Here is a 57,342-nt window from a genome sequence, read left to right as displayed (position 1 = left end):
GAGCGGCGCCAGGCCCGACCGGCTTCGCGCCTGGCCTACTGGTTCGCGACCTTGGCGGGGTCCTTGATCGCCTTGAAGGTCTCGTGCTCGACGCTGTAGAGCTCGCCGCCGACCCTCTCGACCTTGCGAATGTAGATGTCGTGGACGACATCGCGCGTCTTCGGGTCGATCGACATCGGACCGCGCGGGCTTTCCCAAGCCATGCCCTTCATGGCTTCGATCAGTGCGTCGCCATTGGTCTTGCCGCCGGTCGCCTTCAGCGCCTCGTAGATCAGATGCATACCGTCATAGGCGCTGACGCTGATAAAGTTCGGACGGACGTTGGCATTGGCCTTGCGGAACGCTGCGACATAGGCGCGGTTCAGGTCGGATGGATGAGCGGCGGAGTAGAATCCGGCCGTGATCATGCCGATCATGGCATCGCTCATTCCCGGCAGGTCCTCGTCGTCAGCGATGTCGCCGGGGCCGATCAGCTTGATCCCGCTCTTGTCCAGCCCGCGCTCGACAAATTGCTTGGCCAGGATGGCGGCCTGGCTTGCCGGCACGAAAATGAACAGGGTATCGGGATTGCCGTCCCGCGCGCGCTGCAGGAACGGCGCGAAATCGGGATTGGCCAGCGGCACTTTCAGCGCTTCGACGATCGATCCGCCCGCCGCGGTGAAGCTTGCCGAAAATACGCCGGCGGCTTCATGCCCGGGTGCCCAGTCGGACGCGATGATGGTGGCCCGCCTCGATCCGTTCCTGGCCGCCCAATCCGCCAGCACGCTGGCCTGCTGCGCGTGCGTCCAGCTGGTGCGGACGAAATAGGGCGATCGTTCGGTCACGATCGATGTGCCCGATACCATGACGACGGTCGCCGTCTTGCTCTCGGTGACCAGCGGTGCGAGCGCCAGCACGCTCGGCGTCAGTCCGCCGCCGAGGATCGCGACCTTGTCGTTGACGATCAGCTCCTGAGCGATACGCTTGGCATTGTCGGGCACGCTGGCGTCGTCCCGGACGATCAATTCGATCTTGCGACCGGCGACCATATCGCCGTGCTGCGCCATGTAGAGCCGTGCCCCCGCGACCGCCTGCTTGCCGACCGGCCCCAGAACGCCGGTCAATGGCATCACCAGCCCGACCTTCACGACGTCTGGCGCCTGGGCGCGTCCCGATTGCATCGCCGCCAGCGCCAGAACAACCCCGACCAGTGCGGCAAACGGTGTCCTTGTCATGGTCAACCTCCGGCGTGCCCGGAAATGATGCCGGGCCGGTTCACGACTATCGGCTTCGCCTCCGGGAAGTCCTGATGAAGAAGTGACAGAACGGCGAATTTCCTGCTAAATTCCTCCGATTGGTGCCGTCTGTGGGCATGGAGTGAGCTCTATGAACCCGGCGACTGATTCCGTTTTGATATTTGATTCCTTTGTGCTCGATCTCGCCCGCGGCGTCGCCCGCGTCGATGGCGTCGAGCTTGATCTCCGGCCAAAATCATTCGCGGTCCTCCGCCATCTCGCCAGCAATGCTGGACGGCTGGTATCCAAGCAGGACCTGCACGAAGCGGTCTGGGGCAACGTCGCCGTTTCGGACGACTCGCTCGTCCAATGCATCCGCGAGCTGCGCCTGAAGCTGCACGATGACGACCACCGCATCATCAAGACGCTATCTCGCCGAGGCTACCGGCTCGATGCCGCACCGATTCCGCCATCGCACGATCATGGACCGAAGAGTGTCCCGCGCAGCACGTCTGCTCGCCGTGTCGTTTCAGCCGGCCTGGCCGGGCTTCCCCGATGGTTGCTGGTCGCCGGCCTGTCGGTGAGCGCCTTCGTGGCTCTCGCATCTGCGTCGCCGATTGCCGACGGGATGTGGCATCCCCTAACGCAATTGGCGAACTGGCTTGCGCCGCAAGATCACGGCATCGTGCCGGATCAGGATGTTGAGCGGATCACCGCGCTGGCAGCCGAGAAGCAGCTGCCGCTTCCCGCTTATCGCGTTCACGCGCCGGCTAGCGATGTGCCGGACAATGTCCGCCGCTTTCTCGGCGTGTGGGTGAGCGGTGAGGGATGGATCAATTCGTACCGCCAATTCATGATGATCGTCACCAATGTCGATCGGGACGGTGTTGCGACTGGCTACCTCGTGAATGGGCCGGCGATGCCGCACAGCCGAGTACCCGGACCCGGATTTTCCGGAGGCTTCACCGGACATGTCCTCGATGACGTCTTGCGATATGACGGCAATGCGGGACTGCATTCTGCATTCATCACAGCGGACGGACGGATCGAGTTCAAGCTCGTCTTCCGCGAGGGAGGCACCGGTGTTGTGTTCCTCGAACCGCTCTGGACGCTCGCCAACCCAGGCCGTGTCGCACGAAATCAAACCTGATTGCTGCGCGTGACGCCCAATCCGGCCAGATGTGTGTCGACGAACTGCGCGAGCCGCTCGCGCAACATCTCCGGCGGCACTGCGACCATGCGCTCCTCGAGGCCGAGCGAGATGATGCCGTGGACCGCGGAGAACATCATCCGTGACAGCAGCGCAACGTCGTCGGGATCGCGATCGGGCAATAGCCGCACCAGCGGCGCGTGCATCAGCGCGAAGGCATCCATCACCATCGCCAGGATATCTTCCGGAAACGGCCGGTCGTGTTCCATCCGGTGCTCGAACAGCGAGCGCAGCAGATTGGCGTGCTCGGTGGCGAAGCCGAGATAGGCGTCCGCAAGCCCGTGGAGCTGGCGCAGGGGATCGTCGGCCGGGACTGCCTTGAGCCGCTCGGTCAGGGCCTGAACAGTCTCCCGGTTCACGGTCAGGATCAGGCCGTCGAAGTCGCCGAACTCATTATAGACGCTGCCGATGGAGCAGCCGGCGGCCTCGGCGACATCGCGAACCTTCAATGATCTCAATCCTTTAGTTGCAATATATCGGCGCGCGATCTCGATCAGCAGACCTCGCCGCTGAAGTTTTTTCCGGTCTCGTCGCGATTCTTCTTGAACAATGTTCATTTTCGTACTACTAATTTGAGCGTTGCTCAAGTTGGTATAGGAGGCCACTCACATGCAGACCCTAGCACTTCAATTGACCACCACCTTTGTCGATGACGCGATCGAGCTCGTGAAGGGCTTTGGCCGCGCCATCTTCGCCCTGGCGACCGCGCCGATCGAGCGGATCGCCCGCGCCTGCGACGTCGCGGGCGTGCTGGAGCAGCGGCGCGCCGATCGGCGCGCGCCGCGCCCGGCGGCCCAGCGGGGTAGCCGCCGCAAGTCACGCCACTGCCGATGGTCGCCGTTCGGCGGCCTGAATGATCTGACCTGACGCGCCCACTCCGCAATTGTCGCCGAAACCTCAACGAAGCACTCACCATGTCCCTCGCGAGCCCGTTTCGATGTCGATCGACCACAACCCTGGATAAGGTCTCGTACATTTCTGCCGGGCATTGTCGCGGCGCCCGGCGCGGCCGATCCGCGCTGGTTCGAACCGATACGTTGCGGAAAAGACTAAAGGCTGCGGGATCTTCGTCATTTTCACCACGCCCACCATTCTGTGCCACCCGAATTCGCAGACCTGCCAGCGCCGTGCGCGCTAACCCAAGGAACCGGTCATGATCAAGGAATTGATGACGTCCCGCCGCTTCGCGCCGCTGTTCTGGTCGCAGTTCTGCTCGGCGTTGAACGACAACGTGCTGAAGAACGCGCTGGTCATCATGCTGCTGTATGGCGTCGCCAACGAGCAGGGGCCTGCGCTGGTCCAGCTTGCGGGCGCGATCTTCATCGCTCCGTTCTTCGTGCTGTCGGCACTCGGCGGCGAGCTCGCCGACCGCTACATCAAGTCCATCGTCGCCCGCCGGCTGAAGTTCTTCGAGATCTTCGCCGCGGCCTTTGCCGCAGCCGGCTTCTTCACCCATTCGATCCCGCTGCTGTTCGTCGCGCTGGCGCTGTTCGGCATCGTCGCCGCGCTGTTCGGCCCGGTGAAATATGCTGTGCTGCCCGACCAGCTCTCGGTTTCCGAGCTCGCGACCGGCAACGCGCTGGTCGAAGGCGCAACCTTCATGGCGATCCTGATCGGCACCATAGCCGGCGGCATGTTCGTCGCGGGTGCCAGCCACATGGGCTGGATCTGCGCAGCCGTCGTGGGTCTGTCGGTGCTGTCCTGGGGATTTGCGTCGCGCATTCCGGTGACGCAGCCGTCCGCGCCGGATCTGCCGATCACCAAGAATCCCTGGACCTCGACCGTGCGCCTGTTGAAGTCGCTCTATGCCGAACAGCGGCTGTGGGACGGCATGGTGATCGTGTCCTGGTTCTGGATGGTCGGCGCGATCGTGCTGTCGCTGCTGCCCGCGCTGATCAAGGAGGGCGTCGGCGGCACCGAGGGCGTGGTCACGCTGTGCCTCGCCGTGTTCGCGATCGGCATCGCCGCCGGCTCGCTGTTCGCCGCGCAGCTGAGCCATGTCCGCCCGAATCTCGCGCTGGTGCCGATCGGCGCCATCGTGATGGGCGTGATCGGCCTCGACCTCGCCTGGGCGATCGCCACCACCTCGCTCGGCAAGGACGTCACCGCGGCCGCGTTCGCGGCCTCGTTCGGCGGCTTCCGCATGCTGGCTGACTTCTTCCTGTTCGCGTTCGGCGGCGGCCTGTTCGTGGTGCCGTCGTTTGCCGCCGTGCAGGCCTGGACCGCGCCGTCCGAGCGCGCCCGCATCATCGCTGCCGGCAATATCCTGCAGGCAGGCTTCATGGTTGCCGGCGCGGTGTTCGTCGGCGCGCTGCAAGCTGCCGGCTTGCCGATCGCCTGGATCTTCTTCGGCCTTGCGATCGCGAGCTTCGGCACCGTCTGGTTCGTGCTGAACAAGTGGGGCAAGGAAGGCGTGCGGGATTTCGGCGCGCTGCTGTTCCGTGCGCTGTTCCGGCTCGAGGTGCGCGGCATGGAGAATCTGCCCCCGGCCGGCACGCGGATGCTGATCGCGCCTAACCATGTCAGCCTGGTCGACGGCCCGCTGCTGCACGCCATGCTGCCGATCGATGCGAGCTTCGCCGTCGACACCGGCATCGCCAAGGCGTGGTGGGCCAAGCCGTTCCTGAAGATGATCAAGCACTACACGATGGATCCGTCGAAGCCGCTGGCCGCGCGCGACCTGATCAAGCTGGTTGCCGCCGGCGAGCCGGTCGTGATCTTCCCGGAAGGCCGCATCACGGTCTCCGGTTCGTTGATGAAGGTCTATGACGGCACCGCGATGATCGCCGACAAGGCCGACGCGGTCGTCGTTCCGGTCCGCATCGAGGGCGCCCAGCGTTCGCATCTCAGCTATCTCAAGAATGGAGAGATCAAGCGTTCCTGGTTCCCCAAGGTGACGATCTCGATCCTGCCGCCGGTGAAGCTGCCGATCGACCAGTCGCTGAAGGGCAAGGCGCGCCGCAATGCCGCCGGCGCCGCGCTGCAGGACGTCATGATCAACGCCATGGTCCAGAACGCGATGCTCGACCAGACGCTGTTCGAGGGCCTCGGCCATGCCTATCGCGACCGCGACACAGGCAAGCCGATCATTGAGGACGCGCTCGGCACCAAGCTGACCTATCGCAAGCTGATCCTCGGCGCGCAGGTGTTGAGCCGCAAGCTCGAGCAGGGGACCGCGGTCGGCGAGAACGTCGGCGTGCTGTTGCCGAACTCGGCCGGCGTTGCCGTCGTGTTCATGGCGCTGCAGACCATCGGCCGCGTGCCGGCGATGCTCAACTTCTCGGCCGGTCCGGTCAACGTGCTGGCCGCGATGAAGGCGGCGCAGGTGAAGACCGTGCTGACCTCGCAGGCTTTCATCGAGAAGGGCAAGCTCGACAAGCTGATCACGGCGATGGCGGGCCAGGCGCGCGTCGTCTATCTCGAGGATGTCAGGGCCGACATCGGCCTCGCCGACAAGATCGCAGGCTTCCGCGCCGGCATCGCGCCGCGCGTCGCCCGCGAGGCCAACGATCCCGCGGTCATCCTGTTCACCTCGGGTTCGGAAGGCACGCCGAAGGGTGTCGTGCTGTCCCACCGCAACATCCTCGCCAATGCGGCGCAGGCGCTGGCGCGGGTCGATGCCAATGCCAACGACAAGGTGTTCAACGTCCTGCCGGTGTTCCACTCGTTTGGTTTGACCGGCGGCATGATGATGCCGCTGCTCGGCGGCATCCCGATCTTCATGTATCCGTCGCCGCTGCACTACCGGATCGTGCCCGAGCTGATCTACCAGACCGGCGCCACCATCCTGTTCGGCACCGACACCTTCCTCACTGGTTACGCCCGCTCGGCGCATGCCTATGATTTCCGCACGCTGCGGCTCGTCATTGCCGGCGCGGAAGCGGTGAAGGAGCGCACGCGGCAGATCTACATGGAACGCTACGGCATCCGCATTCTCGAGGGCTATGGCGTCACCGAGACCGCGCCGGTGCTGGCAATGAACACGCCGATGGCAAACCGCCAGGGTACCGTCGGCCGCATCTCGCCGCTGATGCAATACCGCCTCGATCCGGTCCCCGGCATCGAGGAAGGCGGACGGCTGTCGGTGAAGGGGCCGAACGTGATGCTCGGCTACCTCCGCGCCGAAAACCCCGGCGTGCTCGAGCCGTTGCCCGAGGGCTGGCATGATACCGGCGACATCGTCACGGTCGACGCGCAGGGCTTCATCGCGATCAAGGGCCGCGCCAAGCGCTTCGCCAAGATCGCGGGCGAGATGGTCTCGCTGTCGGCGGTCGAGACGATGGCATCCGCGCTGTGGCCGCAGGCGATGTCGGTCGCGGTCTCGATCCCCGACGCGCGCAAGGGCGAACGCATCGTGCTGCTCACCACCGAGAGGAATGCCGACCGCGCCGCGATGCAGCGCCAGGCCAAGAGCGTCGGCGCCTCCGAGCTCGCGGTGCCTGCCGACATCCGCGTCGTCGACAAGGTGCCGCTGCTCGGCACCGGCAAGACCGACTATGTCGGCGCTACTGCGCTTGCGAAGGAACTCGCCGCGGCGCCTTCGGCACAGGCCGAGCCCGCCGCCGACGAGGCCGAGCCGGCGTCGCTGCAGCAACACGTCGCATGATGGTTGTGCTTTTCGGGGGCATGTTGTCAGATAGACGGCAACTGCTCCCGAGAAAGCACGATCATGCTGGACAAACTGAACCCGGCTACAGAGGACGCGCCTGAACTGTTAGCCGAGCGCTGGATCGGCGCGCTGGATGCGGCGCTCGCCAGCCGCTCCGCTGATGCTCTTTCCGCGCTGTTCACGCCTGAGAGCCACTGGCGCAACATCTTCGGCATCTCCTGGCATTTTGCGACGTTCAGCGGGCGACAGCGCGTCATTGCCGAGTTGTTGCAGCGTGCTGCCGCGGCGAACGCGCGCGGATTTCGTCTCGATGACCGTGCCTTGATACCGCGGCGCGCCGTGATGGCCGGACGCGAAGTGATCGAGGCTGTTTTTACCTTCGACACATCGAATGGCGCAGGCACCGGCGCGGTCCGCCTGTTGCATGAGAGGGGCGGAAATTCCGCGGCGTGGACGTTCTCCACGATGCCTGACTTCGACAGCATCTGCGATGCGCGCGCCAAACACGCCACTGAGGAATCCCACGCGCGCGATTTCGCCGCACCGGATTGGCTGGAGCAGCGGCAGGCCTCACGCGCCTATGCCGACCGCGAGCCCGATGTGCTGATCGTCGGCGGCGGCCATGCCGGCATCGCGGCCGCCGTCGAGTGCAAGCGGATCGGGCTCGATGCCCTGATCGTCGATCGCCAGCAGCGCATCGGCGACAATTGGCGGCTGCGCTATCGCGGCCTCAAGCTGCACAACAAGACGCCGGTCAATCTGTTTCGCTACCTGCCGTTCCCGCCGACCTTTCCGGACTACATCCCGAAGGACAAGATCGCGAACTGGCTGGAAAGCTATGTCGACATCATGGAGCTCGACTTCTGGACCGGGACTTCGTTCGAAGGCGCGCGATATGACGATGCGACGCAGCGCTGGATGGTGACGCTGCAGCGGAGCGATGGACCGCGCGCGCTGCATCCGAAGCACATCGTGCTCGCGACCAGTGTCAGCGGCACGCCGAATATCCCTGTGATCCCCGGCATCGAGCAGTTCGGCGGCAAGGTGCTGCACTCCAGCGCGTTCGCGGCGGGACGCGAATGGGCAGGGCGCTCGGTTATCGTGTTCGGCACCGGCACCAGCGCGCATGACATCTGCCAGGAGCTGCATGCCGCCGGTGCCGACGTCACCATGGTGCAGCGCAGCCCGACCATGGTGGTCAATGTCGAGCCGGCGCAGCTCTACGACAAGACCTATCTCGGTGACGGCCCGCCGACCGACGTGCGCGACATCCTCAATTCCGGCGTGCCGCTGCCGGTGATGAAGATCGCGCACCGGATCATCACCGACGAGGTCAAGCGGCTCGATGCGTCCTTGCTGTCGCGGCTGGAGCGCACCGGCTTCCGGCTCGAATTCGGCGAGGACGGCACCGGCTGGCCGCTGAAATTCCGCTCCCGCGGCGGCGGCTATTATTTCAACGTCGGCTGCTCCGAGTTGATCGCCGACGGCAAGGTCCGCCTGATCCAGGCCGCCGACATCGCTGATATCACCGCCGATGGCCTCGCGCTGAAGGACGGCACGTCGCTCGCCGCCGAGCTGTTCGTGCTCGCCACCGGCTACAAGGGCCCCGACCATCTGGTTGGCAGACTGTTCGGCGAGGATGTCGCAGCGCGCGTCGGCCGCGTCTGGGGCTTCGACGATGCGACGCAGGAGCTGCGCAACATGTGGACGCGCACGCCGCAGCCCGGCCTCTGGTTTACCGGCGGCGCGTTCTCGCAGGCCCGCATCTACAGCCGCTTCATCGCGCTGCAGATCGCCGCGATCAAGGCCGGCACGCTTTCCAAGCATCTGACCTGACCTGCAAGCACCTGACCTGCAAGCACCGACTTAGAAGGACTCCCATGCCGCTTCCGCTCGATCCCGTCATTGAGAAGATCATCCCGCTGCTGCCGCTGCGCGATCCCGCAACCATGACGCCGCAGAGCTGCCGCGATTCACTCCGGGCGCTGGCCGATGCGCGCAAGGCGGTGCCGCCGCCGCCGGTCGATGTGGCGCATGATATCGAGGTCGCGGGCGCCGCGGGCAAGCTTGGCGCGCGGCTCTATCGCAACGGCAGCGGCACAGCGCCGACCGTGATCTTCTTCCACGGCGGCGGCTGGGTCGCCGGCGATCTCGAGACCCATGACCGCCAGGCGCGTAACCTCGTGATCGAGACCGGCGCGGTGGTGATCTCGGTCGATTACCGCCGCCCGCCGGAGACGCGCTTTCCCGGCGCTTTCGAGGATGCATTCGCCGCGATCCGCGATGTGGTCGCGCGCCTCGCCGAATTCGGCGGCGATCTCTCCCGCGTCGGTGTCGCCGGCGATTCCGCGGGCGGCAATCTCGCCGCCACCACGGCGCTCGCCTGCCGCGATGCCGGCATCAGGCTCGCCGGGCAGCTGCTGGTCTATCCCGTCACCGACGTGGCCGGCAGTTTTGCCGATGCGGGCGAGAACGCGAAATTTCCGTCGCGTGCCGAGAATGCCGAGGGCTATTTCCTGACGCGTGCGACGATGCAGTGGTTCGCGGGGCATTATCTCGCAGATCCCGCGCAGGGCGCCGACTGGCGCGTCTCGCCGCTGCGCGCGAAGTCTCTCGCCGGCGTCGCGCCGGCTGTGGTCACCACCGCCTGGTTCGACCCGCTGCGCGACGAGGGCCATGCCTACGCCAAGGCGTTGCAGGCGGCCGGTGTGCCGGTGACGTATCACTCCGGCGAAGGCCTCATTCACGGCTATTTTGGTCTCGGCGATGCCTCGGAGGCCGCATGTGCCGAGGCGCAGCGGGCGCGGGCGGATTTTCGGGTGTTGCTGGAGCGGGGAGTTTAGTCTCCTCGTCGTCCCGGTCGTTGTTGGCGAAGGAAGTGTAGCCACATCGTCGTCCCGGCGAAGGCCGGGACCCATAACCACCGCAGCCTGTTGTTGCAGCGGGCTGCGGCTCCAGCGTCGCGCCACACCATCCAGTTGGGGTAATGGGTCCCGGCCTGCGCCGGGACGACGACGTGGATGGTTTCGCGCTCTACAATTCTCCCTTCAACTCCCGTTCGACAACCCCCTCAATCATTCCCGATCGTGTCGCCGAACAGCTGCCAGGTCTCGCCGTTGAATTTTTGCAGCCGCATCGCCTCGACCGGGAAGTAGTCGGTCGGCGAGGTCTTCACCTTGATGCCGGGCAGGAACATCGGCAGCGCGATGTCGAGGTTGGCAGCCTGCTTCATGATGTTCTCATGGGTGAGGTCGTCGCCGCATTGCTTCAACACCTGCACCGTCGCCTCCGCCACCACATAGCCGTAGACGATCAGCTGGTCCTGCAGATTGCCGTCCGGGAAATAATTCTTCATGAAGTCCTGCCAGGCGATCACGTCCTTATCGTCCTTCCATTGCGGATCGTTCGGATCCTTCAGCGAGTAGGACGAGATGATGTCTCTGGAGTATTCGAAGCCGGCGGGCTTCAGCACCGAGGACACCGAGGTCGAGGTCGCCGCGAGGAAGAACAGGTCCGGCTTCCAGCCGATCTCGCCGATCTTCTTGATCGCCTGCGCCGCCTGCTTGGGGATCGCGTGCATGAACAGCACGTTGGCGCCCGACGATTTCAGCTTCACGATCTGGCTGTCGACCGTAGGGTCAGTCGATTCATAGGTCGTTTCCGCCACCACCATCTTGGCGGTGTTCTCTGCGCCCAAGCCCTTCTTGAAGCCGTTGCCGTAATCCTTGCCGGCGTCGTCGTTCTGGTAGAACAGCGCGATCTTCGCGTCCGGCTTGTTGGTCAGCACATATTTGGCGTAGACCGCGGTCTCGGCCTGGTACGACGGCTGGAAGCCGATCGACCACGGATAATGCTGATAGTCACCCCACAGCGTGGCGCCGGCGCCGACGAACAGCTGCGGCACTTTCTTGTCGTTGAGATATTTGCGCACCGCAAGCCCGGTCGGCGTGCCCAGCGGATTGAGGATCGCGGCGACTTCCTCCTGCTCGACCAGCTTGCGGGTCTGCTCCACGGTCTTCGGCGGCGAGTAGCCGTCGTCGAGCGTGATCAGATTGATCTTGCGCCCGTTCACGCCGCCCTGGTCGTTGATCATTTTGAAATAGGCCGCCTGCGTCTTCGCGATCACGCTGTAGGCCGACGCCGCGCCGGAGAATGGCGAGGTCTGTCCGAGCTTGATCTCGGTGTCGCTGGTGCCAGCGCCATATTTCTTTTCGGCGGCGTGCGCTTGTGATGCGAGCGCAAGCGCGAGTGCTGCCGTGATGGCCTTCCAGATCATCGTGAGCCTCCCTGGGCGTTTTTTGTTGTTCGCGAGGGAGAGCTTAGGTGAGGTCGAGGGAGGCGGGCTTGCGACGAGACGCCGGGGCAGGGATGCGAAAATGCGGCGCGGTCTAACGTTTACCGTCGTCCCGGCCTAGTGCGCAGTTGCGCACGGGAGCCGGGACCCATTACCCCAACTGCTTATGTGGTGCGACGCTGGGGCAACATTCCGCGTACCGGCAAACATTAGTGGTTATGGGTCCCGGCCTTCGCCGGGACGACGGTGATGAGCCCTCAGCGATACCGCACGCTGCCGGTCGTGACCGGATCGGTCGGCAGCACGGTGGCGCCGGCGCGGCTGGCGGCGGCGGAGGTGATCATGCCGGGCTCGGCCGCGGCCTGCACATTGCGGGGCGGGTTGAATTCGAGGATGACGAGGACTGCCGTGGCCAGCACCGCCACGGCGGCGGTTGCGAGCGCAGGCACCAGTCTTCCGCGCGTATCGGCTGCGCGAACTTGCATTGACCAATTCCTTTATTGGGGTCGTTCTTTGGACGTGATGTAAGAACGGCCAGGCTTCTTCCCAAGAGTGCGGCGCACATGCCTCACAATCAGTTGTGCCGGCCGTGATGTCCTTCACGGTCTTCGAGACGATGCGGGCTTGGCCTGCGTCGAATCGCATTCGTGTCGGACGGCTTGTTTGCACACCATGAGTTGGAAGAGATCGTGGCGTTTTGCATGCGCCTCATGCGCTCGTGATTGATCGCGTGAGGTTGTGATTAACAGCACTGCGACAAGCCGTTTTTGCCGTGATTTAGAGGCTTTCTTTGTTGTGCAAGACGCGCGCGTTAAGGCTTTCTTCACGCGCTCCCAGCGCGTCAATACGGATTCGCGCGATGTGAGCGTTGCTAGAGCAATGACACCGCTGTCATTGGCAACAGCTGTCAGCGGGGTTGTCACAACCATCGCGACGCCGTCATTGCCAGCCTTGTCGCGCCGACTTGTCACGCCGTAGCTTTAGCGAAGGCGGAAGCCTGGCGAAGGCGCACAGATCATCTCTCCACACGTTGTGCGATGGATGATTTTGCTTCGCGCACCATCACGCAAAGAAGAATCCTCTCACGCGCCGCGCCTGCACGTCGTGGTCGGATCGATTCACCTGTCAGACAGCGGGAGAGGGCGTGCGCGCGTCATCTCGCGGCGCGATCGGCCCGAGCTGAGCTGTAGCTTGACCCTCTTTCTTGAGCAGAGGGCGCAGGGAACGCCGGGTGCCAGCACGCACCCATGGGTCCCGAGCAACAAAAAGCTCGGGAGGTAGGACCACAGGTACGGCCGGGCAATCCCGGCGTTCCCCGCGCGGTTGGTTTACGGCTTATACGTGCTCTCCCCGGCGAGACTGGGCTTGTTTGTCACCGCCTTCGCAGAAGCGCTTTCGCGCCTCTCGCGAGAGGACACCTGCCACTAGGGCGTCAGGCCTGCACGATTTCGCCGTCCGCGATGAGGCGCACTCGTCTCGCGCGCTTCTCGCGTCCACCGCATCCCGCACCCAACGTCCGTGACGATCGCGATACGCCCCTCTCAGAGGAGGCGGGACGCGGTCTTGTAATGCTGAGTTGGGGTCTCGGGAAAGAGGAATATTTTCTTCGCGACGACTGGACAGGCTGTGTCGCATTGAACTTGCTGGCGAAATTCGTTTTTTGGCGCACGGTTGCCGCAGCCGTGGAACAAGCGCTGCGGCATCGACTTGATGCTGCGGGCTGGTTACCGGCCTGCACGGCCTTGCAATTTCCTGCCCCCAAAGCCAGGGCCGTGCACTCCCCCCGGGGGCGCCAGCTCCCGGGGGTCCAGCCCCCCGCGGCGCCAACTCCCTTCAAATGGTCGCAGTCGATTTCCTTCGCTCTGTTCACTAGTGCACCGTCCGGCCGCACCCCGCAGGCGTAGTCTCGGCTCATCACCGCGCGAATGTCCGGCACTGCCGGTGACCGAGAACGCCAGTTGCGCTCCCGCCTTCGGATGGAATGGAGCAGCGTGATGCAGAACAGCCTTCCCAACCCGCGCAGATCCCCGGAGCAACACCTCGCGGATGAATCGATCCGCCTCCGCGACGAAGCCCGCGTCATGCCGCCCGGCGTCGCACGCGACCGCCTGATCCGCATGGCCCGCCAGGCCGAAACCGCCTCGCGCATCAACGCGTGGGTGATGTCGCCGGGGCTGCGGTCGCCGAAGTGAAGTGGGTGATGGCGCGATCCGTGCTATCCTCGCAATGCGTCACGATTGGGAGAGCGTGATGCGGCGGCGGCCGCGACATCGGTGAATTCGACGGCGCTTGTCGCCGAAGCGCATTTGCAGGGAGCGCCGGCGAGACTGGGCTTGCTTGTCACCGCTTTCACAAAAACGCTTTCGCGTTTCGCGAGGGGACACCTGCCACTAGGGCGTCAGGACCACACGCTTTCACCGTCCGCGATGCGCACGCTCGTCAAGCGCACCCACCGCGTCCACCGCATCCCGCACCCAAGGTCCGTGACGATCGCGCTACGCCCCTCTCAGAGGAGGTCGGACGCGGTGCTTGTAATGTTGAGTTGGGATCTTGGGGAAGAGGAATATTTTCTTCGTGAGGACTTGACCGGGTGTGTCGCATTGAAAATTTTGGTGAAATTCGAGTTTTGGCGCGCGGGTTCGTGCCGATCGGAACTTATCCGTTCCCTCGACGCGAGGCGCGATGCTTTGGAGGGCGGTCGCTGCACTGTCGAGTGCAGGCCTATCCGACTGCCCAAATCGGACCATGGTCCCGGTCAGGTGGCAGGGTGGGCTTGGCGGCTCGGCTTATTCGTCCTCGAAGTGTTCGTGGCGCGTGAAGTGTAGGCCCGATGCGCGGGCTCGTCTCTTCGCCGGTGCGCTCGGACCGCCTTTGTGGCTGGGCTCCGGTCGCTCCTGCGACCGCAGTTAACCGTGTGACAGTCTCGTCTGGTCGATGTGTGGACGAGCACGGCGTGCTGAAGGCCGGGCCCTCAAAGGGCATAGGCGGGCCACGGAGCTAACGCGCGGGCGCCACTTGGGCAGAGCAAATGGCCGTGTGCTCCTTGCGATTGAGCTCCAGGCGCTCCCGATTTCTCTAGGCTTCCTGCGAACTTGTTGGTACTTAGGAAAAGTTTTGCTCTACCTTAGGTATACATTTTTCCATTTCCATTCGTCCAAAGTAGTAACTGTATGACAGCCCCAGATACGGTGCTCGACAAGACTGATCCAGGCGCCGACATTGCGCGGCGATTTTTCTATCAACACTGCTATGCAGCTATAAATGCAATTCGCCTAATCACTGATCCGCAGGACGTCGCGGAAGTTATCTGTGAGAATCATGAAGACATCTTGGTCAAGCGGCCCGAAGGTAGCTTTGTGGCCATGCAGATTAAGACGCGAGCGCTGATTCTGCCGCCTTTCAAGTCTAGCGATGCTCAGGTCAAATCCGCCCTCGTCAGATTCTGTACACTTGATAAGACATTTCCAAATGCGTTCGATACATTCGACTTCGGAATTACTCATTGAGCGAAATCCAAGCACGAGTACGTCGGTTGAATTAACTTGGGAGGGAAGCGACGAGGTCGGACGAGAGAATCTTCCGCTCGCGGCGGGTGAACGGCCGATTGTAGGTGACGATATCTACAACTACAGTGATTTCCTATTGCGCCAGCTTGGGTCGCCACTTCTAAAGGTGAGAAAGCGGAAGGGTGACCCAGAGTCCGATCTGCAGCGGCTCAGTTTCCGTGATTTCTACAAATTTTGCTATTTGGACCAGCCCGATCTGGACTCAAGTTTCTTCTTGCTCGAGCAGCCTAGCCGAATTTGTGGCCATGAAGTTTAAGATCGTTCGGTCTTCTACAGCTTCCGAGTTGCTGGAGGGCGCGGAATTTCAAGCGTGCCCCGCATGCGGCACGGATGTCGCATCGAAATCTGACGGTGTTCATTGTGTGCTCTGTAAGTCTGATCTCGATCGAGCTCCTGGGGGCTTCGGGAGCGATAGTGCCGTAATGGAGAGAGACCTATCTGATCGGGTCGATGACCTAAAGCGGTCCGTTCAAAGGCTCAAGCGTTCGCAAGAACGACAGGTGTCGGAGTTGAATGAGCTCACGCGGAAAAGGTCAGAGACACAAGCTCAGGTGGACTATCCAAGATTTCCAGGAGAAGCTTCACTAGCCGACTCGCGGCTACGAGAAGTCCCAAGATCTCTCGAATAAGGCGCGCCCGACGTGCGAATTTCTTCGACATGCGGACAACTCCAATACTCTGCCCGTCAGCTACCTGCGATGCCACAACTGGAATCGCCAACCGAGAGAGACCTATTCAACATAAGCAATCAAAAGGCGTACAAGCGTTCCCAAAAAGGTAAGCATGCAGCCACGCGAAGCAGGTCATTGCTAACGAGCCTGGGAGAGATGGTGCGTACCCATCTGGTTGCAAGGTCTCTTGAGGAGGTGATCCACCTTACCCGGATCACTTGCCCGCAAACAAAAACGGCCGGGTCATCGACCCGGCCGTTCAAAACTCTCTCCGCGTATTCCGCTTTCGCGGCCCGAGCTCAGCTCGCCTTCTTCACGAACACCGGCTTGCCGACCTTCTTCTCGATCGCGCGCTTCAGATCCAGCGCGCGGGGCGACAGCACCTCGGCCTTGGCCTTGATCAGGTAGGCATCGAGGCCGCCATTGTGGTCGACGCTCTTCAGCGCGTTGGTCGAGACGCGCAGGCGCACGTTGCGGCCGAGCGCGTCTGAGATGAAGGTCACGTTGGCCAGGTTCGGCAGGAAGCGCCGCTTGGTCTTGATGTTGGAGTGGCTCACCTTGTGGCCCGTCTGGGGGCCCTTGGCCGTCAGTTCGCAGCGCCGGGACATCTTACACAATCCTTATTGCATCCCCGCCTCTCGATCGGACGTGCAATCACACGGCCCGCGCGGGGGTTTTGAATTCGCGTCCATTTTCCAGGAACCGCGGGTGTATAGGGGGAGAATACCCGAGCGTCAAGATTATATCGCCGCACGGACGTCCCGGGAAATGGCGGTTCATAAGCGCTTCCAGCCACTTAACGGCGGATATGGCAACCATATAAAGGGCGCATTCGGCTGCAAGTCTTGGTTCCATAACAGATGCGCCCGTTGTCCGGCCGAATTGAACGTCCAGATGGACAACGAACAGGGCGCCGATAGCAGGACCGTCAGGTAGGTTAAGTGACCACCGCCATTGCCCTTTTGCCTCCGCTCGGCCGGCTCGTCGGCCTGTGCGCCGGTGCCCTCTTGCTGTTTTGCGCCGAGCGCGCGAGCGCGCAAGGGCGGCTCGACGCCCAGTATGAGGCGACCTTGGCCGGTATCCCGGTCGGCAAGGGCAGCTGGACCATCGAGATCGGCGACGACACCTTCTCGGCCTCGGCCCAGGGCGGCACCGCGGGCCTCTTGAAGGCGTTCTCCGGCGGCAGCGGTTCGGGCGCCTCGCAGGGCCGCGTCGTCAACGGCGCGCTGGCCGCCTCCTCCTACACCGCGACCACCACCACCTCGAAGAAATCAGAGACGATCCGGATGGTGCTTGCGGCTGGCGGCATCAAGGAATCCACGATCGAGCCGGAGCCGCCGGTCGATGCCGACCGGCTTCCCGTGAGCGATGCGCAGAAGAAGAACGTGTTCGATCCGATGACCGGCTCGTTCCTGCGCGCGCCCGGCAATGCCGAATTGATGAGCCCGGATGTCTGCCGCACCGGCGCCGGCGTGTTCGACGGCCGCATGCGCTACGACCTCAAGCTCGATTTCAAGCGCGTCGAGATCGTGAAAGCCGAGCGCGGCTATCACGGCCCGGCGCTGGTCTGCGCGCTCTATTTCGTGCCTGTTTCGGGCTACATCCCGGATCGCCCTGTCATCAAATATCTCGCCGCCCAGCGCAACATCGAGATCGCCTTCGTGCCGATCGCGGGCACCCGCCTTCTGGTGCCGTTCCGCATGACGATCCCGACCCCGCTCGGCCAGGCCATGCTGGAAGCCACCTCGTTCGTCACCACAGCCGCGCCGCCGCGCGTGGCGAAGACGCAGTAGGCAGCAACGCAACTTCGTCATTGCCGGGCTTGACCCGGCAATCCATCCGTTTTGAGGGAGGCCTTTCTTGGTTGATGGATGCCCGGGTCAAGCCCGGGCACGGTCGTCCCGCATATCGCTTCGCTCATGCGGGCTACGAGGCAGCGAGACCGTCACCCTGAGGAGGCCGCGCAGCGGCCGTCTCGAAGGGCGACGCCACCGGCCGGGCCGTGTATCCTTCGAGACGCGCTTCGCGCTCCTCCAGCGACAAAGGCGAAGCCTTTGCGCGGGGATGACGGGTCAGGGAAGGTGACCGGTTCAGGGAATGCAACAAACGTCACCGGAATCCAGTTGACTCTTGCCCGCTTCTGATTCGACTCGGCCGCCTCTGGAACTTAAGGAATTCAGTCCGCATATCCCATGCTTGTGGAGCCCTCTCAAACTTGATCTAGTGCCGCCGCCGTCAGCCTGCCCGAGATGTTGCGGTGAACGTTTCAGGTCTGGAATGGAGTCACCGATTCGGGCGCGATTCGTTCCGGAGTCGTTCCGAAGCTTAAGCCGGGCGCAGAAAGCGTCGCATTGTGAGACAGATTCGCCTCAGATGATGCCCATGATCGATCAGTTTCCGGATTTCCGCGTCATTGCGAGGAGCGTAGCGACGAAGCAATCCATATGTCGCGGCAAGCAGTCCGAATGGATTGCTTCAGCGGAGCCCGTCATCGGGCGCGCGTTCGCGCGACCCGTTGGCTCGCAATGACGGTTAACAGCCGCGCATCGATCAAAGAAACACCTGCAAAATATGGCTTTCTCAACTTCGTTCGGAAATGACCGCGTGCCCGGCGCAGGCGTCACTGCGGTGCTGGGGCCGACCAACACCGGCAAGACGCATCTCGCCATCGAGCGCATGCTTGCGCATTCGTCGGGCCTGATCGGGCTGCCCCTGCGGCTGCTCGCGCGCGAGGTCTACAACAAGGTCGCGGCCCGCGCCGGCGTCGACAACGTCGCGCTGATCACCGGCGAGGAGAAGATCAAGCCGAAGGCGCCGCGCTTCTGGGTCTCGACCGTGGAAGCGATGCCGCGCGATCTCGATGTGTCCTTTCTTGCGGTCGACGAGATCCAGATCGCCGCCGATCTCGAGCGCGGGCATGTGTTCACCGATCGCATGCTCAACCGCCGCGGCCGCGACGAGACGCTGCTGCTGGGCGCAGCAACGATGCGGCCGATCATCGAGCGGCTACTGCCGGGCGCCTCGATCGTCACGCGGCCCAGATTGTCGCAGCTCGAATTCGCCGGCGACCGCAAGATCACGCGGCAGCCGCGACGCACCGCTATCGTCGCGTTCTCCGCCGACGAGGTCTACGCGATCGCCGAACTGATCCGCCGCCAGCATGGCGGCGCGGCCGTGGTGCTGGGCTCGCTCTCGCCCCGCACACGCAATGCGCAGGTCGAGATGTTCCAGAACGGCGACGTCGATTACCTCGTCGCCACCGACGCGGTCGGCATGGGCCTCAATCTCGACGTCGATCACGTCGCCTTCGCCTCCGACCGCAAATATGACGGCTATCAGTTCCGCAGGCTGACGCCGGCCGAATTCGCGCAGATCGCGGGCCGCGCGGGCCGCGCCACGCGCAACGGCACCTTCGGCACCACGGGCCGCTGCGCGCCGTTCGAGCCGGAGCTCGTCAATGCGCTGCAGAACCACACCTTCGACAGCGTCAAGATGCTGCAATGGCGCAACGCCAGGCTCGATTTCGCCTCGCTCGGCGCGCTGCAGGTGTCGCTGGCGCTGACGCCCAATCATGAGGCACTGACGCGGGCCCCGGTGGCCGAGGACCTCCGCGTGCTCGAACATGTCGCGCGCGACGCCGAGGTGCGCGAATTCGCGCATGGCGCGCCGGCGGTGGAGCGGCTGTGGGAGGCCTGCCAGGTTCCAGACTACCGAAAGCTGGCGCCGGCCGCCCATGCCGAACTCGTGACCACGCTGTACGGCTTCCTGATGCAAAAGGGGCGTATCCCTGACGCATGGTTTGCCGCCCAGGTCGACCAGGCCAACCGGACCGACGGCGATATCGACACGCTATCGGGCCGGATCGCGCAGATCCGGACCTGGACCTTCGTTGCCAACCGGCCCGACTGGCTCTACGACCCGGAGCACTGGCAGGGGATCACGCGCGAGCTCGAAAATAAATTGTCCGATGCGCTGCATGAACGGCTCACGGAGCGTTTCGTTGACAGGCGGACCAGTGTATTGATGCGCCGCCTGCGGGAGAACTCAGTTTTGAATACGGAAATTGGCAAGACCGGTGAAGTGATCGTGGAAGGCCACGTGATAGGCCGGCTCGATGGTTTCACCTTCGCACCTGATGCGGCCGAGGCCGGCAGCGACGCCAAGGCGCTGCAAGCCGCTGCTCAGCAGGTGCTGGCGCGCGAGATCGATACGCGTGCCGAGAAACTGGGCGCCGCCCCCGACGAGCAGTTCGTGCTGACCTCCGATGGCACCATCCGCTGGACCGGCGATGCGGTGGCCAAGCTGGTGGCCGCCGACGACGCGCTGCATCCGCGGCTGCGCATCATCTCCGACGAGCGGCTGACCGGCGCCTCGCGCGAAGCCGTGCAGACCAGGCTCGATCTCTGGCTCAAGACGCATATCGAAAAGCTGCTCGGGCCGCTGTTCGAACTGTCCAAGGCCGAGGATATCCAGGGCATCGCCCGCGGCATCGCCTTCCAGCTCGTCGAGGCGCTCGGCGTGCTCGAGCGCAGCAAGATCGCCGCCGAGATGAAGGATCTCGACCAGCCCTCGCGCGCCGCGCTGCGCAAATACGGCGTGCGCTTCGGTGCCTATCACATCTACTTCCCGCAGCTGCTGAAGCCCGCGGCGCGCTCGCTGGCCTCGCTGCTGTGGGCCGAGAAGCAGAGCAATGTCGACATGGGCGCGCTGTCGAATGTGCAGCATCTCGCCTCCAGCGGCCGCACCTCGTTTCCGGTCGACAAGGCCCTGCCGCGCGACGGCTATCGCGTGCTCGGCTATCGCCAGTGCGGCGAGCGCGCGGTGCGCGTCGACATTCTCGAGCGGCTCGCCGATCTGATCCGTCCGGCGCTGGCCTGGCGCGAGACCTCGCCGGGCGAGAAGCCCGCCGGTGCGTTCGATGGCCGCGGCTTTGTCGTCACTCAGGCGATGACCTCGCTGACCGGCTCCGCCGGTGAGGACTTTGCCTCGATCCTGCGCGCGCTCGGCTACCGCATGGACCGCCGTCCGCCGCTGCCGCCGAAGGCTGTCGAGGTTGCGCCTGCTGAGGCCACCGAGACCGTTGCTGCGGAGACGCCGCCGCTCGAGGCGACGTCCGATGTCGCCGCAGACGCGCCGGTCGATGCCGTCGCCGAGGTCGTGGCCGATGCGCCGGAGGCTGTCGCTGCGCCCGAGGGCGAAGCCGCCGTCGATCAGCCGGTGTCCGGCGATCCCGCGCCGTCGGCCGCGCTGCTGCCCGATGTCGGCTTTGCCGAGGTGGTCGCCAGCGAAGCGACGCCCGTGGTGCTCGAAACCCAGCAGGATGCTGTGGCCGAGCGCGCCGCGCCGGTCGATGAGCCCACTGTTGCCGAAGCGCCCGCTGCTGAAGCCTCCGTTGCTGAAGTCCCCGCTGCTGAAGTCCTGGCCGAGCCCGCGCCCGCCGTGGAAGCCGCCGCGGAGACGCCGACTGAAGCCGTTGCCGCAGAGGCTCCGTCAGAGTCCGCCGCTGAAGCTCCTGCGGAGACCGCGAGCGCTGACGCTGTGCCCGAGGCCGCTCCCGCGGCCGCGGAAACGCCGGCCGAGCCGCAAATGGTCGAAGTCTGGCGGCCCGGTGGTCGCTCCGACGAGCGCCGTCCGCATCATCGCGGTCACGACCGCAACCGCGGCCGTCATCAGAACAAGCCCGCCGAGGGCGCGCAGGCCGCTGAGGGCGGCGGCGAGGGCGAGAAGCGCGAGCATCATCGCCGGCCACGCCGCCACCAGGACTTCCGCGTTCCGCGCCCAGCCGCGCCCGTCGACGGCTCTGCGCCGGCCGCTGCCGCGCCTGCCGATGGCGCGCCGCGCGAGGACAAGGGCCAGCGCCGCGAGCGCTTCGAGGGCAAGGGCTTCGAGGGCAAGGGCCGCGATCGCGACAATGAGCGTCGCCGCGACAACAAGTTCGGCGGTGGCGATCGCAAGGGCGGTGATCGTGACCGCGGCGGCCGCGATTTCGGCAAGGGCGGCCGCGACAAGCGCGAGGGCGGCCCGTCGCATCGGCCCTACGCGTCGAGCGCGCCGCGCGAACGCGACCGTCCGATCGATCCGAACTCGCCATTCGCCAAGCTCGCTGCCCTGAAAGAGCAGCTCGCCGGCCGGAAGGAATAATCCAACCCTTGGTGCTAGTTCTTGGTCTAGTTCTTGGTCTGACGCTTGGACAGACAGCGGCTCGACAAATGGCTGTGGCACGCGCGCCTGGTGAAGGCCCGCACCAGCGCGGCTGAACTCGTCGCATCAGGTCATGTCCGCATCAACGGCACGCGCGAGAAATCGCCGGGCCATGCGGTGAAGGCGGGTGACGTCATCACCGTCGCGCTCGACAACAGCGTCCGCGTGCTGAAGGTCACGGGCTTCGCCGAGCGGCGCGGCGACGCCAGTTCGGCGCGCGTGCTGTACGAGGATTTGCAGGCCGGCAATTTGCAAGCCGGCAAGGAGTAGTTATCTAGCGCTTGCTATCTCAATTGAGCATGATCCGGAAAAGTGCGGGCCGGTTTTCCGATCAGGATCATGCTCCCGATAAAATCGGTGGCAGGGGCGTGAGAATACTGGCGTTTTTCGAGGCCGGCTTCCCTTGCGGCCCCGGTATTCCTGCGCTACGCAACGCCAGAAAAATCGATCGTTCCGGAGTTTTGGATGACCTACGTCGTCACTGAAGCCTGCATCAAGTGCAAATATACCGACTGCGTCGAGGTCTGCCCCGTCGATTGCTTCTACGAGGGCGAGAACATGCTGGTCATCCATCCTGACGAATGCATCGATTGCGGCGTGTGCGAGCCGGAATGCCCGGCTGACGCCATCAAGCCGGATACCGAGCCGGGGCTGGAGAAGTGGCTCGAGGTCAACACCGAGTATGCCAAGAGCTGGCCGAACATCACCCAGAAGAAGGACTCGCCCGAGGACGCCAAGGAGTGGGAAGGCAAGGAAGGCAAGTTCGAGAAATATTTTTCTCCGAATCCGGGCAGCGGCGACTGATTCGCTAACGTTCGCAAGCAGCCGTCGAGACTACCCCGATAAGGGCGGGCCTGGGCCCGCTGCGGCCCTCCGTTCGGCCGCCGATTTAACCCTAATGACGGACATATGACCTGAGGATGCCCTGTTATGCCCGGAATCGGGCGTAAACCATTGATTTTTGCGGAAAATGTGCTATATCTGCACCATTACAGGCCAAGAACCCCCTGCCATGCGTACCTTGTGGCTTCGAGGTTCCCGCAAACATCGAACAGGGGCGTGGCAGTTTCCGCGCGCAGGCTGTGTCACAGAAAACGCGTAAAAAGAGTGCTTCAAAGACGACAAAGAAAGCCGCTGTCGTTGCTCGCAGCGCAACCAAGGGCCGTGCCAAGGCGCCCGTGAAGGGGGCCAAGAAGGCGGCGGCTGCAAAGTCCTCAAAGAACAAAAGAAGCGTGATGCCAGAAAAGACTGCCAAGACTGCCGCGAAAGCGGCAGCTGCGAAGCCCGCTGCTGCGAAGGTCGCCCCCAAGACTGCTGCTGTTGCGCCGAAGCCGGCCGCCCCGAAGGCTGCCGTCCCCGCCGCTGCTCCGAAGGTTGCCGCCAAGCCGGCCGCGGCGCCGCGCGTCGAGGAGCCGAAGAAGGTCGTGACCCAGCGCCAGGGCTTCAAGGCCAATGAATTCGTCGTCTATCCCGCTCACGGTGTCGGCCAGATCCTGGCGATCGAGGAGCAGGAGATCGCGGGCGCCAAGCTCGAGCTGTTCGTGATCAATTTCATGAAGGACAAGATGACGCTGCGCGTCCCGACGGCGAAGGTCGCCAATGTCGGCATGCGCAAGCTGTCGGAGCCGGCGCTGGTCAAGAAGGCGCTGGAGACGCTGAAGGGCCGCGCCCGCGTCAAGCGCACCATGTGGTCGCGCCGCGCCCAGGAATACGAAGCGAAGATCAATTCGGGCGACATCGTCGCGATCGCCGAGGTGGTCCGCGACCTCTATCGTTCGGAATCGCAGCCCGAGCAGTCCTACAGCGAACGCCAGCTCTATGAAGCGGCGCTCGATCGTCTGTCGCGCGAGATCGCTGTCGTCCAGCACTCGACCGAGACCGAGGCGATCAAGGAGATCGAAGGCCAGCTCGCCAAGAGCCCGCGCCGCGGCGCCAAGGCGGAAGCCGAGGGTGAAGGCGAGGGCGACGCCGACGGTGAGGATGCCGATACCGATGGCGACGATACCGCCGTCGAAGACGAAGCCGCCTAAATAGCGCTGCGGGATTTCGAAGAGCCCGGTCGAGAGACCGGGCTTTTTGTTTTCGTGGACTCACCGGCGCTGCGGCAACGCGGTCTTGCATGCGGGCGTTGCCGCAATCGCCCCTTGGCTGATCGCCGCGACTCATGACCTGCTGCGCCGCGCTGGCGGCGAGATCGCGGAGCCGGCGAGGGGCGCGGCATGCTTGCAGGACGGTCGCTGGGGCGCGGTTACGACTGGCTATGGACCGCGTTCGCGGTCTCGACCTTCGGCACCTGGATTGCCTTCGACGCCTTCCCGCTGCTTGCGATCCTGGTGCTGCATGCAAGGCCGGAGGCGGTCTCGGCGCTTGCTGCCGTGGGGCTGCTGGCCGGGGCCGCGGTCGCGGTGCCGCTCGGGCCCTGGATCGAATTCCGCCGCAAGCGACCGGTGATGATCGCGATGGATCTGATCCGCTTCGCCGCGACGATCAGCGTTCCCATCGCGTTCGTGCTGGGACGGTTGACCTTCGCCCAGCTCGTCGTCGTGGCGATCGTCATGGCAGCCGCGGACATCGCGTTCCGTGCGGCGAGCGGCGCCTGCCTGAAGGCGCTCGTAAGACCGGACGATCTGGTGATCGCGAACGGGCGGCTCGAAGCCACGACCTGGACCGCGACCGCGATCGGGCCGCCGCTTGGCGGCGCGGCAATCGGAGTGTTCGGCCCGGTGGTGACCGTGATCGCCAACGCGCTCAGCTTTCTGCTCTCGGCGCTGGCCATCCGGCGGATCGGCGGAAGCGAGCCTGCGCCCGCCCAGCGCCAGGCCCAGGGATTTCGCGCGGCCGAACTGATCGAGGGATGGCGGGCGATCCTCGCGCATCCCGTGCTCCGCCTGCTGTTCTTTAACACCGTGCTGGTCAATGGCCTGATCATGGCGACGGCGCCGCTGCTCGCGGTGCTGATGTTGCGCGATCTCGGCTTTGCGCCGTGGCAGTACGGGCTCGCATTCGGGGCGCCCTGTATCGGCGGCCTGATCGGCGCGCGGCTCGCGCCTTCGCTCGCCGCGCGCTTCGGGCAGCACAATGTGTTGCTCGCGGCCGGTACGCTGCGTGCCTGCTGGTCGCTCGGCCTCGCCTTCATGCCGAACGGTGCGGCGGGCATCGCCGTCGTCTTTGCGCTTCAGTTCGGTCTCGTCACCTGCGCCGGCATCTTCAATCCGGTGTTTGCGGCCTATCGTCTGGCCCAGATCGAGATGGAGCGGACCGCGCGCGTGCTCTCGGCCTGGACGATCACCAGCAGCGCAACCATCGCGGTGCTGACCGCGCTCTGGGGCGTGCTGGCCGGCTTCGCCGGTGTTCGTGCTGCGGTCGCGCTCAGCGGACTGATTCTGCTGACGACGCCGTTATTGCTGCCGCGCCGGGCACTGAGAGCGTGGGAAGGGGTAGGCTCTCGATCGTGATCTTCAGCCGAGGAGGTTGATGTTCCAAGCTGTCCGCACCGCCAGCCTCTCGGACGAGGGCACTCGTTGCCGAGTTATCCGAAACGGAACGCCGGTATCTTTCGCGCGTTCGCTCGTCATCGGAGGAGAGTGGGCCATGACATCAAAGACAGTCATTTTTTTCGCTGGCGTCGGAACAACCTTCATGATTCTCGGTGCTGGTTTCGGTGGTGGACTACTCATGGCCAATTCGGCGCTCAGGGATACTGCCAACGTTCAGACGCGCGTCTCTTCGCCAGCATCTGCGGAACCAGCACGCGTTGTCCTGCCATCGACAGCAGAAGTCGCGCAGGCGCCGCAACCTGCCACCCAGCCAGAGCCCGCCGTGCCAGAAGCAGCCCCGCAGCCGCAGGTACAACCGGAGCCAATCAAGGTTGTACAAGCGCCCGTCGAGAGGCAGGCGGATGCGGTGGACGTGAGGAAATCTGAAGTTGAAGAAAGGGAACGGCGTAAGCGGTACGCTGAACGCAAAGCCAAGCGCATTGCGTCCGAGCAGGCGAGGCGTCAACAGCGGCGCATCGAGCAGGGCGAACAACGCCGCGAAGTTCCGGTGCTCCGGGAGCAGGCAGAACGCCGCGAAGTGCCGATTATGGCGTCCGAAGACGATGCCTCCCCGCATCGTCCGTTCGCGAATTTCTTCGGGGATGATTGAGCGCATTGCGCGGCAACACGCTCCCTTAGAGGAGCCGAGGAACGGTCGGCGATTTTGGAACGTTAGTACCATCCATTGGTCTGACCTTGATGACGGACGTCCGAGTGCCGCGTTTAGTTGGCTACGACCTGTTCAGACACCGTGGACTGCGTTCCAGTGACCATGCCTGAGAGATGTACATGGCTGACGAAGACTCCATTGCTTCCAGTGCTACCCCTGAACAGCGAATAGAGCGGGCGTCAGAGGCGATCCGTCAGATGGCTGAGCACGATGTCTTTGAGCCTTTGCCGCAAGATCGGTGGCTGCATCACTTGAGTGAACTGACCAAGGCGGCTCCCCTTCAATCACTTGCCGTTGCATTCTTGCTAGGGGTCTTCCTGGCCCGGCGGTAGCTCTGGACGTTTGGACGATCCCAGCAGTGCACCATTGCCGTCTTGAGCTGCTTTGCGGCGTGCTGGCGAGCTTCGCCGGCGCTCGTGCTGCGGTCGCGCTGAGCGGCCTGCTTCTGCTGGCGACGCCGCTGCTGCTGCCGCGCCGTGCGCTCAATACGAGCGCTGCTTGATGCCCCAACGGCCGTTCTCTGACGTCACGATCCACAGATTGCGGTGACGGCTGGCAATCGATCCGTCGGCGCGGTCACGGCTGTATTCGACCACGAGATGCACCTTGCGCGGACTGACCAGCACCCGCTCCTTGCGCTGATAGGTGCTCTTCGCCCATCCCGTCGTGCGCGCCAGATCGTCGAAGAACGACGCCGGCAGCTGGCCCGGCCGCTCCCAGATCACGAGCTGCTCGCCGGACAGGATGACATGCGGGAAGTGCAGCAGCGCATCCATGCCGGCGAGATCGCGGGCATTGAAGCGGTCGGTGAAATCGTCGATGCAGCGGATCGCCGCCGCGATCATGGTGACGTCGTCGAGGCCATCCGCGTGCGGCTGGAACAGGTTGTCGGCGTTGCCCATGCTGTCGCTATACACCGGCACCGGAATGAGCGGCAACGGCGTGCGCACGCGGCTCTCCACTCGTAGCCCGGATGAAGTGAACCTCTTGATCGCGGTGAGGCGCGGACCTCCGGGTACCGAACGGCCTGAAGGCCACGTAAGCAATCCTGACCAGAATCGTCCCGTGTTGTTTCACGGATGACGACGGCGATCGGAGCGCGCCATGCTATGCTGGCCGCCCGGCGGCCATTTGATCGACATTAAAGTGACCCATCAATTTGCAGCGAGGAAAAATCCGATGACATCCAATGTTGAGGCAACCAGGAAGGGTTATGAGGCGTTTCAACGTGGTGACATTCCGGCGCTCATGAGAGATCTGATCGATGACGACTGCACGTGGATAACCCCAGGTCCCCAGGATAAATTGCCTTGGGCCGGGACCTTTAGAGGAAAGCAGCAGATTGCAAACTTCTTCGTCCAGGTCGGCGAGAATCTGGAATTCAGCGAGTTTGCACCGCGCGAGATGATTGAGCAGGGCGACACTGTCGTGGTCTTGGGTACACTCACGGCGCGGGCAAAGAGAACAGGGAAGACCGTCAAGAACGAATGGGCCCATGTTTTCAAGTACCGCGGAGGAAAGGCGGTCTATTTTCAGGAGTACATTGACACTGCGGCGGATGTCGCGGCGATGACGTGACGGAGCGACGGGCGGTCGGCTGAATCGGGCGTGGATTCGCGTGCCTCGTTGGCATCATCCGCCTCTATCGTCTACTTCACCCGCTGCTTCTCGAGCTTGCGCGCCAGGGTGCGGCGGTGCATGCCGAGCCGGCGCGCGGCTTCGGAGATGTTGAAGTCGGTCTCCATCAGGGTCTGGTGAATGCGCTCCCATTCCAGCGTCTTGATCGAGGTCGGCCGCGCGCCGACCTCGATGGCGGCGTTGCCTTGCGCTTTAAGGAACGCGGCCTCGATGTCGTCGGTGTTCGACGGCTTGGCCAGATAGTGGCAGGCGCCAAGCTTGATCGCCTCCACCGCGGTCGCGATGCTGGCAAATCCGGTCAGCACCACGATCAGCATCTCCGGGTCATGGGCGTGCAGCGCTTCGACGCAGGCAAGGCCCGAAGCGCCGCCGGCGAGCTTCAGGTCGACGACGGCATAGCCGGGCGATTGCCGCTCGAGCAGCTCGCGGACCTCGTCGAGCGAGGCCGACACCGCGACGCCATAGCCGCGGCGCTCGAACGAGCGCTTCAGCGTGCGGGCAAAGCCCGCATCGTCCTCGACGATCAGGAGCTGGCGTTCATCCGTCAAGATGGTCTCCGATCGCAAGCGTCGAGAGCGGTAGCTCGAGTTTGACCGCGGCGCCGATGTCCGGCCGGTTGCGCGCCGTCACCACGCCGCCCAGCTTGCGCACGACATTGACGACCAGGAACAGGCCGAGGCCGCTGCCGGAGCTGCCCTTGGTCGATTGATACGGCTTGCCGACATGCGCCAGCATCTCGCGCGAGAAGCCCGGACCGCGATCGGTCACCGATAGCACAAGCTTGTCGGCATTGCGTTCGGCCGTCAGCTCGATCCAGTCACGCGAGACCTCGGCGGCATTGTCGAGTACGTTGAAGATCGCCTGCTTGAGCGCGATGTCGGAGACGATCGCCAGATCGGCGCCGAAAGCGTTGCGGAAATACAGCGTCGCCGACGGCCGCGTCGTCCGCCATTCCTCCACCAGCGCGGTCAGGAACGCCGCGACCGTGGTCGGCGAGGAGCCCTCGCCGCGGGCTTCGCCGGCCGACAGCAGGATGCCGGTCACGATCGACTTGCAGCGCTGCACCGAGATCTCCATCTCGCCGAGGTCCTGCGACAGCTCCGGATCGGAGGCGAGCGCCGGCATCCGGCGCCAGTCGCCCAGGATGACCGAGAGCGAGGCGAGCGGCGTGCCGAGCTCATGCGCGGCGCCTGAGGCCAGAAGGCCCATCTGCACGATGTGGTCCTGTTCGGCCGCGTGCTGGCGCAGCGCCGCGAGGCGGAGGTCGCGGTCGCGCAGGTTGCGGTTGATTCGGGTCATGAACACCACGAGCAGCACGGCGTCGAGCACGAGCCCGATGAACGTGCCGGCGATATAGAGATTGAAGGCTTCGGCAAAGCCCTGCGGCAGCTCCAGCGGTCGGTAGTAGCTGGTCAGCCAGGCGAAGTTCATGCAGACCAGCGCCACCAGCGACCAGGTCGAGGGCGCGTCGAGCAGCACCGCGCCGAGCGTCACCTGCAGCAGATAGAGCGACGTGAAGGGATTGGTGGCGCCGCCGCTGAGATAGAGCAGGGCGGTCAGCGCCGCAACGTCGAGCGCCAGCGCGACCAGGAGCTCGCGGTTGTTGATGTCGGCGCGGTAGCGCAGCCACAGCAGGCTGACGAGGTTGAGCGCGACGAGCCCGAAGATCACGGCGGCCATCGGTAGCAGCGGCAGCGCCACGCCCATCCAGAACTGCACGAAGCCGATGGTGGCGATCTGGCCGATCACGGCGATCCAGCGCAGCTGGACCAGCAGGGCCATGTTCTTGCGATTGGTCGCGAGGTCGGCGGGCGCTGCGAGATCGAACGGCATGCCGGCAGCCGCGCGCACGGCGGACGACATCACGGCCGTGGCATTTTCGTCATGCAGATCCGATGTGCGCTCGAGCATCTGGGCCTGTGTCGCGAGACAGATTGCGGGTTGCGCCGATCAGGCGGCGCACGGCGGCGCGCCTTGAGCCCCACCTTGGGTCGGAGGCGCCGGCGCGGCCCCTGCCGCTGATGACGCGCAGGAGCGCGCCGGCCAGCATAAAGGCCAGCGCGAACCATGTCAGCGCGTAAATCAGGTGGTTGTTCGGAAACCGCACGATCGTGAGCCCGCCGACCGGAGTGCCGCCCGGATTGGGCGTCGCATCGGCGTCGATGAAGAAGGGGGCTACCTGCGACAACCCGTGCAAGGCGGCGATCGCGGTGACGTCGCGTGAATACCAGCGGCCCGCCGCGGGGTCATTGTTGCGCAGGAAACCGCCCTTGGGCTCCGACATCCGCAGCAGCCCGGTCACGCTGAGCACGCCCTGCGGGATGCCGTCGCGCCGCGTCGCGGGATCGCGCCGATCAGGCGGAACGAAGCCGCGATTGACCAGCACCGTGGTTCCGTCGGCCATTTGCAGCGGGGTCAGCACCCAGAAGCCAGGGCCGTCCGTGGTGACGGCCTGCACCAGCGTCTCGTCGGCGTTGAGGAAGGTGCCGCGCACGGTGACGCGACGATATTCGTCGCTTGCGGCCGTAACCGCCGGCCATGACGAGGGGGGCGGCGGCGCTGTCGGCGCCGCATGCATGCGCTGTTCGACCCGTTCGATCAGCGCCAGCTTCCAGGTCCTGCGTTCGATCTGCCAGATACCGAGCGCGCTCAGCAGCACCACGCCCAGCATGCCGAGCGTGAGCAGCACAAGCGATGGTCTGGCAGAGCGCATCGTCACGGCATCTGGCTCATGTCGTGGATCGGCATCATGTTGACGTTGAGATGATGCATGACCCACAGCGAGCCGGTCAGCGCGATCACCACCATGATCACGGTGAAGATCATCGCCATCATGGTCCAGCCGTTCTCGGACCGCGTGTTCATGTGCAGGAAGTACACCATGTGCACGACGATCTGCACCGCGGCGAGCACCAGCACGATCAGCGCGGTGACCTGCTTGTCGGCGATGGCGCCGCTCATCACCAGCCAGAACGGCACCGCGGTGAGGACGACCGAGAGGCCGAAGCCGATCAGATAGCTCTTCAGCGAGCCGTGGGCCGCGCCGCCATGGTCATCATGGCCGTGACCGCCGGCATTGGCTTCGAGAGTGCGGGCTTCTGTTGTCATCGCAGCATTCCCAGGAGGTAGACGAAGGTGAAGACGCCGATCCAGACCACGTCGAGGAAGTGCCAGAACATGGAAAGGCACATCAGCCGGCGCCGGTTGGCTTCGGTCAGGCCGAAGCGCGCGGTCTGCACCATCAGCGTCACCAGCCAGACCAGGCCGAAGGTGACGTGCAGGCCGTGGGTGCCGACCAGCGTGAAGAACGACGACAGGAAGGCGCTGCGCTGCGGCGTCGCGCCTTCATGGATCATGTGGGCGAACTCGGTGAGCTCGATGCCGAGGAAGGCGAGGCCGAACAGCCCGGTGATGGCGAGCCAGGCCTGCGTCGCGCCGATCCTCGATTTCTCCATCGTCAGCATGGCAAAGCCATACGTGATCGAGGAGAGCAGCAGCATCGTGGTGTTGAGCGCCACCAGCTTGAGGTCGAACAGGTCCTTCGGCGCGGGGCCGGCGGCATAGTTGCCGCCGAGCACGCCGTAGGTCGCGAACAGCATTGCGAAGATGAGGCAGTCGCTCATCAGGTAGATCCAGAAACCCAGCATGGTGCTGGCGCCTTCCGGGTGCGCGTGCTCGTCGATGACGTGGAAGACCGGTTCGGAGCTTTGTGTGGAGACGGTAGCAACGGTCATGTCTGGGCTCCCGCGGTGAGAACGCGTGTCCGCGCGTCTTCAGTCCGCACCACCTCATCCGCCGGGATGTGGAAGTCGCGGTGATAGTTGAAGGTGTGGCCGATCGCGACCGCGAGCAGCGCAACGAAGCTGACGGCGGCAAGCCACCAGATGTACCAGATCAGGCCGAACCCCATCACCGTCGCGAAGGCTGCGAGGATGATGCCGGTGCCGGTGTTGGAGGGCATGTGGATCGGCTTGAAGCCGGTCAGCGGCCGCCTGTAGCCGCGGCGCTTCATGTCCCACCAGGCGTCGTTGTCGTAAATCACCGGTGTAAAGGCGAAGTTGTAGTCCGGCGGCGGCGAGGAGGTCGCCCATTCCAGCGTGCGCGCGTCCCAGGGATCGCCGGTGGTGTCCTTCAGCTGCTCGCGGCGCAGGATGCTGACGGCGAACTGCACCAGCATCGCACCGATGCCGAGCAGGATCAGGAAGGCGCCGAAGGCCGCGATGACGAACCAGATCTGCAAGGACGGATCGTCGAACACGCGGAGCCGGCGGGTCACGCCCATCAGGCCGAGCACATAGAGCGGCATGAAGGCGAAGTAGAAACCCGAGACCCAGAACCAGAACGACAGCTTGCCCCAGAACGGATCGAGCCTGAAGCCGAACGCCTTCGGGAACCAGTAATTGATGCCGGCGAACAGGCCGAACAGCACGCCGCCGATGATCACGTTGTGGAAATGCGCGATCAGGAACAGGCTGTTGTGCAGCACGAAGTCGGCCGGCGGCACTGCGAGCAGCACGCCGGTCATGCCGCCGATCACGAAGGTCAGCATGAACGCCACCGTCCACATCATCGGCAGCTCGAAGCGGATGCGGCCGCGATACATCGTGAACAGCCAGTTGAACATCTTCGCACCCGTCGGGATCGAGATGATCATGGTGGTGATGCCGAAGAACGAGTTCACGCTGGCGCCGGAGCCCATCGTGAAGAAGTGATGCAGCCAGACCAGATAGGACAGGATGGTGATGACGACCGTGGCGTAGACCATCGAGGTGTAGCCGAACAGCCGCTTGCCGGAGAACGTCGCGGTCACCTCGGAGAAGATGCCGAACGCCGGCAGCACCAGGATGTAGACCTCGGGATGGCCCCAGATCCAGATCAAGTTCACGTACATCATCGGGTTGCCGCCGAAGTCGTTCGTGAAGAAGTTGGTGCCGACGTAGCGGTCGAGCGACAGCAGCGCCAGCACCGCGGTCAGCACTGGGAAGGAGGCGACGATCAGGACGTTGGTGCAGAGCGAGGTCCAGGTGAACACCGGCATCTTCATCATCGTCATGCCCGGCGCGCGCAGCTTGACGATGGTGCAGACCAGGTTGATGCCCGATAGCGTGGTGCCGACGCCGGCGACCTGTAGTCCCCATATGTAATAGTCGACGCCGACGTCGGGACTGTAGCCGATGTTCGACAGCGGCGGGTAGGCGAGCCAGCCGGTGCGGGCGAATTCGCCGACGAACAGCGATATCATCACCAGCACGGCGCCGCCGACCGTCATCCAGAAGCTGAAATTGTTGAGGAAGGGGAAAGAGACGTCGCGGGCGCCGATCTGCAGCGGCACCACGTAGTTCATCAGGCCGGTGACCAGCGGCATCGCCACGAAGAAGATCATGATCACGCCGTGGGCGGTGAAGACCTGGTCGTAGTGATGGGCCGGGAGGTAGCCGTCGGAGCCGTTGAAGGCGATTGCCTGCTGCAGGCGCATCATCAGCGCGTCCGCGAAGCCGCGCAGCAGCATCACGATGCCGAGGATCATGTACATGATGCCGATGCGCTTGTGGTCCACGGTGGTGAACCACTCGCGCCACAGATAGGTCCAGAGCCGGAAGTAGGTGACGATGGCGAACAGCGCCAGCCCGCCGGTCGCGACCACCGCGAAGGTGCCGACCAGGATCGGCTCATGCAGCGGCAGCGCGTCCAGGTTGAGGCGGCCGAAGATCATCTTGATGAGATCGGGATTCATGCGGCGCTCCTCAGGAGTCTGATTTCGGGCGCTGGCCGAGCAGCAAGGATGTCGATGACGGATGGGCGGGAGAGAACGGCGGGCGCTTCAGCCCGACCCCACGCAGCGGCGTCAGGTCGAGCGGCGCGAGAACGTCGCGCGACGGCGCGTCCTTGATCTCGTCCATCGCGCAGATCCCGGCGACGAAGGTCGGTTCGGTGCCGAGCGGCGCGCCGCGGCGGGCGTATTTGTCGTAAGTGAGCGGCAGCGTGTTGTTGAGGCCTTCGCGGCCGAGGCCGCCCTTGGCATCGATCGCCATCATCTCGCTCATGCACATCTTGCCGGGCTCGACGCACATGTTGAGGATCGCCTTGTAGAGATCGCGATCGACCGAGCGATAGAGACGGACCGGATCGTTCTGGCTCGGACGCTCGAGCTGCAGATAGTCGGTGCGGCCGAGCATGCTGCCGCTGGCCCTGGCGGTGCCGATCCACTTGTCGAAATCGGTTGTCGACAGGCCCTTGAATTCGAAGTGCATGCCGGAGAAACCGGCGCCGCTGTAATTGGCGGAGAAGCCTCTGTAAGTGCCTTCCTTGTTGGAGACCGCGTGCAGCTTGGTCTCCATGCCCGGCATGGCGTAGATCTGGCCGGCGAGGGCAGGGATGTAGAACGAGTTCATCACGGAAGAGGCCGTGATGCGGAAGCGGATCGGGCGGTCGACGGGAGCTGCGAGCTCGTTGACGGCGGCGACGCCATAGTCCGGGTAGATGAACAGCCACTTCCAGTCGAGTGCGACCACCTCGACATTGAGCGGGGCGTCCTTGCTCTCGATCGGCTTGTCGGCGGCGATGCGGCCGAGCGAGCGGTAGGGATCGAGCAGATGCGTGCCCATCCAGGTCAGCGCACCGAGGCAAATGATGATCAGAAGCGGCGCCGACCAGATCACGAGCTCGAGTTGGGTGGAGTGATCCCACTCCGGCTCATAGGGGGCTGCGGTATTGGACTGGCGGTAGCGCCAGGCGAAGAAGATGGTCAGCGCCATCACCGGAAGCACGATGATGAGCATCAGGACGGTGGAGATCACGACGAGGTCGCGCTGCTGGACGGCGACGTCGCCGGCAGGAGCCAGGACGACGAAATCGCACCCGCCAAGGAGCGCCGCGAACGGCAATAAGGCCAACAATTTCAAGGCGCGCACGGCTCACCCCACTTGGATTTTATGAGTTCCGCCAAGGGGTAGCTGCGATGCAGCAAAGTTGACATTGGACAATTTGTCCAATGTTGCACTGCGGGATAGGAGGTCAGAAGGTGAGGTGGACCGCGTGGCAAAGGCTGCCCGTGGCCTCATCTCTAGTCTGAGCATGACCTGTTCGGAAAATCGGTTTCGACTTTTCCGGATCATGCTCCAAAGGACGGTTCTCCGGCGATGGCACAGGCCCCAGCAATGGCTCACGGCACCCCGACCGCGTCAGGTCACGGGCAGGCGAAACCTGGCGAAATCGCCATCGGCGTCATCATCGGCCGCACGTCGGAATTCTTCGACTTCTTCGTCTACGCGATCGCCTCGGTGATCGTGTTTCCGAAGCTGGTGTTCCCGTTCGTCAATGAACTGACCGGCACGCTCTATTCATTCGGGATCTTCGCGCTGGCCTTTGCCGCGCGGCCGCTCGGCACCGTTATCTTCATGGCGGTCGACCGCCGCCACGGCAAGGGCGCCAAGCTCGTCATCGCGCTGTTCCTGCTCGGCACCGCCACGGTCGCGCTCGCGTTCCTGCCCGGCTACGACACGATCGGCGTCGCGGCGATCTGGCTCCTGGCCGCCGCACGCGTCCTGCAGGGCATTGCCTGGGGCGGCGCGTGGGACGGCCTCGCCTCGCTGCTCGCGATGAACTCGCCGGCGAATCGCCGCGGCTGGTACGCGATGGTGCCGCAACTCGGCGCGCCGCTCGGCCTGATCGTGGCGAGCGCGCTGTTCGCGTTCTTCGCCGGCAACCTCTCGGCGGACGATTTCTTCGATTGGGGCTGGCGCTATCCGTTCTTCGTCGCCTTCGCCATCAACGTGGTGGCGCTGTTCGCGCGGCTGCGCATGGTGGCGACGGATGAATATTCCGAGCTGTTCGAAAGCCGCGACCTGGAGCCGGCGCGCGTCGGCGAGACGGTGGCGCAGGAGGGCCGCAACATCCTGCTCGGCGCCTTCGCGCCGCTGGCGAGCTTTGCGCTGTTCCACATGGTCACGGTGTTTCCGCTGTCCTGGGTGTTCCTGTTCACCAGGGAAAGCCCGGTGCGGTTCCTGATCATCGAGATGATCGGCGCCATGGTCGGCGTCGTCGCGATCATCGCCTCCGGCATGATCGCCGACCGCGTCGGCCGCAAGCCGCTGCTGCTGGGCTCCGCGGTCGCGATCGCGGTCTATAGCGGCTTTTGCCCCGCAGCTGCTCGATGCCGGTGCGTTCGGCGAGACGATCTACATGGTGCTCGGCTTCGTGCTGCTCGGGCTGTCGTTCGGCCAGTCGTCCGGCGCGATCGCCTCGAACTTCGCGCGGACCTATCGCTACACCGCCTCGGCGCTGACCTCGGATTTCGCCTGGCTGTTCGGCGCCGGCTTTGCGCCGCTCGCCGCGCTGTTGCTGGCGACGCATTTCGGCCTGATCTCGGCCGGCGCGTATCTGTTGTCGGGCGCCGTGTGGACGCTGCTCGCGCTGTGGCTCAGCGGCCTGCGCGAAGCGGAAGTCAATTAGTCCCGTAGCCCGTCTCCTTCTGCTTGTAGCCCGGATGCAGCGAAGCGAAATCCGGGACCGCTCTCACCGCGGATAGTCCTGCCCCGGATTGCGCTGCGCTCCATCCGGGCTACCGAGCTTCGCTTAGCGAAACAGTCCGTCGACGCGGAACGAATAGCCGAGGCCGACGATGTAATTCGGCGAGTTGCGGTTGAGCCCGAACGCGACGTGGAGATCGAGCTGCTGGGTCGGTGTGAGCCGGTACAGGCCGCCGGAATTGATCAGCTGGGTCGGCCGCGCGCCGTCGGGAAAGTCGCCGACATATTCGGTGAACACGCTGATCCGCTCGGTCAATTTCTTCTCGATCACGAAGGTCGTTTCCGACATGTGCTGGCCGGTCAGCTCGGCGGGGCGGAAGAATTCCGTGAACATGCCGCTGACGCCCCAGCCGTCATGCAGCTCCCATGACCATGGCAGCTGGATGTAGGGCTGCGCGCCGCGCCCGGCGATGGCGGCCGCGCCGGTCGGCAGCGCGACGCCGGCGGTGATCGACAGGTCGACCTTTCCCGGCACCGGGCTGATCTGCCATTTGAGTCCGGGCGCGACGTCGGAGAAGCCCGAGGCGCCCGGCGATCTCACACTGCCGGTATAGCTCGGCAGGTCGATCAGGAACTCGAGGCAGGGCGCGATGCCGAGCCGCCAGCGGCTGTTGCTGCCGTCGATGCTGCGGCCACTGTTGCGGCCGGTGAGGTTGATGCCGTTTTCGCTCTGCAGGCTCCCGACCGGCACGACGATACTCGAATTGGTGACGTCGGGCCGGTCGGTCGCAATTTCGTCGCTCGGCTTGGGACAACCGTCCGCGCGCGCGGCGGTGGCTGCTGCGAGGGTGAGCGCAGCAAGCACGCACCCGAGTTCGGCAAGTCGAGCGACGGCGCCGAACCGATTGTGAAACACTGGGGATGCTCCAAAAACCCGGCGCCGCTGCGGAGGTGGCAGCTTGAATAGAGATCGGCCGATGACGCGGATATTCCTCGCGGGCGGAAAAAACTTCAACAAGAAGTGCGATTGTCGGCGATCGATGCGGCCGGCGTCCAGCGCAATTACGGGCGGGGGAATTTCGGGGAATAGAATGGCAGCCTGGCGGCTCCTGTTGTGGTGGCAAACAGGAGACCCCCCGGAATGACCATTCGTTCGATCGCAGGCGTGCTAGCGCCGCGGCAGGCCAAAATCGCCGCGATGGCGGCTATCGCGATCTTGCTCGCCGTCAACAGCGCCCGCGCGGCGGGTGATCCGGCGCGCGGCGCCACGCTGTACCAGGGCTGCGGCGATTGCCATTCGATCGAGAAGAACGACGTCGGTCCGATGCACAAGGGGGTGGTGGGCCGCCTTGCCGGCTCGGTCGCGGGTTACAATTATTCGCCGGCGTTGAAGGACTCGAAGATCGTGTGGACCGAGGCCAATCTCGACAAATGGCTCACCGGTCCGGATGCGATGGTTCCGGGCACCAAGATGTTCTACGAGGTTCAGGATCCGAAGGACCGTGCCGACATCATCGCCTTCCTCAAGGAGAAGGCGAAGTAGGGCGTTCTCTCTCTACGTCGTCCCTGCGGAAGCAGGGACCCATAACCACAGGAATATGTTGTTGGGGCGCGCTGCGGCCCCAGCTTTTTCCATCAATCGATAATTGTGGTGATGGGTCCCGGCGTTCGCCGGGACGACGGTGGCGAGGGTGCGTGCAGCCTCAATCCACCACGATCTTGACGCGGTCGCGCGGCTTCACCTGGGCGTGGGCGTCGAGGCCGTTGAGCACGCGGAAGCGCTCGGCCGGATGATCGACGCCGGCCATGCGATGAGACAGCGATTCCACGGTGTCGCCGGGCTGCACGTTGATGACCTTGATGCGCAGCGGGCGCGCGGCCTGGATCTCGTCGAGCGTCAGGCGGCGGAACGAGTTGACGGTCTCGCGCGCGTTGCGCTCGCTCTCGGTGGATTTCTGCTTGGCGGCGAAGATGAAACGGTAGACGTCGCTGCCGAAGCGCAGCGCGTAGACCTTGAACTGCCACTGGTCGCCATGGGCGGTGGCCGATGCCGCCGGAAAGCCGTTGATGTTGAGGTCCTCGGTCGAGGACTTCTCGACGCCTTCCATCCAGCCGGAATTCAGATAGTCGCCGAGCGACTGTTCGGCCGGCACCCGCACCACGTCGAAGCGCATCGCCTGGCTGCCGCCCTCGCGCACGCCGATCACCGCCTGCGCGGTGTTGTCCAGCGTGAAATTGTCGGGCGCGGTGAAGGTGAAGCCGAGCTTGGGATGCAGGAAGCGGCGGCCGCGCACAAAGCCTTCGCTGGGGTCCTCGCCATAGACGATGTTGTCGATCGCGGCGAGATAGGTCTCGCGGTCGCGCTCGTTGCTCTCGGGCGATGAGTATTGCCGCGCGGTGGTCTGCGCATTGGAGATGCGCTCCGGCGTTGCCGGATGCGACGAGGTGAAATCCTGCGCACGCGGATCGAGCGCGGTCTTGCCGATCTTGAGCGCGGCATTGCGCTCCATCGCGGTCAGGAAGCGCGACGCGCCGTAGGGATCGAAATGCGCGCGCGCGGCGATCCCGACGCCGATGCCGTCGGCCTCGAACTCCTGTTGTCGCGAGAAGCTCGCCATCGTCAGCTTGGTCTTGGCGAGCGCCAGCGCCGTGAGATCGGGATCGGTGCTCATGTCGGTGACGACGCGCGTCACCACCGCCGCCTGGCGCGCCTGGTCCTCGCGCATCGCGGCATGCTTGGCCAGCACATGCGCCATCTCGTGGCTCAGCACCGAGGAGAGTTCGGAGGTGTCGCTGGCGAGCGCGATCAGGCCGCGCGTGACGTAGAGCTGGCCGGTCGGCAGCGCAAAGGCGTTCACCGCGCCGGAATTGAGGATCGTCACCTTGTAGGCCTGGTCGGGCCGTTCAGACGCGGCGACCAGCCGGTCGACGGTCTTGCCGATCAGCGCCTCGAGCTTCGGGTCGTCATAGGCGCCGCCATAGGATGACAGTATGCGCTCATGCTCGCGCTCGCTGTTGGGCGTCTGCTGCACCGCCCGGTTCGGCTTCACCGGCGCCGCCGCCGCGGTCGGCGCGACCTGCTCGAAGCGGCCGACATTGCCGCAGGCTGACAGCGTCAGGGTCGCGCAGACGAGCGCCAGCGCAGCCGAAAGCCGGCGGCCAGTTCCATCTTCACGCCGTCCAGCGCGCTCAATCACGTCAAAAACCCACAAACTGTCCCGTAATCGGCCAGGCCGTGGCCTGTGGGCCCCTAGTTCCCGCCGAGTACTTCAATCTGCCCCACCCGGAGCAATTCGATTCGCGGCCCACGTCGTGCTTCCACCCAGCCTCGTACTCGAATCCTACGATTTTCCAGAGACTTGGGCGCAAGCCCGGCCGCCTCAAACGCAGGGACTATGCGCCTTGAAATAGTCAGAGCAAAGTCCCGTGTCCAGTTTCGGCCGAAATTCAGGTAGGTCGTCGCCCCCGCCTGACGCACGGACAAAACCCTGCCCTCGACGACGGTAAAGCGCCCGATCCCGGCCAAAATATCGTCCGGACTTTCGGCGTTTTTTATGACCGCGGACTCGGCCCAGGTTCCCGATCGGGCGGCCCGCGCCTCGGCCTCGGCCGCCATCAGCGTGCTGACACAGTCCCTGTCGGCGATCTCGGACGACACCAGCGCGAGGCCCTGGCGCAGCAACTCGCTTTGTACGGGATGCTCGTTGCCTTCGAGGAATGCGTAGGCCGGCTGCCGGCCGTAGCGGTCCGGTGTGTCGTCCTGTCCGCGCAGCGTCACCTCGCGTCCGACCAGCAGCGCCGACAGTACTGTGGTGGCCTTCGCCCGGTCCGCCACCTCGATGCCGGCGAGCTTGACCTCGCGGCCGTCGTCCAGCCGCAGGCTTCGCGCATCGACCACAGCGGCGACGCGACCTTCGCCTTGAATCTCGAAATTGCATCCGGCTGCATGACTTGCCCCGCAAGCAAGCAGCATCGTGTAGGCGAGGAAAGTGCCGCGAGCCAGCATCGGCAGATTCTGCATCGACAATACCTGCATGGGTCGATCTTCGCACATCTTGACCATTCCGTTCAGCGGAAAACACGTGTCAGCTCCGCGGCTTGCCGCTGTGGATGGCATACGGCATGATCCGGCCCTCGAAACGGACCTGATGGAATTGGGTCCGCGCTTCAAGGGAGGATTTGAATGAGACGGGTTTTGGCCGGTGTGTTGGCCTGTGTGTTTGCGATCTCGGCGAATGCGTCGCTGGCGCAGGACAAGCCTCCGCTGAAGCTCGGCGGCATCCTCGATATGTCGAGCCTCTATGCCGATATCACCGGTTCGGGCAGCGAAACCGCCGCCAAGATGGCGGTGGAGGATTTTGGCGGCACGGTGCTCGGCCGCAAGGTCGAGATCGTGGTCGGCGACCATCTCAACAAGGCCGACCTTGCCGCCAACATCGCCCGCGACATGATCGACAACCAGGGCGTCGAGATGATCTTTGACGTCGCGGCCTCCGCGACTGCGCTCGCCGCCGGCGAGATCGCCAAGGCCCGCGGCAAGATCATCATGTTCAACGGCCCGGGCTCGATCCGCCTCTCCAACGAGGCCTGCGGCCCCTATACCGTGCACTACGTGTTCGATACCTTCGCGCAGGCCAATGTGACCGGCCTTGCCGCGGTGAAATCCGGCCTCGACACCTGGTTCTTCCTGACCGCGGACTACGCGTTCGGTCAGGACCTCGAAAAGGACACCAGCAATGTCGTGGTGAAGTCGGGCGGCAAGGTGCTCGGCAGCGTGCGGCATCCAATCAATACCTCGGACTTCTCCTCCTTCCTGCTGCAGGCGCAGGCCTCGAAGGCCAAGGTGATCGGGCTCGCCAATGCCGGCGGCGACACCATCAACGCGATCAAGCAGGACGCCGAGTTCGGCATCACCAAGGGCGGCCAGAAGATCTCGCCGCTGCTGGCATTCGTGACCGATATCGACAGTGTCGGGCTCGAGACCGCGCAGGGGCTGCTGCTCGCGGAAGCGTTCTATTGGGACCTCAATGACGACACCCGCGCCTTCACCAAGCGCTTCATGGAGCGCACCAAGCGGGTGCCGACCTCGGCCCAGGCCGGCGTCTACTCCTCCGTGACGCACTATTTGAAGGCCGTAAAGGCCGCCGGCACCACCGATCCGGCCGCTGTCATGAAGCTGATGAAGGAGACCCCGATCAACGACATGTTCGCCAAGAACGGCCGGATTCGCGAGGACGGCCGCATGGTGCACGACATGTATTTGTTCGAGGTCAAGAAGCCCTCGGAATCGAAGGGCCGCTGGGACGACTACAAGCTGCTTGCGACCGTGCCGGGCGACCAGGCGTTCCAGCCGCTGGCCGACTCGCGCTGCCCGCTGGTGAAGAAGTGACGCGAAGCGTCATTCCGGAGCGATGCGCAGCATCGAATCCGGAATCTCGAGATTCCGGGTCTGGTCTTTCGGACCATCCCGGAATGACGCTGTACTAGCCAACAACAACGAAAGGCAAAACGCCATGAGCGATAATCAGATGGTTCTCCAATCCCTCGACAAGGGCCTGCTCACCATCACCATGAACCGCCCGGATCGGCGCAATGCGCTCAATCCCGACATGACGCGCGGCCTGGTCGAGGCGGCGCGGCGTGCGCAGGACGATACCGAGGTGCGTGCGGTGCTGATCAGGGGCGCCGGCGGCACCTTCTGCGTCGGCGGCGACGTCAAGTCGATGGCCGAAGGCCGCGCGCCGCTGCCGTTCGAGGCCAAGATGGCCAACCTACGCCGCGGCATGGAGGTCTCGCGTATCCTGCATCAGATGCCGAAGCCGGTGGTGGCGCAACTCGACGGTGCGGCGGCCGGCGCCGGGCTCTCGATCGCGCTGTCCTGCGATCTGCGCGTCGCCAGCGCGTCCTGCAAGATCACCACCGCGTTTGCCAAGGTCGGCTTCTCCGGCGACTACGGCGGCACCTATTTCCTGACCAAGATGCTCGGCAGCGCCAAGGCGCGCGAGCTCTACATGATGTCGCCGGTGCTGTCGGCGCAGGAAGCCTACAACCTCGGCATGGTCTCCAAGGTGGTGCCCGATGCCGACGTCGAGGCCGAAACACTGGAGCTGGCGCGGTCGCTGGCGCAGGGCCCGTCGGTGGCGCTCGGTTACATCAAGCGCAACATCAACAATGCCGAGACCATGACGTTAGAGGCCTGCTTCGACGGCGAGGCGATCCACCACACCCGCGCCGGCGAGACCACCGACCACACGGAAGCGGCCAAGGCGTTCGTCGAGAAGCGCAAGCCCACCTTCCAGGGGCAGTAAGCCGTGACCAATCACATGGCCGAATACGTGCGGCTGCGGCAGATCTGCCTGGTGGCGCCGCAGCTTGCGCCGGTGATCGCGGACATTTCCGCGATCATGGGCCTCGACGTCTGTTACCGCGACGGCAACGTCGCCAAATACGGTCTCGAGAACGCGCTGCTTCCGGTCGATACCATCCTGCTCGAGGTGGTTGCGCCGTTCCAGCCGGGTCCGGGCACCGCGGCCGGCCGCTTCATGGAAAAGACCGGCGGCCGCGGCGGTTACATGGCGATCTTCTGTTGCGAAGATCCCGATGCGCGCGGCGCCAAGGCCAATGCGATCGGCGTGCGGACCGCCAACGTGATCACGCACGCGCCCTATCACGGCGTGCAACTGCATCCGCGCGACTGCCGCGCCGCCTTCATCGAGTTCAACCACACCGACGGCAGCGATGATGTGCTGGGGCCGTACCCGCCGGCCGGCCCGGATTGGCAGAAGTCGATCCGCAAGGACAGGACCTTGGCGCTGACCGAGGTCGAGATGCAGAGCCCTGAGCCCGAGGGGTTGGCGGCGCATTGGGGGAAGATCGTCGGCATTCCCGCTGCTGATGCCGTGGTGAAGCTGCCGAACGCGACCTTCTGCTTCGTCAAGGGCGACAGCGAGATCATGAGCGGCTTGACCTTCAGGGTCGCCAACAAGGCCAAGGTGCTGGATGCCGCGAAAGCGAGGGGCTGCGCGGTGAAGGGCGACGAGTTCCTGCTCTGCGGCGTGACGTTCAAGCTGACGGACTGATCTGTAGCCCGGATGGGGCGAAGCGAAATCCGGGGCCACTCCGTCCGCGGTTGGACCGCCCCCGGATTGCGCTGCGCTCCATCCAGGCTACATGCCGTCGACCCGTCATCCTGAGGTGCGAGCGAAGCGAGCCTCGAAGGATGCATCGGCCACCAGCCGGGCCGATTCATCCTTCGAGACGGCCGCATTGCGGCCTCCTCAGGAGGACGGGGTAAGGTTGAGCCCGCGGCAACGATCCAATATCGTCGAGCGCAATAACAACAACGGAACGCCTCCATGCCGCATCCGCTCGAAACCTTCTTCGCCCCAAAGAGCATCGCGCTGATCGGCGCCTCGCGCGATCACGAGAAGATTCCCGGGCGGCTGCTCGCGATGCTGCGCAAGAACGGCTATTCCGGTGCGCTCTATCCGATCAATCCGAACTATGACGAGATCGACGGGCTGAAATGCTTCAAGTCGATCGCCGATATCGGCGCGCCGATCGATCTCGCCGTCATCGTCATTCCCGCGCGCGCGGTGCTGCCGGCGCTGGAACAGTGCGCGGCTGCCGGCGTCAAGAACGCGGTCATTATCTCGTCCGGCTTCGCCGAGGAGGGCGGCGACAGCGCTGACATGCAAGACGCGATCGTGGCGCTGGCGAAGCGGACCGGGATGCGGATCTCGGGTCCGAACGCCGAAGGGTTTTACAGTCAGGTGCAGAAGGTCGCCGCGACCTTCAGCCCGACCGTCGACGTCAAGCCGCATGCGCCGGATCTGGTCGCGACCAAGCGACGGATCGGCATTGTCGCGCAGAGCGGCGGCATCGGCTTTGCGATCTATCATCGCGCCAAGGCGCTTGGTGTCGCGCTCAGCTATGTCGTGAGCGCCGGCAATGAGAGCGATCTCGGCGCCGGCGAGTTCCTCGACTACATGGTGCAGGATCCCGCGACTGACGTGATCCTGCTGTTCATCGAGGGCATCCGCGACGTCGACAAGTTCCTGACGGCGGCGAAGCGCGCGGCAGAGCTCAGGAAGCCCGTCATCGTAACCAAAGTGGGCCGTTCCGGCGCCGGCGAGCGCGCGGCGGCCTCGCACACCGCGAGCATGGCGGGCTGGTCGGCGGCCTATGACGCGGTGTTCGCCAAATACGGCTTCATCGTCTCCAACGATCTCGACGAGGCCGTGACCATTGCCGCGGTTCTGACCACCAATCCGCTGCCGAAGGGCGACCGCGTCGCGGTGCTGACGGTGTCCGGCGGCGCCGGCATCTGGGGCGCCGACACCGTGTCGATGCAGGGCCTGCGCGTGCCGGAGCTCTCAGTCGCGATCCAGAGCCAGATCAAGCAATGGATGCCGTCCTATGGCGCGGCAGGCAATCCGGTCGACGTCACCGCGCAGGGCGTCTCGTCCGGCGGCCTGCAGAAGAGCATCGAGCTGTTCGATGCATCCAATGAGGTCGACGCGACCCTGGTCGTGCTGTCGCTGTCGAGCGAAACGCGGATGCCGTTCAAGGAGGCCGAGCTGAAGCCGGTGATCTCGGCGCAGAACAAGCCGGTGGTGTTCTATTCCTACACGCTGCCGTCGCACTTCGCGCGGCAGGAGCTCGCGAGGTCGGGCGTGGTGGTGCTCTCGGGGCTGACCCATGTCGGCGTCGCGATGCGGCGGCTGGCGGACTATGCAGCCTTCAAGCCCACGCCGGAGATGGCGGCATCTGCGTCGCAGGCGCACGATCTTTCCGCGTATCTCAGATCGAAGACACTTTCCGAATATGACAGCAAGTCGCTGCTGCGCGCCGCCGGCATCGCGCTGCCGGATGAGGTGCTGGTGACCGATCGCGACGGGCTCGACGCCGCGATCGAGCGGGCCGGATTTCCACTTGTCATGAAGATCCAATCGCCCGCGATCGCGCACAAGAGCGAGGTCGGCGGCGTCCGCGTCAACATCGCCGCCAAGGGCGCGGCGTTCACGGCCTATCGCGACATGCTGGAGAGCGTGCAGAAGGCGCGGCCGGATGCCGCGATTCAGGGCGTGCTGGTCGGGCCGATGGCGAAGAAGGGCGTCGAGATCATCGTCGGCACCATACTAGATGCCACATTCGGGCCGATGGTGATGGTGGGGCTCGGCGGCATCACGACCGAGTTGTTCAAGGATGTGATCTATCGTCCGGCGCCGGTGAGCCCGGCTGAGGCGACCACGATGCTGGAGACGCTGAAGGCCGCGCCGCTGCTGCACGGCTTCCGTGGTGCGCCGAAAGCGGATGTCGCCGCGCTCGCGCGGTTGATCTCGCAGATTTCAGTGCTGGCGGCGCAGCATGCCGACGAGATCGCTGAGATCGAGGTCAATCCGGTGCTGGTCCATCCGGAGGGGCAGGGCGTCACGATCGTCGATGCGCTGGTGGTGCCGAAAGGCTAGCGAGGTATCTCCCCACCGTCGTCCCGGGCTTGACCCGGGACCCATACGCCGCGGCCCGCGGAAAGGGCACAAGGGGAGTCGGCTTGTCTCGCCACTCGCATCGGTGGTTATGGGTCCCGGCTTTCGCCGGGACGACGCATTGAAAGAGCGGTGCTCGCGTCTCACCGCCCCTTGAAGTTGGCGACGCGGCGCTCGGCGGTGGCCTTGACGCCTTCCTTGAAGTCTTCGGTCGCGCGCAGCTTGGTCTGCTCGGCCAGCTCATGGTTGGTCGCGGCGAGCACGCGGTCGGCGAGGCCGGCGCGCATGGTGGCGCGGGTCGAGACCAGGCCGAGCGGCGAGCATTCGGCGATCTCCTGCGCGAACTTCATCGCCTCAGCCCGCACCTGGTCCTGCGGCACCAGCACGTTGGCGAGGCCCCAGCGATAGGCTTCCTCGCCGGTGACGCGGCGGCTGGTGTAGAACATCAGCTCCGCATTGTTCTTGCCGATCAGTTCCGGCAGCGTGGTGGTCAGGCCGAAACCCGGATGGAAGCCGAGTTTTGTAAAGTTCGCCGCGAAACGCGCCTCGGGGCAGGCGACGCGGAAGTCGGCGGAGACGGCAAGGCCGAGGCCGCCGCCGATCGCGGCGCCGTGGATCGCTGCGACGATCGGCTTCTTGTTACGGAAGATGCGCACCGCCTGAACATAGAGATGGTTGATCGGCAGGTTGGAGGCCGGATCGCTCTTGGACCGCTCCTCCTGCTCCTGGCGGGCCGGATCGCCGAAATTGGCGCCGGCGCAGAACGCCTTGCCTTGGGCTGCGAGCACCGAGGCGCGGATCTCGATGTTGTTGTCGAACTCCTCCAGCGCGTCGGCGATCTGGTTGATCAGCGCGACGTCGAAGAAATTCAGCGGCGGCTTGCGGATTTCGATCAGGCCGACATGGCCGTGGGTCTCGACGCCGATATCAGTGTACTTGGTCATTGATCTGTCCTCGTTGAATTAGCGAAGGCCGAGCCCGCGCGGCTAGCGCAAACCAAGGCCGCGGGCGATGATGCCGCGCAGCACTTCGGTGGTGCCGCCCTGGATCGTCAGCTTGGGCGCGGTCTTGATGGCGAAATCGAGCTGCTTTTCCAGCGTCTCGCGATTGGTCGCGGTCTCCTCGACGAACGCCGCGAGATCGCGGACGCGATGCGGCAGCTGTTGCTCCCACACCGTGCCGATGTCCTTGACGATGGAGGCCTCCACCACCGGCTCCTTGCCGGCCTGCAGCATGCCGGCGACCGACACCGACATGCGGCGCATGGTGTGCACCTGCGCCACCAGACGGCCGATACCCTCGGCGCTGCGGGTATCCGGATTCTTGCCGACGGCGCGCACCAGCTCGGTGAGCACGTAATAGGTTTCGAGGAAGCGCTCGGGACCGGAGCGTTCATAGGCGAGCTCGGACGTCGCCTGCTTCCAGGCGCCGTCGACTTCGCCCAGCACGTGATCGTCGGGTACGAAGTAATCGGTGAACACCACCTCGTTGAATTCGAACTGCCCGGTGATCTGGCCGATCGGATTCACCTCGATGCCGGGCTGCTTCATCTTGACCAGGAACTGGGTCAGGCCGTGCCGGCGGTTTTCCTTGGTCGGCGGCGAGGTCCGGAAGATCGCGATCATGTAGTCGGCGATATGCGCGGACGAGGTCCAGATCTTGGTGCCGTTGATCAGATAGCCGCCATCGGTCTTGGTGGCCCGGGTCTTCGCCGCGAACAGGTCGGAGCCGGAGTTCGGCTCGCTCATGCCGATCGCAAAGCAGACCTCGCCGCGGCAGATGCGCGGCAGGATGTCCATCTTGATGTGCTCGGGCGCGTATTTCAGAAGCACCGGCCCGCTCTGGCGGTCGGCAACGAAGAAGCGCCGGGTCGGCGCGTTCGCCACCCGCATCTCCTCGGTCACCACATAGCGCTCGAGGAACGAGCGCTCCTGGCCGCCATACTTCTTCGGCCAGGTCATGCCGAGCCAGCCCTTGGCGCCGACGCGGCGAGAGAATTCCGGCGCGTCATTGTCCTCGCGGTTCGGCGCGTGGGGATCGAAGGTGCCGGCGGCGATTTCCTCGGCGAGGAAGGCGCGCACCTCCTTGCGGAGCTGCTCGCATTTCTCCGGCAGGCGGATCGGATCGAAGGGCTGCGGTCATGATGTCTCTGTCCTGATCTCAGCGCGAAGCCACCAGCGGCCACAATTCATCGGCGCCACGCTCGGCGACGAGCTTGCCGAGCTCGACCGCCCAGTGGCTCTCCGAGCCGAAATCGTCGCGCCACGCCAATGCGCGCAGCGAATAGCGGTGCAGGATGTGCTCGATGGTGAAGCCGATCGCGCCATGCACCTGGTGGGCGATGCTGCTGCCTTTCTCGGCCGCTTCCGAGCAGCGGATCTTTGCCGCCGCGGCTTCGAGGAACACCGCGTCATTGTCGAGCGATGTCGCGCTCGCGATGGTGTCAGCCGCCGAAGTTGCGGCGGCCAGCGCTGCTGCGGACTCGCCGGCGAGGCGTGCGAGGTTGTGCTGCACCGCCTGGAACTTGGAGATCTTCTTCTCGAACGCGACGCGCTCGTTGGAATAGCGCACGGAGATGTCGAGCATCGATTCCAGCGCGCCCGCGATCTGGAGCGACCGCACCACGCCACCCATCAGCATCAGCGTGGTCTGGTCAAAGCCCTTGGGTGCCGGCCTGGTCGTGACCGGCTGCACCTTGTCGAGCGTGACGGTGTCATTGTGATCGCCGCCTAGCCCGATGCCGGTTTCGATCCGGCACTTCGCGGCATCGACCAGCGCGATCGAGATGCCGCCATTGCCGCTCGCCAGCACCGCGAAATGTTTTGCCTCCTTGGCAAACGGCACGCCGCGGGCGCGGCCGGAGAGCGAGCCGTCAGCGCCAACCGTGACGCGGTCCTTCGGGCTTGCCGGCAGCACGGTCATCTCGCCTTCCGGGGAGGTGATCTTGCCTTGCGTCAGCAGCCAGCCCGCCAGCATTGTTTCGGCCAGCGGAACAGCAATCGCGTGCCTTCCGGCGACGTTGAGGACGCTGAAACCTTCCGCGAGACTGGCGCCGGAACCGCCGAGATCATCGGGCACCCAGGAGAGCGGCAGGCCGGCTTCGGTCAGCGCCTGCCACAGCGGCGCCTTCCATGCGCCGTGCTTGTCGTGATTGATGGTTTGGGCATCCGCGAGATCGGCGAAAATCTTTTCCGCGGTCTCGGCGACGATGTTCTCACTCTCCGCCACAGCGTTCCTCGTGTTGATTGGCTTGGGGCTCGCCGTTCGGCTGGCCCTGCTTGCGACGTTGTCTTGCGCTCAATGATGCGGAAAAGCCATAGCCGTGACAAGCGTTGCCCGCAGGGCCACTTGCGCGGATGGCATGAAGCCGGACCCGATGCATGAATTCCGCATAGTGAACTTTCGACCGCCTCGGTTTGTATGCCACGCGCGGAAGCAAATTGACCGGCGACATAAGTTCAGTCCGCCAGATGAAACTCGATCGCCTTCCGCATCAGGTCGGCGAACTCGGTCTCCTGTGTGACCAGCGCGTCGTTCAGTCCGGCCACGCACAGCACCAGCGGCTCGTTCGATTCCGCTGATGGCGGCAGGTTCATGGCAACGGCGCCCGCGCCCGGCGTGACCAGGCCGAGCGAGAAGGCATGCCCCTTGGCGCGGACCTTCTTCAGCTCCAGCAGCAAGGCCTTGATGTCGATCTGCCGATCGGGTCGCGGCTCGTTGGCGTTGATCAGGCGCACCAGGCGGCGGACCTCCTTGTCCGGATAGGCCGACAGCAGCGCGTAACCCGATGCGGATCGCGCCAGCGGCCGCAGCGTTCCGGTCTTGACATACAGCCGCATCGGCAGTCTGGCCTGAACGATATGGACATATTGCGCGCTGAGCCCGTTGCGCACCGCGAGCATGATGGTCTCCCCGGTTTTCTCGGAGAGCTCGTTCATCAAATTGATCAGGCGCCCCCGCGTGAACAGCGCCGGGCTCAGCCAGTGCCCCAGCATCGAGATCCGCGGCGTCGGGATATAGGTGCGGCGGCTGGTGTCGTAGTGCAGATAGCCGAACGCGGTCATCGTCCGCATCAGCGCCGAGGTGCTGGACTGCGGGAATTTGAGCGCGGCTGCGACCTCGATGGCGGAAGCGGCGCGCTGGTGCTCCTCGAAGAATTCGAGCACGTCGAACACGCGCCGCGCCGACTTGACCGCATTGTCCATCTTCGGCAGGTCGCGCGAGGTATCGCCGGGGAAATCGGGGCCGTCGAAAGACCGCGGGCCGGCGACCGCGCCGGCTTTCGCTGCATCTTTCTTCGCCACCGGCATCGCTATCGTCCCTGCTGTGCCACCCGCCGCTTCAGCCACCAGCCATATTGCTCGGGCCAGCTCGTCCACTCGGGATCGCATCCGAGCGCGAGTGCCGTCTGCGCGGGCCAGTTCGGATTCCACAGCAGTTCGCGGCCGAGTGCAATAAGCGTCGCCTTGCCGTCCCGCAAGATGGCTTCTGCGTAGTCCGGCTCGCGGATCAGCCCGACCGCGACCGTCGGCATGCCCGCTTCCTTCTGGATGCGCTCGGCGAACGGCACCTGGAAGCCCGGGGAGCGTGACACCAGCGAATTGCCGCGCGGCAGCTTCATGCCGCCCGACGAGCAGTCCACCATGTCGATCCCGATCGCCTTCAGCTCGGTGGCAAATGCAATCGAGTCCTCGATCGACCAGCCGATGTCGACGCCGTCGACCGACGAGATGCGGACGAAGGCCGGCAGGTGGTCGGGCCATTCCTCGCGCATGATGCCTGCGATCCGCAGCGGCAGGCGCATGCGATTTTCGCGCGACCCGCCGTATTCGTCGTTGCGGTTGTTGGCGAGCGGCGACAGGAACGAGTGCATCAGGTAGCCGTGCGCGCAGTGCAGCTCGATGACGTCGTAACCGGCGGCCCTGGCGCGGCGAAACGCCTGGCGGTAATCGTCCACCAGGACATCGATCTGCTCTGAAGTCAGCATCTGCGGCGCGGGCCAGCCGTCGTCGAAGGGAATGCCGCTCGAGGCCGCGATCTGCCACGGGCCTTCACCGCGGGCCCTGATGTCGGCTTCGCCGAGCGGATTGCCGCCTTCCCACGGCCGCTGCGATGAGCCCTTCCGGCCGCCATGTGCGATCTGGATTGCGGCCTTGGCGTTGAAGCTGTGGATCAGCGCGGCGAGGGCGGCGTGGTCCGCGATGTGCGTATCGTCCCAGATGCCGAGGCATCCATGGGTGATGCGTCCCTGGACGTTCACCGAGCTCTGCTCGACGAACACGAGACCGGCGCCGCCGGCGGCGAGCTTGCCGATATGCGCGGTGTGCCAATCGGTGGCGCGCCCGTCCTGCGCCGAATAGGTCGCCATCGGCGAGACCATGATCCGGTTCTTCAGTTCGAGGTCGCGGAGTTGCAGCGGGGTAAAGAGCAGCGGCAGTTCGGTCATGCGATGTCCAGCCTTGCTTGTGGTTTCTTGCCTGTGGTCTTGCGAATTCGTGAGAGCATCATTTCTTCAGCAGCGGGCATGCGCTCTCCTCGGGCGTCGCAAACGCTTCCTTGCCCGGGATGACCTGAACCAGCTTCTCGTAGTCCCAGGCGCCCTTGGATTCGGCCGGCGATTTCACCTGCACGAGATACATGTCGTGGATCAGCTGGCCATCCGCGCGCAGGAATGCGTTGCGGGCAAAGAAGTCGTCGATCGGCATGTCCTTCATCTGCGCGATCACCTTGGGACCGTCGTCGGTACCGGACTTTTCGACCGCCTTGAGGTAGTTCATGACAGCGGAGTAGAGGCCGGCCTGCACCATGGTCGGCCGCTTGTTCGTCTTGGCCATGAAGCGCGCGGCGAAGTCGCGGGTCTTGTCGTCGAGATCCCAATAGAACGCGGTGGCGAGCTGCAACCCCTGGGCGGCTTGCAAGCCGATCGCGTGGATGTCGCTGGTCTGCATCAGGAAGGCCGCCAGCTTCTGCTGCTGCGCCAGCCCGAATTCCTGCGCCTGCCGGATCGAATTGGCGAGGTCGCCGCCGGTGTTGGCAAAGGCGATAACATCCGCCTTCGAGCTCTGGGCCTGCAACAGATACGACGAGAAATCCATGCTGTTGAGCGGATGCCGCACCTCGCCCGCGATCGTGCCGCCGACCTTCTCCACGGTCTTGGCCGCGTCGTTGCGCAGGGCGTGGCCGAAGGCATAGTCGACCGTGACGAAGTACCAGCTCTTCGCGCCTTCCTTGGCCAGTGCCCGAACCGTGCTGTTGGCAAGCGCATAGGTGTTGTAGGTCCACTGCACCGAATTGGCCGAGCAGCCCTTTCCGGTCAGGTCGGAGGAGCCGGCCGACGACACCAGCATCGCCTTGTTCTTCTGCTTGGTGAGCTCGAGCACGGCGAAGGCGACGGCGGAATTGGCGAAATCGACGATGACGTCGACATTCTCCTGCTCATACCAGCGCCGCGCGATGCCGGCGCCGATGTCGGCTTTGTTCTGATGGTCGGCATCGACCATCGCGATCGGCTTGCCCAACACCTTGCCGCCGAAATCCGCGATCGCCATCCGGACCGCTTCGACCGCGCCGGGGCCGGCAGCGTCGGCATAGAGGCCGGCTTGATCGGTCAGCACGCCGATCTTCACCATGTCGTCGGAGATCTGCGCGTGGGATGGCGCGGCTGCGAAGGTGGCCGTCAGCAACGCAGCGCTCGCGGCGATCCATCCGTATTTCGATGTCATGGTCCCTGGTTTCCTCTAGTTCGATTGCCTTATGGCGTTGGTCTTTTCTTGCCGCAGGTCGATCATGTCAGGATGCGACTGCGGGTCCCGGTCCGGGCCGAGCAGCGTGTGCTTCTGGATCTTGTTGGTCGAGGTCAGCGGCAGGTCGCCGACGAAGGCGATCCACGCCGGCAGCTTGAACGGCGCGAGGCGCTCGCGGCAGAAATGGAAGATCTCCTGCGCGAGCGCGCGCGAAGCGGCAGCGCCGTCGTTGATCACGATGAAGGCCGCAACCTCTTCGTCGCGGATCGGATCGCGCGCGGCAACGATTGCCGCCTGTTTGACCAGACGCGACGTCGTGAGCACGGCCTCGATCTCCGCGGCCGAGATGTTTTCCCCGGCGCGCCGCACCAGGTGCTTCAACCGGTCGACGAACACGAAGGCACCGTCCGCGTGTTGCCACGCGCTGTCGCCGGTATGAAACCAGCCGCCGCGCCAGGCCTGCTCGGTGGCCTCGGCGTCTTTCAGATAGCCGGAGAAGAAGCCGCGCCGCGGCGTCGCTTCGGAATGACGCACGCAGAGTTCGCCGACCGTGCCCGGCGGCACAGCGTTGTCGTCGGCATCGAGGATCGTCATTTCGAGGCCGGGCACGCTGCGGCCGATCGTGTTGGTCTCGAGATGGCGCGGCTCGACCGTGTTGAAGGGGCTGCGTCCGGTCTCCGTCATGCCCCAGCCCTCGACGAACGGGATGCCGAAGCGCTCGCGGGCTCGCGCGCGCTGCTCGGGATTGGCGCCGACGCCCATCGAGAAGCGGAGCGCATGGGCCTTCTCGTCCGGCGTCTCCGGCTGGGCGAGCAGGGCCGCGACGATCACGCCGAGATAGTGCAGCACCGTTGCGCGGCAGGAGACGATGTCGCGCCAGGCCAATTTCGCGTTGAAACGCTCCGGCAGGATCAGGCAGCCGCCGGTCAGCATCATCGCGATCGGGGTCAGCGTCAGGCCGGCCATGTGGAACAGCGGCAGCGGGCTGTAGAGGCGCTCCGTGCCGGCATGATAGGTCGCCTCGCCGCCGTGGCTGACGTACCAGCGGCCGGTCGAGACCACGTACTCGTTGGTCAGGATGCAGCCCTTCGGACGCGCCGTCGTGCCCGACGTGTAGAGCAGCGCTGCCTCGGTCTCGTTTCCCGGCTCGCCGGCGCGCGGTGGCGGCTGCTGCGCCTGCGGGATTTTCTCAACGCTCATGCTGAGATCGTCGCCGGACACTTCGAGCACGGGCACAGTGCCGGTCAGCGCCTTCTGCAACTCCTTCTGATCGTGCAGCGTGACGATCAGGTCGGGCTCGGCATGCGCAAAGAGATACGCGATTTCCGCCGCGCGATAGGCCGGGTTGATCGGAACGATCGAGACCCCGAGACCGTTGAGCGCCAGCCAATGCACGATGAAATCGGGCCGGTTCTCCAGCAACAGACAGGCGCGGTGTCCATGCCCAAAGCCGGCCGCGCGGTATTGTTCGCGCAATGCGCAGACCTGCCGCGCAATGTCGCCATAGGACAGTTCGACGCCATCGGGAAAATAGCCGCGGTCGGGACGCGCGGGAATGCAGAGGAAGGGTTTGAACGCCGCCGCATCTGCAGTCGCAGCGAACACGCTGAACACGGTGTACATCGTGGCGAAGCTTCCCTCTGGCGGCCGCAGGTCGATGTCAACGATGCCGGTCCTTAGAGAGCTGCTTCGTTGAGCGCGTTGCCGCGATCGCGGCGTTGCGCGGAAGCTATAAGGGTGGGTAATGTGCTGTCAAATTGATTATGAGTTTCTAAAAAACTCATATGTAGTTTGAAGCCAAGTCGGGAGGTAACGAGATGAAGATGCATATGCTGTCGGGCGGACGTCTGCGGATGTCGAGGCGCACTTATCTGCCTGACGCCGCGCGCGGCGAGATGATCGATCTGCCGGTCGCCTGCGTGTTGCTGCGGCACACGCAGGGCAATGTGCTGTTCGACACCGGATGCCATCCCGACGTCGCGACCGATCCCGAAGGGCGGCTCGGGACGCTCGCCAAATACATGCAGCCGATCATGCCGGCGGACGATCATGTGCTGACGAGCCTGAAGGCGGTTGGCCTTGGCCCCGACGATATTGACGTGGTGATCTGCTCCCACCTGCACACCGATCATTGCGGCTGCAACGCGTTCTTCAAGAAGGCGACGATCTTCGTTCACGCCCTCGAGGTCGAGGCCGCGAACGCGGATAACGCGCGAGATCGCGGATACATCAAGGCGGATTGGGATCATCCGCTGAAGATGGAGATCTTCGACCGGCAGACGGATGTGTTCGGCGATGGCAGACTGACGCTGGTGCCGCTGCCGGGACATTCGAAGGGAACGACCGGCGCGCTGGTCAAGCTGGATCAGAGCGGCGAATATTTGCTCGCGTCCGACGCGCTCAGCGTGCGCGCCAATCTCGATCAGCGAACCTCACCGAGGAACAGCCTTGACGTCGACCAGTTCCTGAACTCGCTCGACGAGATCGCGAGGCTCGAGGCATCCGGGGTCAAGATCATCTGCGGCCATGACGATGCGCAATGGGCCAGCCTGCAAAAGGGCCCGAACGCGTATATGTGAGGGCCTGTACCTGAAGCCTTGGCGCGGTTTGCAGATGGCATCCCGCGCGATATGGTATGCCGCCGCCGGAGTTCATCTGGCTCACAACAACAAGGAAAATGCAGATGTCCAAGGATGGTTTGTGCGCGATCGTGACGGGATCGGCATCGGGCCTCGGCGCCGCCACCGCGCAAATCCTCGCCACCGAAGGCGCGCGCCTCATCATCAACTATTCCAACAGCAAGGCGGAAGCCGAGGCGACCGCGGAAGCCTGCCGCAAGCAGGGCGCCGAGGTGCTGGTGGTGCAGGGCGACGTCTCGCGCGATGAGGACTGCAAGAAGATCGCAGCCGCTGCGCAGGGCTGGGGCCGCCTCGACATACTCGTCAACAATGCCGGCACCACCAAGCATGTGCCGCATCACGATCTCGACGGCCTGACGGCGGAGGATTTCCAGCGCATCTATGCCGTCAATACCATCGGTCCGTTCCAGATGGTCCGTGCTGCGCGCGCGCTGCTCGAGGCCGGTGCGAAGGCATCCGGCCGTCCCTCGGCGGTGGTGAACGTCTCCTCGATCGCCGGCATTTCCGGCGGCGGTTCGTCGGTGGCCTATGCCGCGAGCAAGGGCGCGCTCAACACCATGACGCAGTCGCTGGCGCGCGCGCTGGCGCCGTTGATCCGCGTCAACACGGTGTGCCCGGGCTATATCGATACGCCGTGGTTCACCAAGGGCCGCGGCGAGGACGGCGCGAAGCAGGTGCGTGACGCCGTGATCGCGCGTGTGCCACTGAAGGTCGCGTCGTCAGCCGAGGATATCGCCAACTTGGTCTGCTTCCTGGCAAGCCCGGCGTCGAGCAACATGACCGGCGAATTCGTCCGCATGGACGCCGGCATGCATCTCATTCAGTGAGCTAGAGCGTTTTCGAGCGAAGTGGACACCGGTTCGCGTGAAGAAAACGCGTCAAAACAAGAATCTAGAGCTTCGGTTCTGATTCAATCAGAACCGAAAATGCTCTAGCCATCCACGTCTTCGGAGTGGTTGCAGAAACGAAAATGCCCGGGCCAGGCCCGGGCATTTTGATTTGAACCAGAACGGCGGCTGGCTTTACTTGTTTCCCAAATCCGGGATCACGCGCGCCGCGACCAGCCGGTTCCAGATGAACAGGACCACCAGCGCGCCGATCGTGGCGGTGATGAAGCCGGCGCCCTGTTCAGGGCCGTAGTGGCCGATGGCCTGGCCGATGAAGGTCGCGAGAAACGCGCCGACGATGCCGAGCACGGTGGTGAGAATGAAGCCGCTTGGATTATTCGGTCCCGGCGACAGGAGCCGCGCGATGATCCCCGCGACAAAGCCGACGATGATGACCCAGATGATGCCGCCCATGACTGTCGTCCTCCTCAGATGGAATCAACGCTGGCGCTAAAGCCGGCCGTTCAGCTCGTCGCCGCTCGGCAGCCGGCCGTCCGGCGTCAGATGATTGATCGCGTCGGGCAGATACTGGCTCAGGCCCTGCAGCAATTGGTCGCGCGACATGCCGCTCTGCGACGCCAGCGAGTCGATCTGGTCGGCGCCGAGCGCGTTGGCGAGATCGCCGGGCGCGATCTGCTTGTTGGGACCGTTGCTGACCCAGGAATTGGCCGTATCGCCATGGCCCTTCTGCTGCAATTGGCTGAGCAGGTCGCCGAGGCCGCCGCTGAGCACGGTGCCGGCTGCGCCGCCGGCGAGCAGGCCGCCAAGGCCGCCCTTGAGCAGATCACCGAGCCCGCCGCCACCAGCGCCGCCGGGCAGGCTCGCGGTGACATTGCCGGGGAGCGACGGCGCCTGCGCGGGCGTCGGCTGAGGGGCGGTCGCGCCCGGCTGGCCGCCGGAGAAATGCTTGACCGCCTTCCAGGCGAGCAACGCCAGGATGGCCATGGTCATCGGCGACATTCCGCTGCCGCCGCCGCTGGAGCTGTCGGATGGTGCGCTTGGCGCGCTCGGACCGCGGGGCCCGTTCTGCATGCCGTTGAGTACGTCGAGTAAACCCATGATCGTCTCCTGCCGCAACCGTGCCCCGAGCGGGAAACATAGCTTCGGGCCATGACGGTTACAAGGCGGGCCACCCGGGCGGCGGCGCGCAGAAATAGGCAGGCAACCCCAGGTCTGCTATCGAGCTCTGCTAGCGAGGTCTGCTATCGAGCCCTGATGAACGGACATTTAGCCAGATGAACGCGGACCGGCCGATCGGCATCGCGGGCGCCGGAAGCATCGGTTGCTTCGTCGGCGGCATGCTGGCTGCGTCCGGCCGTCGCGTCGCGCTGCTGGCGCGGCCGCGGTTGATCCATGAGATCGCGGGCAACGGCTTGCGGGTCAGCAGTTTCGACGGCTCGGAGCGGGCGGTATCCGCGGACCAGCTCATTCTGTCCGACGATCCGTCGATCCTGCGCGACGTGCAGACGGTGCTGGTGACGGTGAAGAGCGCCGATACCGCCGAGATT

At 64.6% G+C, this 57,342-nt stretch carries 50 protein-coding genes and 1 pseudogene (1 of these 51 only partly in view); 26 read left to right on the top strand and 25 right to left on the bottom strand.

The window, feature by feature from the left end; translation table 11 throughout:
• Positions 1-35: 35 nt before the first annotated feature.
• The gene (locus ACVIGB_RS29455) at positions 36-1,214 is read right to left on the bottom strand and encodes an ABC transporter substrate-binding protein (RefSeq protein ID WP_456720014.1); all 1,179 of its coding nucleotides are present in this window, start codon (positions 1,212-1,214) and stop codon (positions 36-38) included.
• 151 nt (positions 1,215-1,365) lie between these two features.
• Between ACVIGB_RS29455 and ACVIGB_RS29450 the strand changes: the two genes are divergently transcribed.
• A complete protein-coding gene (locus ACVIGB_RS29450; protein ID WP_456720015.1) occupies positions 1,366-2,364 on the top strand; it encodes a winged helix-turn-helix domain-containing protein in 999 nt (332 codons plus the stop codon).
• On the opposite strand, the gene ACVIGB_RS29445 is transcribed toward ACVIGB_RS29450, so the two are convergent.
• Complete coding sequence (locus ACVIGB_RS29445; RefSeq protein ID WP_456720016.1) at positions 2,355-2,981, bottom strand: TetR/AcrR family transcriptional regulator; 627 nt, start codon at positions 2,979-2,981, stop codon at positions 2,355-2,357. The two genes, ACVIGB_RS29450 and ACVIGB_RS29445, sit on opposite strands and share 10 nt — an antisense overlap.
• 52 nt (positions 2,982-3,033) lie before the next feature.
• Between ACVIGB_RS29445 and ACVIGB_RS29440 the strand changes: the two genes are divergently transcribed.
• The 4 genes from ACVIGB_RS29440 (at position 3,034) to ACVIGB_RS29425 (ending at position 9,876) form a co-directional block, all read left to right on the top strand.
• Positions 3,034-3,291: a hypothetical protein gene (locus ACVIGB_RS29440; RefSeq protein WP_456720017.1), complete on the top strand. Its 258-nt coding sequence runs from the start codon at positions 3,034-3,036 to the stop codon at positions 3,289-3,291.
• 286 nt (positions 3,292-3,577) lie between these two features.
• On the top strand, positions 3,578-7,030 hold the full coding sequence (locus ACVIGB_RS29435) for an acyl-[ACP]--phospholipid O-acyltransferase (protein ID WP_456720018.1): 3,453 nt from the start codon (positions 3,578-3,580) through the stop codon (positions 7,028-7,030).
• A gap of 63 nt (positions 7,031-7,093) precedes the next feature.
• Positions 7,094-8,869 (top strand): NAD(P)-binding domain-containing protein, encoded by a 1,776-nt coding sequence (locus tag ACVIGB_RS29430; RefSeq protein WP_456720019.1) that lies wholly within the window; start codon positions 7,094-7,096, stop codon positions 8,867-8,869.
• Positions 8,870-8,913: 44 nt separating this feature from the next.
• A complete protein-coding gene (locus ACVIGB_RS29425; protein WP_456720020.1) occupies positions 8,914-9,876 on the top strand; it encodes an alpha/beta hydrolase in 963 nt (320 codons plus the stop codon).
• A gap of 227 nt (positions 9,877-10,103) precedes the next feature.
• On the opposite strand, the gene ACVIGB_RS29420 is transcribed toward ACVIGB_RS29425, so the two are convergent.
• Entirely contained in the window at positions 10,104-11,309 is a 1,206-nt protein-coding gene (locus ACVIGB_RS29420) for an ABC transporter substrate-binding protein (RefSeq protein ID WP_456720021.1), read from the bottom strand.
• A 275-nt stretch (positions 11,310-11,584) separates the two neighbouring features.
• Complete coding sequence (locus ACVIGB_RS29415) at positions 11,585-11,812, bottom strand: hypothetical protein (protein WP_212311911.1); 228 nt, start codon at positions 11,810-11,812, stop codon at positions 11,585-11,587.
• A gap of 1,509 nt (positions 11,813-13,321) precedes the next feature.
• Here ACVIGB_RS29415 and ACVIGB_RS29410 point away from each other — a divergent pair.
• The gene (locus ACVIGB_RS29410) at positions 13,322-13,519 is read left to right on the top strand and encodes a hypothetical protein (protein WP_456720022.1); all 198 of its coding nucleotides are present in this window, start codon (positions 13,322-13,324) and stop codon (positions 13,517-13,519) included.
• Positions 13,520-14,497: 978 nt separating this feature from the next.
• Positions 14,498-14,833, top strand: a complete 336-nt coding sequence (locus tag ACVIGB_RS29405; RefSeq protein WP_456720023.1) for a dsDNA nuclease domain-containing protein — start codon at positions 14,498-14,500, stop codon at positions 14,831-14,833.
• 1,030 nt (positions 14,834-15,863) lie between these two features.
• Here the strand turns inward: ACVIGB_RS29405 and rpmB are convergent.
• A complete protein-coding gene (gene rpmB, locus ACVIGB_RS29400; RefSeq protein ID WP_092120029.1) occupies positions 15,864-16,172 on the bottom strand; it encodes a 50S ribosomal protein L28 in 309 nt (102 codons plus the stop codon).
• A 354-nt stretch (positions 16,173-16,526) separates the two neighbouring features.
• Between rpmB and ACVIGB_RS29395 the strand changes: the two genes are divergently transcribed.
• The 9 genes from ACVIGB_RS29395 to ACVIGB_RS29355 all read left to right on the top strand — a co-directional run bounded on the left by ACVIGB_RS29395 (position 16,527) and on the right by ACVIGB_RS29355 (position 26,473).
• The gene (locus ACVIGB_RS29395) at positions 16,527-17,357 is read left to right on the top strand and encodes a DUF3108 domain-containing protein (RefSeq protein WP_456725046.1); all 831 of its coding nucleotides are present in this window, start codon (positions 16,527-16,529) and stop codon (positions 17,355-17,357) included.
• A gap of 778 nt (positions 17,358-18,135) precedes the next feature.
• Entirely contained in the window at positions 18,136-21,705 is a 3,570-nt protein-coding gene (locus ACVIGB_RS29390) for a helicase-related protein (protein WP_456720024.1), read from the top strand.
• A 45-nt stretch (positions 21,706-21,750) separates the two neighbouring features.
• Positions 21,751-22,035 (top strand): RNA-binding S4 domain-containing protein, encoded by a 285-nt coding sequence (locus tag ACVIGB_RS29385; RefSeq protein ID WP_092120020.1) that lies wholly within the window; start codon positions 21,751-21,753, stop codon positions 22,033-22,035.
• A gap of 195 nt (positions 22,036-22,230) precedes the next feature.
• Entirely contained in the window at positions 22,231-22,569 is a 339-nt protein-coding gene (gene fdxA / locus ACVIGB_RS29380; protein ID WP_092120017.1) for a ferredoxin FdxA, read from the top strand.
• A 431-nt stretch (positions 22,570-23,000) separates the two neighbouring features.
• Positions 23,001-23,795, top strand: a complete 795-nt coding sequence (locus tag ACVIGB_RS29375; RefSeq protein ID WP_171947894.1) for a CarD family transcriptional regulator — start codon at positions 23,001-23,003, stop codon at positions 23,793-23,795.
• A gap of 189 nt (positions 23,796-23,984) precedes the next feature.
• The gene (locus ACVIGB_RS29370) at positions 23,985-25,220 is read left to right on the top strand and encodes an MFS transporter (protein ID WP_456720025.1); all 1,236 of its coding nucleotides are present in this window, start codon (positions 23,985-23,987) and stop codon (positions 25,218-25,220) included.
• 136 nt (positions 25,221-25,356) lie between these two features.
• Positions 25,357-25,911, top strand: a complete 555-nt coding sequence (locus ACVIGB_RS29365; RefSeq protein WP_456720026.1) for a hypothetical protein — start codon at positions 25,357-25,359, stop codon at positions 25,909-25,911.
• Between the two features lie 179 nt (positions 25,912-26,090).
• Entirely contained in the window at positions 26,091-26,303 is a 213-nt protein-coding gene (locus ACVIGB_RS29360; RefSeq protein WP_456720027.1) for a hypothetical protein, read from the top strand.
• A gap of 26 nt (positions 26,304-26,329) precedes the next feature.
• A complete protein-coding gene (locus ACVIGB_RS29355; RefSeq protein WP_456720028.1) occupies positions 26,330-26,473 on the top strand; it encodes a hypothetical protein in 144 nt (47 codons plus the stop codon).
• Here ACVIGB_RS29355 and ACVIGB_RS29350 read toward each other — a convergent pair.
• On the bottom strand, positions 26,454-26,921 hold the full coding sequence (locus ACVIGB_RS29350) for a hypothetical protein (protein ID WP_456720029.1): 468 nt from the start codon (positions 26,919-26,921) through the stop codon (positions 26,454-26,456). The two genes, ACVIGB_RS29355 and ACVIGB_RS29350, sit on opposite strands and share 20 nt — an antisense overlap.
• 154 nt (positions 26,922-27,075) lie before the next feature.
• Between ACVIGB_RS29350 and ACVIGB_RS29345 the strand changes: the two genes are divergently transcribed.
• Entirely contained in the window at positions 27,076-27,549 is a 474-nt protein-coding gene (locus ACVIGB_RS29345) for a nuclear transport factor 2 family protein (RefSeq protein WP_456720030.1), read from the top strand.
• A gap of 71 nt (positions 27,550-27,620) precedes the next feature.
• Here the strand turns inward: ACVIGB_RS29345 and ACVIGB_RS29340 are convergent, their stop codons facing one another.
• From ACVIGB_RS29340 to cyoA, 7 genes are read right to left on the bottom strand one after another with little or no spacing between them, the layout of a single operon-like run.
• On the bottom strand, positions 27,621-28,157 hold the full coding sequence (locus tag ACVIGB_RS29340) for a response regulator transcription factor (RefSeq protein WP_456720031.1): 537 nt from the start codon (positions 28,155-28,157) through the stop codon (positions 27,621-27,623).
• On the bottom strand, positions 28,147-29,472 hold the full coding sequence (locus ACVIGB_RS29335) for an ATP-binding protein (protein ID WP_456725047.1): 1,326 nt from the start codon (positions 29,470-29,472) through the stop codon (positions 28,147-28,149). The genes ACVIGB_RS29340 and ACVIGB_RS29335 overlap by 11 nt, the downstream gene beginning before the upstream one ends.
• Before the next feature lie 19 nt (positions 29,473-29,491).
• Positions 29,492-30,322 carry an SURF1 family protein gene (locus tag ACVIGB_RS29330; RefSeq protein ID WP_456725048.1) on the bottom strand — a complete coding sequence of 277 codons (831 nt, stop codon included), beginning with the start codon at positions 30,320-30,322 and terminating at the stop codon, positions 29,492-29,494.
• Between the two features lie 2 nt (positions 30,323-30,324).
• Complete coding sequence (gene cyoD, locus ACVIGB_RS29325; RefSeq protein WP_092119991.1) at positions 30,325-30,717, bottom strand: cytochrome o ubiquinol oxidase subunit IV; 393 nt, start codon at positions 30,715-30,717, stop codon at positions 30,325-30,327.
• Positions 30,714-31,343: a cytochrome o ubiquinol oxidase subunit III gene (cyoC, locus tag ACVIGB_RS29320; RefSeq protein WP_092119988.1), complete on the bottom strand. Its 630-nt coding sequence runs from the start codon at positions 31,341-31,343 to the stop codon at positions 30,714-30,716. The genes cyoD and cyoC overlap by 4 nt, the downstream gene beginning before the upstream one ends.
• Positions 31,340-33,343, bottom strand: coding sequence for a cytochrome o ubiquinol oxidase subunit I (cyoB, locus tag ACVIGB_RS29315; RefSeq protein WP_456720032.1), 2,004 nt, complete (start codon positions 33,341-33,343; stop codon positions 31,340-31,342). The genes cyoC and cyoB overlap by 4 nt, the downstream gene beginning before the upstream one ends.
• Positions 33,344-33,353: 10 nt before the next feature.
• Positions 33,354-34,520: a ubiquinol oxidase subunit II gene (gene cyoA / locus ACVIGB_RS29310; protein WP_456720033.1), complete on the bottom strand. Its 1,167-nt coding sequence runs from the start codon at positions 34,518-34,520 to the stop codon at positions 33,354-33,356.
• A gap of 246 nt (positions 34,521-34,766) precedes the next feature.
• On the opposite strand from cyoA, the pseudogene ACVIGB_RS29305 reads away from it, so the two are divergent.
• Positions 34,767-36,060, top strand: a pseudogene (locus ACVIGB_RS29305) (MFS transporter).
• Between the two features lie 123 nt (positions 36,061-36,183).
• On the opposite strand, the gene ACVIGB_RS29300 reads toward ACVIGB_RS29305, so the two are convergent.
• Entirely contained in the window at positions 36,184-36,993 is an 810-nt protein-coding gene (locus ACVIGB_RS29300; protein ID WP_456720034.1) for a transporter, read from the bottom strand.
• 225 nt (positions 36,994-37,218) lie between these two features.
• On the opposite strand from ACVIGB_RS29300, the gene ACVIGB_RS29295 reads away from it, so the two are divergent.
• On the top strand, positions 37,219-37,620 hold the full coding sequence (locus ACVIGB_RS29295) for a c-type cytochrome (RefSeq protein WP_092119973.1): 402 nt from the start codon (positions 37,219-37,221) through the stop codon (positions 37,618-37,620).
• Positions 37,621-37,780: 160 nt separating this feature from the next.
• Here ACVIGB_RS29295 and ACVIGB_RS29290 read toward each other — a convergent pair whose 3' ends face one another.
• Complete coding sequence (locus ACVIGB_RS29290; protein WP_456720035.1) at positions 37,781-39,274, bottom strand: M48 family metalloprotease; 1,494 nt, start codon at positions 39,272-39,274, stop codon at positions 37,781-37,783.
• A 53-nt stretch (positions 39,275-39,327) separates the two neighbouring features.
• Positions 39,328-40,050 (bottom strand): thermonuclease family protein, encoded by a 723-nt coding sequence (locus ACVIGB_RS29285; protein ID WP_456725049.1) that lies wholly within the window; start codon positions 40,048-40,050, stop codon positions 39,328-39,330.
• A 210-nt stretch (positions 40,051-40,260) separates the two neighbouring features.
• Between ACVIGB_RS29285 and ACVIGB_RS29280 the strand changes: the two genes are divergently transcribed.
• The 4 genes from ACVIGB_RS29280 to ACVIGB_RS29265 all read left to right on the top strand — a co-directional run bounded on the left by ACVIGB_RS29280 (position 40,261) and on the right by ACVIGB_RS29265 (position 45,547).
• Positions 40,261-41,466: an ABC transporter substrate-binding protein gene (locus ACVIGB_RS29280; RefSeq protein ID WP_456720036.1), complete on the top strand. Its 1,206-nt coding sequence runs from the start codon at positions 40,261-40,263 to the stop codon at positions 41,464-41,466.
• Between the two features lie 124 nt (positions 41,467-41,590).
• Positions 41,591-42,385, top strand: a complete 795-nt coding sequence (locus ACVIGB_RS29275) for an enoyl-CoA hydratase (RefSeq protein ID WP_456720037.1) — start codon at positions 41,591-41,593, stop codon at positions 42,383-42,385.
• 15 nt (positions 42,386-42,400) lie between these two features.
• Entirely contained in the window at positions 42,401-43,156 is a 756-nt protein-coding gene (locus ACVIGB_RS29270; protein ID WP_456725050.1) for a hypothetical protein, read from the top strand.
• A 276-nt stretch (positions 43,157-43,432) separates the two neighbouring features.
• A complete protein-coding gene (locus tag ACVIGB_RS29265) occupies positions 43,433-45,547 on the top strand; it encodes an acetate--CoA ligase family protein (protein WP_456720038.1) in 2,115 nt (704 codons plus the stop codon).
• Between the two features lie 161 nt (positions 45,548-45,708).
• Here the strand turns inward: ACVIGB_RS29265 and ACVIGB_RS29260 are convergent, their stop codons facing one another.
• The 7 genes from ACVIGB_RS29260 to ACVIGB_RS29230 form a co-directional block, all read right to left on the bottom strand.
• Positions 45,709-46,509, bottom strand: coding sequence for an enoyl-CoA hydratase/isomerase family protein (locus ACVIGB_RS29260; RefSeq protein ID WP_456720039.1), 801 nt, complete (start codon positions 46,507-46,509; stop codon positions 45,709-45,711).
• Between the two features lie 42 nt (positions 46,510-46,551).
• Positions 46,552-47,685: an acyl-CoA dehydrogenase family protein gene (locus ACVIGB_RS29255; protein WP_456749387.1), complete on the bottom strand. Its 1,134-nt coding sequence runs from the start codon at positions 47,683-47,685 to the stop codon at positions 46,552-46,554.
• A 40-nt stretch (positions 47,686-47,725) separates the two neighbouring features.
• Positions 47,726-48,793, bottom strand: a complete 1,068-nt coding sequence (locus ACVIGB_RS29250) for an acyl-CoA dehydrogenase family protein (protein WP_456720041.1) — start codon at positions 48,791-48,793, stop codon at positions 47,726-47,728.
• A 230-nt stretch (positions 48,794-49,023) separates the two neighbouring features.
• Positions 49,024-49,875: an IclR family transcriptional regulator gene (locus ACVIGB_RS29245; RefSeq protein WP_092119952.1), complete on the bottom strand. Its 852-nt coding sequence runs from the start codon at positions 49,873-49,875 to the stop codon at positions 49,024-49,026.
• Positions 49,876-49,877: 2 nt separating this feature from the next.
• Positions 49,878-51,011, bottom strand: a complete 1,134-nt coding sequence (locus tag ACVIGB_RS29240) for an NADH:flavin oxidoreductase/NADH oxidase (protein WP_456720042.1) — start codon at positions 51,009-51,011, stop codon at positions 49,878-49,880.
• A 58-nt stretch (positions 51,012-51,069) separates the two neighbouring features.
• Positions 51,070-52,287: an ABC transporter substrate-binding protein gene (locus tag ACVIGB_RS29235; protein ID WP_456720043.1), complete on the bottom strand. Its 1,218-nt coding sequence runs from the start codon at positions 52,285-52,287 to the stop codon at positions 51,070-51,072.
• Between the two features lie 15 nt (positions 52,288-52,302).
• The gene (locus ACVIGB_RS29230) at positions 52,303-53,931 is read right to left on the bottom strand and encodes an AMP-binding protein (protein WP_456720044.1); all 1,629 of its coding nucleotides are present in this window, start codon (positions 53,929-53,931) and stop codon (positions 52,303-52,305) included.
• A gap of 194 nt (positions 53,932-54,125) precedes the next feature.
• Here ACVIGB_RS29230 and ACVIGB_RS29225 point away from each other — a divergent pair, with 194 nt between their 5' ends.
• Together ACVIGB_RS29225 and ACVIGB_RS29220 are read left to right on the top strand one after the other, a co-directional pair.
• Positions 54,126-54,887, top strand: coding sequence for an N-acyl homoserine lactonase family protein (locus ACVIGB_RS29225; RefSeq protein WP_456720045.1), 762 nt, complete (start codon positions 54,126-54,128; stop codon positions 54,885-54,887).
• Between the two features lie 104 nt (positions 54,888-54,991).
• Entirely contained in the window at positions 54,992-55,774 is a 783-nt protein-coding gene (locus tag ACVIGB_RS29220; RefSeq protein WP_456720046.1) for an SDR family NAD(P)-dependent oxidoreductase, read from the top strand.
• A 195-nt stretch (positions 55,775-55,969) separates the two neighbouring features.
• Here ACVIGB_RS29220 and ACVIGB_RS29215 read toward each other — a convergent pair whose 3' ends face one another.
• Together ACVIGB_RS29215 and ACVIGB_RS29210 are read right to left on the bottom strand one after the other, a co-directional pair.
• Positions 55,970-56,248 (bottom strand): GlsB/YeaQ/YmgE family stress response membrane protein, encoded by a 279-nt coding sequence (locus ACVIGB_RS29215; protein ID WP_092119939.1) that lies wholly within the window; start codon positions 56,246-56,248, stop codon positions 55,970-55,972.
• Positions 56,249-56,284: 36 nt separating this feature from the next.
• Positions 56,285-56,893, bottom strand: a complete 609-nt coding sequence (locus tag ACVIGB_RS29210; RefSeq protein WP_092119936.1) for a YidB family protein — start codon at positions 56,891-56,893, stop codon at positions 56,285-56,287.
• Positions 56,894-57,069: 176 nt separating this feature from the next.
• Here ACVIGB_RS29210 and ACVIGB_RS29205 point away from each other — a divergent pair, with 176 nt between their 5' ends.
• Positions 57,070-57,342, top strand: partial view of a 2-dehydropantoate 2-reductase gene (locus ACVIGB_RS29205; protein WP_456720047.1) — the beginning only. It continues 735 nt past the right edge of the window; 273 of the gene's 1,008 nt are visible here — the first part of the coding sequence; its start codon is at positions 57,070-57,072; the stop codon falls past the right edge of the window.

This window comes from Bradyrhizobium sp. USDA 4341 (assembly GCF_054063755.1).
This window is presented reverse-complemented; position numbering and strand designations above follow the sequence as displayed.

Excerpts from the sequence above, each read along its gene's own strand:
- ACVIGB_RS29405 (WP_456720023.1), top strand. The coding sequence starts at position 14,498 with ATGACAGCCCCAGATACGGTGCTCGACAAGACTGATCCAGGCGCCGAC.
- cyoB (WP_456720032.1), bottom strand. The coding sequence starts at position 33,343 with ATGAATCCCGATCTCATCAAGATGATCTTCGGCCGCCTCAACCTGGAC.
- ACVIGB_RS29270 (WP_456725050.1), top strand. The coding sequence starts at position 42,401 with ATGGCCGAATACGTGCGGCTGCGGCAGATCTGCCTGGTGGCGCCGCAG.
- ACVIGB_RS29430 (WP_456720019.1), top strand. The coding sequence starts at position 7,094 with ATGCTGGACAAACTGAACCCGGCTACAGAGGACGCGCCTGAACTGTTA.
- ACVIGB_RS29260 (WP_456720039.1), bottom strand. The coding sequence starts at position 46,509 with ATGACCAAGTACACTGATATCGGCGTCGAGACCCACGGCCATGTCGGC.
- ACVIGB_RS29415 (WP_212311911.1), bottom strand. The coding sequence starts at position 11,812 with ATGCAAGTTCGCGCAGCCGATACGCGCGGAAGACTGGTGCCTGCGCTC.
- ACVIGB_RS29295 (WP_092119973.1), top strand. The coding sequence starts at position 37,219 with ATGACCATTCGTTCGATCGCAGGCGTGCTAGCGCCGCGGCAGGCCAAA.
- ACVIGB_RS29285 (WP_456725049.1), bottom strand. The coding sequence starts at position 40,050 with ATGCTGCTTGCTTGCGGGGCAAGTCATGCAGCCGGATGCAATTTCGAG.
- ACVIGB_RS29455 (WP_456720014.1), bottom strand. The coding sequence starts at position 1,214 with ATGACAAGGACACCGTTTGCCGCACTGGTCGGGGTTGTTCTGGCGCTG.
- ACVIGB_RS29275 (WP_456720037.1), top strand. The coding sequence starts at position 41,591 with ATGAGCGATAATCAGATGGTTCTCCAATCCCTCGACAAGGGCCTGCTC.
- ACVIGB_RS29440 (WP_456720017.1), top strand. The coding sequence starts at position 3,034 with ATGCAGACCCTAGCACTTCAATTGACCACCACCTTTGTCGATGACGCG.
- ACVIGB_RS29410 (WP_456720022.1), top strand. The coding sequence starts at position 13,322 with ATGCAGAACAGCCTTCCCAACCCGCGCAGATCCCCGGAGCAACACCTC.
- cyoD (WP_092119991.1), bottom strand. The coding sequence starts at position 30,717 with ATGACAACAGAAGCCCGCACTCTCGAAGCCAATGCCGGCGGTCACGGC.
- ACVIGB_RS29425 (WP_456720020.1), top strand. The coding sequence starts at position 8,914 with ATGCCGCTTCCGCTCGATCCCGTCATTGAGAAGATCATCCCGCTGCTG.
- ACVIGB_RS29265 (WP_456720038.1), top strand. The coding sequence starts at position 43,433 with ATGCCGCATCCGCTCGAAACCTTCTTCGCCCCAAAGAGCATCGCGCTG.
- ACVIGB_RS29245 (WP_092119952.1), bottom strand. The coding sequence starts at position 49,875 with ATGCCGGTGGCGAAGAAAGATGCAGCGAAAGCCGGCGCGGTCGCCGGC.
- ACVIGB_RS29230 (WP_456720044.1), bottom strand. The coding sequence starts at position 53,931 with ATGTACACCGTGTTCAGCGTGTTCGCTGCGACTGCAGATGCGGCGGCG.
- fdxA (WP_092120017.1), top strand. The coding sequence starts at position 22,231 with ATGACCTACGTCGTCACTGAAGCCTGCATCAAGTGCAAATATACCGAC.
- ACVIGB_RS29390 (WP_456720024.1), top strand. The coding sequence starts at position 18,136 with ATGGCTTTCTCAACTTCGTTCGGAAATGACCGCGTGCCCGGCGCAGGC.
- ACVIGB_RS29420 (WP_456720021.1), bottom strand. The coding sequence starts at position 11,309 with ATGATCTGGAAGGCCATCACGGCAGCACTCGCGCTTGCGCTCGCATCA.
- ACVIGB_RS29220 (WP_456720046.1), top strand. The coding sequence starts at position 54,992 with ATGTCCAAGGATGGTTTGTGCGCGATCGTGACGGGATCGGCATCGGGC.
- ACVIGB_RS29370 (WP_456720025.1), top strand. The coding sequence starts at position 23,985 with ATGCTTGCAGGACGGTCGCTGGGGCGCGGTTACGACTGGCTATGGACC.
- ACVIGB_RS29450 (WP_456720015.1), top strand. The coding sequence starts at position 1,366 with ATGAACCCGGCGACTGATTCCGTTTTGATATTTGATTCCTTTGTGCTC.
- ACVIGB_RS29335 (WP_456725047.1), bottom strand. The coding sequence starts at position 29,472 with ATGTCGTCCGCCGTGCGCGCGGCTGCCGGCATGCCGTTCGATCTCGCA.
- ACVIGB_RS29345 (WP_456720030.1), top strand. The coding sequence starts at position 27,076 with ATGCTATGCTGGCCGCCCGGCGGCCATTTGATCGACATTAAAGTGACC.
- ACVIGB_RS29435 (WP_456720018.1), top strand. The coding sequence starts at position 3,578 with ATGATCAAGGAATTGATGACGTCCCGCCGCTTCGCGCCGCTGTTCTGG.
- rpmB (WP_092120029.1), bottom strand. The coding sequence starts at position 16,172 with ATGTCCCGGCGCTGCGAACTGACGGCCAAGGGCCCCCAGACGGGCCAC.
- ACVIGB_RS29365 (WP_456720026.1), top strand. The coding sequence starts at position 25,357 with ATGACATCAAAGACAGTCATTTTTTTCGCTGGCGTCGGAACAACCTTC.
- ACVIGB_RS29215 (WP_092119939.1), bottom strand. The coding sequence starts at position 56,248 with ATGGGCGGCATCATCTGGGTCATCATCGTCGGCTTTGTCGCGGGGATC.
- ACVIGB_RS29445 (WP_456720016.1), bottom strand. The coding sequence starts at position 2,981 with ATGAACATTGTTCAAGAAGAATCGCGACGAGACCGGAAAAAACTTCAG.
- ACVIGB_RS29235 (WP_456720043.1), bottom strand. The coding sequence starts at position 52,287 with ATGACATCGAAATACGGATGGATCGCCGCGAGCGCTGCGTTGCTGACG.
- ACVIGB_RS29225 (WP_456720045.1), top strand. The coding sequence starts at position 54,126 with ATGAAGATGCATATGCTGTCGGGCGGACGTCTGCGGATGTCGAGGCGC.
- ACVIGB_RS29375 (WP_171947894.1), top strand. The coding sequence starts at position 23,001 with ATGCCAGAAAAGACTGCCAAGACTGCCGCGAAAGCGGCAGCTGCGAAG.
- ACVIGB_RS29280 (WP_456720036.1), top strand. The coding sequence starts at position 40,261 with ATGAGACGGGTTTTGGCCGGTGTGTTGGCCTGTGTGTTTGCGATCTCG.
- ACVIGB_RS29330 (WP_456725048.1), bottom strand. The coding sequence starts at position 30,322 with ATGCGCTCTGCCAGACCATCGCTTGTGCTGCTCACGCTCGGCATGCTG.
- cyoC (WP_092119988.1), bottom strand. The coding sequence starts at position 31,343 with ATGACCGTTGCTACCGTCTCCACACAAAGCTCCGAACCGGTCTTCCAC.
- ACVIGB_RS29210 (WP_092119936.1), bottom strand. The coding sequence starts at position 56,893 with ATGGGTTTACTCGACGTACTCAACGGCATGCAGAACGGGCCCCGCGGT.
- ACVIGB_RS29240 (WP_456720042.1), bottom strand. The coding sequence starts at position 51,011 with ATGACCGAACTGCCGCTGCTCTTTACCCCGCTGCAACTCCGCGACCTC.
- ACVIGB_RS29360 (WP_456720027.1), top strand. The coding sequence starts at position 26,091 with ATGGCTGACGAAGACTCCATTGCTTCCAGTGCTACCCCTGAACAGCGA.